Below are 57133 nucleotides of genomic sequence, written 5' to 3' on the forward strand. Positions count from 1 at the left end.
CGCAATGAAACGCGCGGCGTCGGCGGCCTGTTCTTCGATGACCTGCACGGCGATTTCGAGCGCGATTTCGCTTATCTGCGTGCGGTCGGTGATGGCTTCCTCGACGCCTACCTGCCGATCGTGCAGCAGCGCAAGGACGCCGCATATGGCGAGCGCGAACGCGAGTTCCAGCTGTACCGCCGCGGCCGCTACGTGGAGTTCAACCTGGTCTACGACCGCGGCACCCTGTTCGGGCTGCAGAGCGGTGGCCGCAGCGAAAGCATCCTGATGAGCCTGCCGCCGCGGGTGCGCTGGGAGTACGGCTTCACCCCGGAAGCGGGCAGCGCCGAGGCGCGCCTGGCCGACTACCTGGTGCCACGCGACTGGCTCTGATCGTCCGGCGCCACGCCTGATCCGTGGCGCCTTCTTACGCCTGTGGTGCGCCCCGCGCCGGACAGGCCCTGCACTGCCTCCTTCAAGGATGACCCCATGCCTGCTGCTGTTCCCTTCCGCCCCCGCGCCGCGGGCTGGCGCTCCCTGCTGTTGCTTGCATTGGCCTCGGCCAGCCTGCCGGCCGCCGCGCAATCGATGGCCTGCGGCACCTACAAGGACGTCGACGGCAACACCACGCTGACCATCGAAAGTGAAGGCCATGGTTTCCTGTCCGGCCCCTACCAGGCCACCGAGCAGCTGCGCATCGCCCGCCAGGAGGACGTGCTCGGCACCGGCAACCTGTCCACCGGCCGCCTGGAAAACTGGTACTTCTCGGACAACGATCGCACGATCAGCACCCCCTATCGCGAATTCACCCGCGAGCACACCGCCGTCTGCAAGACGATGCCGGAGCCCATCGAGGGCGGCTGCGTAATGAACACCTCCGAGTGCCTGGAGGCGTTGCCGGAAGCCGAACCGCTGAAGCTGCATGCCTGGTGCGCCGAAGGCGTGGGCGCGGCCTGCATGCAGCTGCTGGAGACCTACCAGCGGCAGGCCAAGGACGCAGCGCCGGCGCCTGCACGTTCCGAGCCGCCGATGCCGGAGATCTGCAAGGAGGATTCGGCGTCGTTCAATGCCGAGGGCTGCAGGGCGATCGCCGAGGTGGTCGGCGCCGAGATGATGGGCAAGGCCGTGCTCGGCCTGCAGCATTCGAACGACCCTGTCTTGCCGTCCGCGCAGCTCGATGAACTGGCCGCACTGTGCCGGCAGCAGCACGGCGAGGCGTTCTGCGCCGACGTTGCCGAGGCGCTGTGGAGTGGTGGGCGCCTGTTGCAGGCCCATGACGCGCTGCAGCTGTCGTGCGCCCAGCGCGCGGAGGGCGTGGCCTGCGGCCGCGCCGAGGCGCTTGCCCGACTGGCCTCGGTACCGGCCGCTGCACTGGCCCCGGTGCCGGCTTCCGCGCTGCCCTGTGGGAGCTATGAAGCGGAGTACGGCGTGCTCTCGCAGCTGCGCTTCCTCGATGGTGGCCTGATGGAAGCCGGGGGCCGCGACCAGCGCCTGCGCGCGAGCCTGCAGGACGGGCGCATCCTCATCCATCGCGACGTCGGCAGCGACTTCGTACTGCAGCCGCTGAAGAACGGAAACCTGGCCAGCGTCGACGGCGGCAACCGCTTCGCCTACTACGAGCGCAAGCCGGGCTCAGGCAATGCCAGCTGCGCACCGCCGGTGGCCTTCGCGGAGATCCCCCTGCCGCTGGACTGCCCGACCCTGGACCGCAAGGACGGCGCCAAGGCCTGCTGCACCGATGGCAAGCTGCTGGGCTGCAAGGTTGCCGGCGAGGCACTGTTCAAAAACGAACAATGGGCCGCATCGCGGTCCTACTTCCAGACGCTATGCAGCGCGGGTGTGCGCGAAGGTTGCCTGGCAATGGCCGCGGTGTATGCGCATACCGCGGATCCGAAGATTCCGCAGGCCATGGCGGCGATCTGCGCGAAGGACGGCAAGGGCACCCACGTCGCCTGCGATGTGGACGCGACGCGCAACTGGCCGGCGCTGAAGGCTGAAGCCGCTCCCTGAGGCCAGGCACCTGTTGAGCCGGGCATGGGCCCGGCGCTACGAGGTCAGGTGCTCTTCCGCGCGATGATCGTGATGTGCCCGGTCGTCTCCAGCAGGGCGATCTGCACGTCCTCGATCTGCAGGCCGCCCTGTTGGCGCAGCGCGGCATCGAAATCGGCCCGGCTGATCAGTTCGCGGCGGAGAACGCCCTCCAACAGCCGGCCATCACGCGCGATCACGGTGGGCTCTCCTTCGATCATCCGCTCCATGCGCCGATTCCGGGTGGTCAACCAGCCCACCCCGTAGTTCAGCACGATCAGGGTGGCCGCCAGCAGCAGGCCACCGCCCAGCGAGGTGTCGGTGCCCAGCAGCGCGTTCTGCACCGCGTTGCCCAGCAGCACGATCAGCAGCACGTCGAAAGGCGTGATCTGCCCCAGAGCCCGCTTGCCGCCCAGCCGGACCATGCCCAGCACCACGACATAGACCACCACCGCGCGCAGGATGAATTCCCACCACGGCATGGCCAGGGCGAACAGGTCGGGCATGGTCTTCCCCTGCGGAACGGTGGCCCAGCCTAGCACCTGGGGTCAGATCCCTTTGCCCGGCGGGCAAAGGGATCTGACCCCCAGTGTGTGTGTTCCGTAGGCGCAAATAAAAAGCCCCGCTGACCAGGGGGAGGTCAACGGGGCCGGGGAACGGGCACTTGGGGAGGAGTCCCCGTTCCGAGATCTGCTCCAGGGGATGGGAGAGATCCACAACAGGCGTTGCGCCTGTCGGGAGTTATAGAAGCACTTCGAACACTAACGGTTCGTGAAGGGACCCCATTTAATGAATTTCAATAGGGGCAACATTCATGGTCGAGTCAGAAACACCCGACTCATGAACAAATTCACGTCGTTTTCGGCCTGAAACACCGTCAGTGCGCTTCGTCCCAGTTGTTGCCGACGCCCGTGTCGACCACCAGTGGCACCCGCAGTTTGGCCGCTTGCGACATGCGCTCCACCACCTGCAAACGCAGGTCCTCGACGAAACTGCTTTCGGTTTCGAACACCAGTTCATCGTGCACCTGCAGGATCATCCGTGCCGGCGCCCCGCTGTCACGCAGCCACTGGTCCACATCCACCATCGCGCGCTTGATGATGTCGGCGGCAGTGCCCTGCATCGGCGCGTTGATCGCCGCGCGTTCAGCACCGGCACGCAGGCCCTGGTTGCGGGCGTGGATGTCGTTCAGGTACAGGCGACGGCCGAACAGGGTTTCCACGTAGCCCTGGTCACGGGCCTGCTGGCGCATCCGCTCCATGAAGTCGCGCACGCCCGGGTAGCGGCTGAAGTACAGCGCCACGTAGTCCTGCGCCTGGCCACGGTCGATGCCCAGGTTGCGGGCCAGGCCGAAGGCGCTCATGCCGTACATCAGGCCGAAGTTGATGGCCTTGGCGGCGCGGCGCTCGTTCGGGGTCACTTCCTCCAGCGTGCGCCCGAACACCTCGGCGGCGGTGGCACGGTGTACGTCGGCGCCCTGCTCGAAGGCACGCACCAGGCCCGGGTCCTCGGACAGGTGGGCCATGATCCGCAGTTCGATCTGCGAATAGTCGGCCGCCAGCAGCTGGAAACCTTCCGGGGCGATGAACGCGCGGCGGATGCGGCGGCCGTCCTCGGTGCGGATCGGGATGTTCTGCAGGTTCGGGTCCGACGAGGACAGGCGGCCGGTGGCGGCACCGGACTGGTGGTAGCTGGTATGCACCCGGCCGGTGTCCGGGTTGACCATCTCCGGCAGCTTGTCGGTGTAGGTGCTGCGCAGCTTGGCCAACCCGCGGTAGTCCAGGATCACCCGCGGCAACTCATGCTGGTCGGCAATCGCCTCCAGCGCCTCTTCATTGGTGCTGGGCTGGCCCTTCGGGGTCTTCACCACCGCCGGCAGCTTCAGCTCGTCGAACAGCACCGCCTGCAGCTGCTTGGGCGAATCCAGGTTGAAGCTGCGCCCGGCCAGCTCGGTGGCCTTCTGCTGCGCGGCCAGCATGCGCGAGGACAGGTCCTGGCTCTGCCGGCGCAGTTCGTCGGTGTCGATCCCCACGCCATTGGCTTCAATGCTGGCCAGCACCGGCACCAGCGGCATCTCGATGTTGCGGTACACGCTGTCCAGCGCCGGCTCGGCCAGCAGCTGCGGCTGCAATGCGTGGTGCAGGCGCAGGGTGATGTCGGCGTCCTCGGCGGCGTAGCGGCTGGCTTCGTCGATGCCCACCTGCGAGAACGGGATCTGCTTGGCGCCCTTGCCGGCCACGTCCTCGAACTTGATGGTGCTGTAGCCCAGGTAACGCAGCGCCAGCGAATCCATGTCGTGGCGGGTGGCGGTGGAATTGAGCGCGAAGCTCTCGAGCATGGTGTCGTCGTGGTAGCCCTGCATCGCCACGCCGTGGCGGCGCAGCACATGCAGGTCGTACTTGCCATGCTGGCCCAGCTTCTTCTTCGCCGGGTCCTGCAGCGCCGGGCGCAGTGCGTCCAGCACCTGCTGCATGGGCAGCTGGGCCGGCGCACCCGGGTAATCGTGGCCGACCGGAATGTACGCCGCCCTGCCCGGCTCGACGGCCAGGCTGATGCCCACCAGGCGCGCGCGCATCGCGTCCAGCGCATCGGTCTCGGTATCGAAGCTGATCAGTTCGGCCTGCTGCAGGCGTTCGACCCAGGCCTGCAGCTGCTCGGCGGTCAGCACGGTCTCGTACTCACCCGGCGCGGACAGTGCCGGATCCAGCGTGCCAGCGGCGGGCGCCTCGACGCTGCCACGGGCGAAGCCAGCGGCGGTGCCGCGCAGGCTCGGGGTCGCCTCGCTGGCGGCCACCGGTGCCGGCACCGGCGCGCCCAGCTCCTTCAGCGCCTGGGTGAAGCCATAGCGCGTATACAGCTCGGTCAGCTCCGGCACATCCTGCTCGCGCAGGGCCAGCGTGGTCGGGCTGGCGTCCAGCTGCACGTCGGTACGGATGGTCACCAGCTCGCGGTTCAGCGGCAGCCGCTCCAGTGCGGCACGCAGGTTCTCGCCGATCTTGCCCTTCATGGCCGGCGCGGCCGCCATCACCCCGTCCAGGTGCTGGTACTCGGCCAGCCACTTGGCGGCGGTCTTCGGCCCGCACTTCTCCACGCCCGGCACGTTGTCGACCGCGTCGCCCATCAGCGCCAGCAGGTCGATGATCTGGTCGGCGCGCACGCCGAACTTCTCCATCACCGCCGCATCCGAATCCATGCGGCTGCCGGTCATGGTGTTGACCAGCTCGATGCCCGGGCGCACCAGCTGGGCGAAGTCCTTGTCGCCGGTGGAAATGGTCACCTTCAGGTCCTGCGCCAGGCCCTGAAGGGCCAGCGTGCCGATCACATCGTCGGCCTCCACGCCGGGGATGCGCAGGATGCTGATGCCCAGCGCTTCGACGATGCGGCACATCGGCTCGACCTGGCTGCGCAGCTCATCGGGCATCGGCGGGCGGTTGGCCTTGTACTGGTCGTACAGGTCGTCACGGAAGGTCTTGCCCGGCGCGTCGACCACGAACGCGACGTAGGCCGGGCGCTCCTTCAGCGTCGAACGCAGCATGTTGACCACGCCGAACAGCGCGCCGGTGGGTTCACCCTGTGCATTGGACAGGGGCGGCAGCGCGTGGAACGCGCGGTACAGGTAACTGGACCCGTCGATCAGGACTAATCTGCTCATGTGCCGATTCTACGCGCCCGTGCCTGCACCGCGGCGACACGGCCCGTACACCGCGATGGGGCATAATCAGGGCTCTTTCCAGGCAAAGGCCCCGCCGATGAAGACCCTGATGCTGGCTTCCCTGCTCCTGCTCGCTGGCTGCGCCAGCATGGGTGGCGCGGGCGCTCCCCCGGTGGACGTCAAGGGCGCGGATGTATCCAAGCGCACCATGGACAACGGTGACACCATCGAGGAATACCGCGTGTCCGGCCAGCTGCGCATGGTCAAGGTGACCCCGTCGCGCGGTGCCCCGTTCTACATGTACGACAAGAACGGCGACGGCCGCATGGACAACGACAGGGACGGCGTGTCGCCGGTCTACTGGAAGCTGTACAGCTGGTGAGGTGACCGGGGTTGTGACCGGGGTCGGATCCCTTTCCACAGGAAAGGGCTCTGACCCCCTCGAAGCCACCGGCACGGCCCCGATCCCCCACAAAAAAACAACGCCGGCGCGCATCCTGCGGCCGGCGTCGGGTCCCCTCCCCGGGAACGCTTGAATCAGCGGGTATGGATCAGCGGATGACCAGCACCGGCAGCGTGCTGCGTGCCAGCACTTCGGCGGTCTGGCTGCCCAGCAGTACACGGGTCACGCCGCGGCGGCCGTGCGAGGTCATCACGATCAGGTCGCTGTTGCGCTCACCGGCGGTCTCGATGATGCCGTCGGCCGCATAGCGGTCCAGCACGTGTACCGGGTTGGCGGTGATGCCCTGCTCGGCGGCCTTGGCCAGCGCCGGCTGCAGCACCTTCTGCGCGCCTTCCTCGCGGTCGGCCTTGTATTCGGGGCTGTTCATGTAGCCCACGCTCCAGCCCATGGCGTCGTACATGCCGACGGCCCACGGCTCGGAAACAGTGACGATATCGACCTCGGCGTTGAGGTCCTTGGCCAGCTCCAAGCCCTTGGCCAGGCCCTTGTCGGCCAGTTCGGACCCGTCAGTGGCAATCAGGATGCGCTTGTACATGGTGGGGCTCCGTGGCGGTCTGCCAGATGGGAACGACACCATTGCACACCGTATGTGCAGGCGGCGCCTTGAGCAGGATCAATCCGGCGCCGCGCAGCGGCGTGTGCGCACCGTCACGTGGTCCGGGGGACAGGCTCGGCCCGCCCTCTTCTGTAGAGCCGAGCCCGTGCTCGGCTGCTTCTGGCGGGAAAAGTAGCCGAGCATGGGCTATGCCGGTCGTCCTGACCGGCACCCTTCGGGCCGTCGCAAGCGACGTTGGCAGCGGCTCCTGCCGCTACCTTCGGCTCTACAACAACGTCGCTCAGGCGATCTGCACCACGCGCGCGTTCTGGCACAGCGGGTAGCTGGCCACGAACTCGTCAATCGCATCGCGCATCGCCTCGAACGATTGGCCGTACATGTACAGCGCGGTCTCGGTCGGGCCCTGCCACCAGCTGCAGATCTCGCCCAGGCCGTCGATGTTCCCGGACAGCTGCTCGAACACGTGGTTGGAATCGCACTGTTCGTAGACCTCGTCCGGCAGGTTCAGGCCATCCAGGTAGATGCCCAGGCCTTCGGTCACGCCGAAGCTGCGATCGGCCTCGCCTGCGCCCTGTATCTGCGAACCCTTCGGTGCACCCAGCTGCTCCAGCAGGTCGATCAGCTTCGGCACGCCCGCGGCATCGACCAGTGCCACTTCGATATCGCCGTATTCGACCTCACCCAGGTCGGACATCGCGGTGCCGCCGCCGGTCAGCTCGCCCACCTGGGCCGCCTGCAGCAGCGCGTCGAGCGGATCCTCGAACAGTTCGTGGCGGTGCTCCGGCTGCAGCCGGGCGTTCAACTTCACGGTGACGTGCAGCGTGGGTTCGGTCATGGGGGCGTTCCTGGAAGAAGTGCCACCTATTGTAGAGCCGAGCCCATGCTCGGCTGCTTCTGGCCGGAAAAGCAGCCGAGCATGGGCTCGGCTCTACAACAGCCTGTCAACGCAGGAACGGCGTGACCTTGCGCTTCAGCAGTTCCACCAGCACCGGGTCCATGTACTCGTAGTCATCCGGAATATCCAGGCAGATCACCCGCTTGCCGTTCAACCAGGCCTTGTAGCGGCTGGACAGCCGGTTGCGGTGGGCGCGCTCCATCACGAACACGATATCGGCCCACTGCAGCAGCTCGGGGCTGAGCACTTCCTCGGCGTCGGCCAGCAGCCCGGCCGAGGCGGTCTCGATGCCCGGCCAATCGGCGAATACCTGCTCGGCCGTCGGGCTGCGCAGGCGGTTCTGGCTGCAGAGGAAGAGCACATTGCGGGTCATGAGCGCAGCCTAATGGGGGGCAGAGCCCTTTTCCAACGGAAAAGGCTCCGGCCCCAACCACGTGCATTCCGCGATGGGGTCAGAGCCCTCCCTGCGGGAGGAATCCGACCCCTCGACGGCGATCAGATCACCGTCAGGTTGGCGTAGGCCATCACCAGCCACTTGCTGCCGGCATCAGCAAACTCGACCTGCACGCGGGCGTGCGCGCCGCTGCCTTCGTAGTCGGTCACCATGCCTTCGCCGAACTTGGGATGGGTAACCAGCGCGCCGAGCTTGACCGGCGGCGCCTCGATCGAGGCATGGCCCATCACCCGGCTGGCGCCCATGGAGGCCGGCCGCGAGACCTGCACCTTCGGGCGCACTTCGTGCAGCAGTTCGCGCGGAATCTCGCGCAGGAAGCGTGACGGCAGGCTGTAGTTGTCCTGGCCGTGGATGCGGCGCGATTCGGCATAGCTCAGCACCAGCTTCTGGCGCGCGCGGGTGATGCCGACATAGGCCAGGCGGCGCTCTTCTTCCAGCCGCCCGCTTTCCTCCAGCGAGCGTGCGCTGGGGAATAGGCCTTCTTCCAGGCCGGCCAGGAACACCAGCGGGAATTCCAGGCCCTTGGCCGAGTGCAGGGTCATCAGCTGCACGCCCTCTTCGCCTGCCTGCGCCTGGCCCTCACCGGCCTCCAGCGCGGCATAGGCCAGGAACGCGACCAGCTCGTCCATGTCCTCGCCCACTTCCTCGATGTCGTCGGCCCGGCGCACGAAGCGCGAGGCGACCGAGACCAGTTCGTCGAGGTTGTCGGTGCGCGACTCCGAGTCCAGCGCGTTGCGGCTTTCCTTGCTCCAGTGCTCGCGCAGCTGCGAGCGGGCCAGCACGTGGTCCACGCGCTCGGCCAGGGTCATGTGCACGGTCTGCGCCTGCAGCTCGTTGACCAGCCCCAGGAAGCCGGCCAGCGCATTGCGCGCGCGTGCGGCCAGCGCGTTGCCCTGGGTGACCAGCATCGTTGCTTCCCACAGCGAGATACCCTGCGCGCGCGCCTCGCGGCGCACTTCGTCCAGCGTGCGGTCGCCGATGCCCCGGGTGGGGGTGTTGACCGCGCGCTCGAACGCGGCGTCATCGTTGCGGTTGGACAGCAGGCGCAGGTAGGCCAGTGCGTCCTTGATTTCGGCACGCTCGAAGAAACGCATGCCGCCATACACGCGGTATGGCACCTGCTCGCTCAGCAGCGCTTCTTCCAGCGCGCGCGACTGCGCGTTGCTGCGGTAGAGCACGGCCACTTCGGTGTAGCTGCCACCGTCGCGCACCCACTGGCGGGCACGCTCGACGATGTAGCGTGCCTCGTCCATCTCGTTGTACGCGGCGTACAGGTCGATCGGCTCGCCGTCACCGCTGTCGGTCCACAGCTGCTTGCCGATGCGATCCGGGTTGTGCGCGATCACCGCGTTGGCAGCGCCGAGGATGTTGGCGGTGGAGCGGTAGTTCTGCTCCAGGCGGATGGTCTGCGCGCCCGGGAAATCGCGCAGGAAGCCCTGCACGTTCTCGACCTTGGCGCCGCGCCAGCCGTAGATGGCCTGGTCGTCGTCGCCGACCACGAACACGTGGCCGGAATCACCGGCCAGCACGCGCACGAAGGCGTACTGGATGGCGTTGGTGTCCTGGAACTCGTCCACCAGGATCTCGCGGAAGCGGGCGCGGTAGTGCGACAGCAGCGCCGGGTTGTCGCGCAGCAGTTCGTGCGCGCGCAGCAGCAGCTCGGCGAAGTCGACCAGGCCGGCGCGGTCGCAGCGCGCCTGGTACTCGATGTAGGCCTGGCGCATGGTTTCCAGCCACGCGTCGTGGGGTTCGGGCTGGATGTGCTGCGGGCGGCGGCCCTCGTCCTTCTGCGCGTTGATCCACCACGCGATCTGCTTGGGCGGGTACTTGCCGTCGTCCAGCTCCAGCGCCTGCACCACGCGCTTGACCAGCCGCAGCTGGTCGTCCGAATCCATCACCTGGAAGCCTTCGGGCAGCTTCGCGTCCTGCCAGTGCAGGCGCAGCAGGCGGTTGGCCAGGCCGTGGAAGGTACCGATCCACATGCCACGGCTGCCATGGGGCAGCTGTGCGTCGATGCGGTGGCGCATTTCGCCAGCCGCCTTGTTGGTGAAGGTCACCGCGAAAATGCCATGGGTCGGCACGCCATCGACTTCATGCAGCCAGGCGATGCGGTGGGTGAGTACGCGGGTCTTGCCGGAACCGGCACCGGCCAGCACCAGGTGGTGACCGGGGGGAGCGGAGACGGCTTCGCGCTGGGCCGGGTTCAGGCCATCAAGCAGGTGGGAGACATCCATGCCCCCATTTTACGGCATCGCCGTCGCGGCTCCTGCGACCACCTGGGTGGCCAGTGCCTGTGCCTGCTGACGCAGTTCAGGCACCGCCAGGCTTTCCCACAGGCTGCCGATGCGCAGGCTGCCGAGTACGCCCAGCCGCGCCTGCGGCTGGCCACCGGCGGCACGCAGGCGGTCGCCCGGCACCGTGCTGTCCAGACCCAGCCCGTGCGGGCCGGGGCGGGCCAGGCCATCGCTCTGCAGCTGCTGCAGCAAGGGATTGCGCAGCGCGCTGGCGCGGGTTTCCACGCCGGTGGCGTTGATCACGCCGCCGATTGTCCAGTGCTGATCCTTGCCGGAGGCGTCGCGACCCGACAGCCGCAGGGCATCGCCTTCGCGGCCGATGCGTTGCAGGCGGGACCGGTGAATACGCAGTTGGCCGCTTTCGATCAGCGCCTGCAGCTGTGCGTCGACCTCTTCGGCGATGCGGTGGCGGTGCACGTCCCAGTAGCGCACCACATGGCGCAGGAAGCGGCGCTGGTCGGCCGCGTCAAGGCTGCACCACAGCGCCTGCCCGTGCGGACGGATGCGGTCCATCACTCCCTGCCACGGCAGGCCGTCGGCCTGCGCCTGGCGCGCGAACCCGCGCAACGCGCGCAGGCGCTGGCGCAGGCTCATCGGCAGCAGCGCAGCCGGGTCGAACGTGGGCAGGCCGCCATGCGCATGCGGCAGCGGCAGCAGGCCATGGCGCGAGATCACATGCAGCGGGCCGGTGTGGCCGGCTGCAACCAGCGCCAGCACGGTGTCGGCCATGCTCAGGCCGGAGCCGACGATGGCCACGGCCTGCTCACCGGCCAGGGTGCGTACGCCGTCGTAGTCCCAGGCCTCGATCACGTCATCGGCGGGCAGTGCCTCGGCACCGGCTATCGGCAGCGGCCGCATGCTGTTGCCGGTGGCGAGCACTGCCTGTGCGGCGTGCAGCGTCTGGCCATCGCCGAGTGCCAGCTGGTAGCCGTGGTCATCCGGCTGCAGGCCCAGTACCGGCTGCACGATCACCTGCAGCTGTGCCGGGCTGGCTGCGGCAGCCTCCTGCAGGCGCTGCTGCAGGTAGGCCGCAAAGTGGTGGCGGCACACGTAGCGCTCGCCCAGCACCTCGCGCGCCTCGCCCGGGTAGGCATTGGCGGCCATCAGGTAGTCGAGGAAATCGCCGGGCTGGTCGGCAAACGCACTCATCTTCGCCGCCGGCACGTTCAGCAGGTGCTCCGGCCACGGCGTGGCATAGGCGATGCCCTGCGCCAGCTGCGAAGCCGGTTCGAAGATGGCCAGCGCCAGCGGCGCCTGAGCCTGGCGCAACACCTGGATCGCCACCAGCACCCCGGCCGCACCACCACCGATGATTGCCAGGTCCAGTTCGCCATTACGCAGTGAATCAGTCATGCGCCGATTGTAGGCCATCGGCGATGACGGGCCGGATTGCCGAAGCGGGCGGTTGCCGCCGTTTCACATCAACGCATCGGCCAGCCGTGCGATGCCTTCGCGGCTGCGCCGCCACGTGGGACGGCTGCGCCACTGCTGCAGGTCCAGCTGCCGCGACTCGCGCACGTAGCCATCCTCGATCGCGCACAGCTGCTGCACCAGCGCGCGGTCGTAGCAGACCAGGCCGATTTCGGCATTCAGCGCGAACGAGCGGATATCCATGTTGATCGAGCCGAGCACGGCGATGTCCTCGTCCACGCTCATGTGCTTGGCATGCAGGAACTGCGGCTCGTACAGCGCGATGCGCACGCCACAGCGCAGCAGCTCGTCGTAGTAGGCCTCCTGCGCCCACGACGTCAGCCGCTGGTTGTTGCTGGCCGACAGGATCAGCTGCACCTGCACGCCGGACAAGGCCGCAATGCGCAAGGCGCTGAGCGTGGCTTCGTCGGGCACGAAATACGGGGTGACCATCACCAGCCGGCGCCGCGCCAGGTGGATCAGCGCCGCCACCGCATCGCGTGCGTTGCTGTACGGATAAGCCGGGCCGCTGGGCAGCAGCTGGGTGGCGATGTCGTCACTGCACTCGGGCACATCGGCGATCACGTCCAGGCGCTGGCCGGTTTCCATGTACCAGTCGCTGGCGAAGACCGCTTCCAGATGCGCCACCGCCGGGCCGCGCACGCGCGCCACCAGTTCGCGGTTCGGGTGGCCGGGCACGAACTGCGGGCCGGCCAGGTTCTGCGAACCGACATAGGCCACTTCGTTGTCGATCACCGCGATCTTGCGATGGTTGCGCAGGTCCATGCGCCCGCTGCGGCGCCAGCGCAGGCCACCGGGCAGCATCGCGCGCACTTCGATGTCGCGCGCCTGCAGGCGCTTGCGATAGGCACGCAGGCCGCGCTTGGCGCCCACCGCGTCGAGCAGCACGCGGCACTGCACGCCACGTGCAGCCGCACGCTGCAGGGCCTCGACGATCGCCTCGCCCACCGCGTCGTCGAACATCAGGTAGTACAGCAGGTGCACGCGGTCTTCGGCCTGGTCGATGTCGGCGATCAGCGTGTGCAGTGATTCGTCGTAGTCGGTCAGCAGATCGACGGCGTTGCCGTGCACCGGCATGAAGTCGCCCTGGCGCTGCACCAGCGGCACGATCTCAGCGCTGGCGGTGTCCGGCTGCGGTGTCCAGCGCAGGCGATGCTGCAGCGCCTGTTCCTCGCGGATGACCTGCGAGGCCTCGGCCTGGCGGCGGATGCGCTCGCGCGACAGCCATGGGTGGCCGAACAGCAGGTACAGCGGCAGGCCCAGCAGCGGCACGAAGCCGACCAGCAGCAGCCAGCTACGCGCCGCCCCCGGCGTGGTGCGGGTGGGGATCCAGCACAGTGCAACCAGCCGGATCAGCCAGTCGATCAGCAGCAGGTACGAACCCAGCAACCACTCGAACAGCATCGTGTCGCCCGTCGGGAGGTGATGGGCCATTCTGCCCACCGGCCCTTGTGGAGTCGAGCCGCGCTCGACGGCCTTCCGGTCCGACCGCACAGCAGCCGAGCGTGGGCTCGGCTCTACAGGATGGCTCAATGCCGCACCGGCACCTCGCACAGCCGCCGCACCGCGTCGGCATGGCGGCGGCCGTTGAGCGCCATGCAGGCGATCGCCTGTGCGGCCCGCTCCAGCTGCGCCTCCGGCAGCGGCGACGGCGCGCCGTTGGCCAGTGCCAGATGGTGGTCGCACAGCAGCAGCGCCATGCCCTCGATGCCTTGCAGCATGCGCTGCAGGCGCAGCCAGCCCAGTTCCAGGTCCTGCCGGTGTGATGGGGTGTTCATGCAACCTCCTTCAACTGATCTGGCCACCGTGAAGGTGGCGGACGATGCGTGGTTGCAATACCGGGAAGCAATCAATCAGCAAACGAACCGGCGGGCGCAAGGCCCCCTCGCACCGTCCGCCATAGAGGCGGATAGGTCACCAACCGTCGCCGGAGGGATCTCCGGCGACGGCGGGCGAGTCTACTGATTGATTGACTTCACGGGATTGCAAGCCCGACCGCTGCAACCGCAGCGGCTCACCATCATGGGCACGGCCACGCCCGTCGTTCCAATCGATTTGAACCGTGCGAGGCGCCCGAACCGGTAGGAACAATCACTTATCGCATTCGGCCCTTCGCTCCAGGCATGGCGCCATTGGCGACAGCGTGCGCAGGGACTGCCCAGTGCCGACCAACGGTCGGCACCCACCACCACCACAGCAGCATCGGAATGGTCGGTATCCACCAGGTAAACGCAGGGCATGAAAAAACCCGCCACAAGGGCGGGTTTCTTCGCGGGGACCAGCAATCCTTGCGGATTACTTGATCTTGCCTTCCTTGTACAGGACGTGCTTGCGCACGACCGGATCGTACTTCAGGAATTCCATCTTCCCCGGGGTGTTCTTCTTGTTCTTGTCGGTCGTGTAGAAGTGGCCGGTACCGGCCGAGGAAATCATACGGACCTTATCGCGCTTGCCTGCCATGATGCTTTACTCCTCAGACCTTTTCGCCGCGCGCACGCAGCTCAGCCAGAACGGAATCGATGCCGTTCTTGTCGATGGTGCGCAGTGCATGCGCGGAAACACGAAGCTTGACCCAGCGGTTCTCGCTGGCCACCCAGAAACGGCGCTCGTGCAGATTCGGCAGGAAACGACGACGGGTCTTGTTGTTGGCGTGCGAGACGTTGTTACCCGTCTGCACTCGCTTGCCGGAAACCTGGCATACGCGGGACATTGCGCACCTCGATAGTAGTAGTTGTCAGCCCGTAGCCCGGGCGACGGCGGCCTCGATGGTTGCCCACCACACGTCAAGAGAATCAAAGGGTACGCTGGCGTTGGGCGGCCGGGGACGTGCTCCCGGGGGCGCCGCCCGGTAGAAAACCGGACACAGCGAGCCGCGCATTATGCACGGGTTCAAGCACTTGCGCAAGTTACCCACAGGCGGGGACTGGACCGGCGGGGCGGGGGGACTTCGCCAACCGGCATACTGGCCCGGATCACTGCGGAGCTTTCCATGCGGCTGCTGGCCCTGACCTACGGAACCGAAGGCGATACGCGTCCGCTGGCCATGCTCTGCCATGGGCTGATCAGCGCAGGCCACGCGGTGACACTGCTGGCCGATGGCGGCACCCTGGGCAGCGCGCAGGCCCTGGATGTGCCCCACGCGGCCCTTGAGGGTGACATCCATGACGAAGTGGTCGCCCTTGTCTCGCGGGGCAACGGTGTTGCCGCCGCCAGTACCGGTCTGGCACGGATGGCGCTGCAGCATGTCAGCGGCTGGATGCGCCAGGCCGATGCCGCCGCCGAAGGCTGCGATGCGATTCTGACCGGCGGACTGGCGGCCCTTGTCGGCATGAGCGTGGGCGAACGTCGGGGTCTGCCGGTCATCGGCACCGGCATGATTCCGCTGACCCCGACGCGAGCCTTCCGCTCTCCGTTCCTGCCGCCCGGACGCTCGCCGGGCTGGTTGAACCGGGCCAGTTACGGGTGGGTCAACGGCCTGATCTGGCGCCAGTTCCGTCGGCCGATCAACGCGGCACGCCAGCAACTGGGGCAATCGCCGCGTCGCGCGCTGTGGTCCGGCCTGCCGATGCTCTATGGCATCTCGCCGCAGCTGCTGCCGCCACCGGCGGACTGGCCGGTCGACCACATCGCCTGTGGCCAATGGCGGCTTCCTGATGCGCCCTGGACGCCGCCAGCCGATCTGCAGGCCTTCCTCGATGCCGGGCCGCCGCCGGTCTATCTGGGCTTTGGCAGCATGACCGGATTCGATCGCGAGCGCGTGCTGCCGGCCCTGCTGCAGGCGCTGGCACCGCGCCGGGTGCTGCTGTTTCCAGGGTGGGCCGGATTGCCGACGGGTGCGCTGCCAGCAGATGTGTTCGTGCTCGGCCCGACGCCACACGAAGCACTGTTCCCGCATTGCGCACTCGCCATCCACCATGGTGGCAGCGGCACCACGCATTCGGCCTGCCGCGCCGGCATTCCCTCGCTGGTGATGCCGTTCGCCGCGGATCAGTTCTTCTGGGCCGATCGCCTGTATCGGTTGGGCGTGGCACCGGCACCGTTGTCACCGAAGCGACTGGATGCAGCAACGCTGGCGGCAGCCATCACCTTCGTTGAAACCGACGCAACACGCGCACGCGCGGCGGCCCTGGGCGTGGCGATGGGCCATGAGGACGGGGTGGCCTGTGGCGTGGCGATGATCGAGCGCTGGTTACGGCCGGTGTAACAGCGGCCAGGCCTCAGCGCAGGTGCGAAATCACCTGCGCCAGCAGATGGGCATCCTTGAGCGCGCCGTGCAGGCCGCGCTGGCTGGGAATGCGCAGGCGCTGCAGCACATCATCGAGCTTGTTGCCCTGGCCGGGCCAGCGCCCGCGCGCCAGCTTCAGGCTGCAGGTGATGCGGCAATGCTGGGCCAGCGTGCCAGGAATACCGGACAGACGCAGCTCGTTGTCCAGGAAGCCCACATCGAAGGTGGCGTTGTGCGCGACCATCTCGCTGCCGCGCAGGAAGTCCAGCAGTTCGGCGGCCTTGCTGGAAAACAGTGGCTTGCCCACCAGCATCGCATCACTGATGCCATGCACGCGCTGTGCACCCCAGTCGACCCTGCGCTGCGGCTGCAGGTAGGTGTGGAACTGGCGGCCGGTGAGCTGGCCATCGATCAGTTCGACGGCACCGATTTCGATCACCCGGTGCCCCAGGCGGTGGGAGATGCCGGTGGTTTCGGTATCCAGTGCGACGATGCGACTCATGCGTGGCGATGTTTCCTGTTACGTGCGGTGGTGATTTTCGCATGCCGGTAGAGCCGGGCCCACGCTCGGCTGGCGCGCGTAGCGCGGGCTTGGTGATGCCAGAAGCAGCCGAGCGTGGGCTCGGCTCTACAGATGCGCGCGCGCGATCAACCCAACGCCTCCACCACCCAATCGATGAACACCCGCAGCCGCTGGCTCATGTGCCGGTTCGGCGGGAACATCACATGCATCGGCATCGGCGGCAGCTGCCAGTCCGGCAACACCGGCAACAGCTCGCCGCGCGCCACGTGCGGCTCGGCCATGTAGCTGGGCAGCGCCACCACGCCCAACCCCGCCAACGCAGCGGCCAGATAGGCGTTTCCATCATCGAAGCCGACCGTATAGCGGCCCTGCACCTCAACGCGTTCATCGCCGCGCTGTGCAACGAACACGCGTGCGCGGCCGCTGCGCGGGCTGAGGAAGCCGACCATGTGGTGGTCGGGCCCTTCCAGCGCGCGCGGATCGGCCGGCAACCCGAAACGCTGCACATAGCCGGGGCTGGCGTGGAAGCCGATCGGCAGCGCCGCCAGCGGCCGCGCCACCAGTGCCGGGTCGGCCGGGGTGCCACCCCGGATCACGCAGTCGACGTTGTCGGCGATGACATCGACCTCGCGGTCACTCACGCCGATGTCCAGCTGGATCTCCGGGTAGCGCGCTTGGAAATCCGGCAACGCCGGCACCAGCCGCAGCCGCGCGTACGGCCCGGGCACATCCACGCGCAGGCGTCCGCGCGGCTGGCTGGCCGCGTCACCCAGCCCGCCTTCCACCTCTTCCAGCTCGGCCAGCAGGCGGGCGATGCGCGGGTAGTAGGCCGCGCCGTCGGCGGTGACGCTGACCCGGCGCGTGGTGCGGTTGAGCAGGCGCAGCCGCAGGTGTGCCTCCAGTTGCTGCACCAGCTGGGTGGCCGTGGTGCGGCTGATCTGCAGGGTCTGCGCGGCGCGGGTGAAGCTGCCGGTTTCCACCACCCGGGCAAAGGCCCGCATCGCCTCGAAACGGTCCATGGCGGGCCATGATTGTTTGGAATTGACAATCAATCTAGGCCGATCATCGCGGTTTATCCAGACAGCGCTGACGGGGAGGATGGCGTTCTCTCCCACGGGATCTTCCCCATGTCACAGCGTGATGTCGTTTTCCCCGCCGGCCGCCAGGCCCTGTACGAGCGCAACCGCTACTCGCCTGCGATCCGTTCCAACGGCTTCCTGTTCGTATCCGGCCAGGTCGGCAGCCGTGAGGACGGCTCGCCCGAGCCAGACTTCGAAACGCAGGTGCGCCGCGCTTTCGAGAATCTCAATGCGGTGTTGGCTGCTGCCGGCTGCACGTTCGATGACGTGATCGACGTGACCGTGTTCCTGGTCGATCCAGAGAAGAACTTTGAGAAGGCCTGGGCAATCGTGCCGGAGTATTGGGGCGAGGCGCCGCAACCGACCCTGACCGGTATCGGCGTGACCTGGCTGTACGGGTTCCAGTTCGAGATCAAGGTGATCGCGAAGCTGCCGTGATACGGGTAGTGCCGGCCGCTGGCCGGCAACGCGGTGGGGTCGAAAAGCGTGTCGACCAAGGTCGACACCTACCAGAGCACATGTGCGCGGCGCTCCCGAACGGTGTGGTGGGGTCAGAGCCCTTTCCGGAGGAAAGGGATCCGACCCCGCGCCCGGCCCAGCTGAACGGGAGATTCCGACGAATTCCCGAAGCGCCCATTGATATTGTATCCGGCGAAAACCGCTTGCTAGCCTGCCGTCCATGCGCTGGATCACCCGCCACCTCCGTTCGACCCTGCTGATGCTGCTGATGGCGGCATTCGTGGTCGTGCCGGTGGCCGACGCGCTGGCCTGCACGGTGGAACCGCATGCCAGCACGGTGCATGTGGAGTCCGCACCGGATGCCGATGGCGATGCCGACGGCAAGCACGTCGGTGCCTGTGGCCACAACCACTGCCACCACTCCAATCTGAGCCTGCCGGCCAGTACCTTCGCCGCCTTCGGTGCGCCGCTTCCGGCGCGCTGGATGAATGCCGGCGACGCGGCGACCTATGCGGTCGCCCAGGATGAACTGACGCGTCCTCCCCGGGCGTGAGTTGAGCGCGTCCCGCATTCGCGGGCTTCGGTTCCCCTCACCTCCGGAAATTCTTCATGTCGACCCTGACACGTCGGCCGCTGCGTGCGGCCGGGCGGGTCGTCGCCGTGTTGCTGGGCCTGGCCCCGGCGGCATCGGTGATGGCGCAAGCCGCCCCTTCCTACGACACCCTGCTTGAACGCCTGGACCAGCTGCCCGGCACCCGCGTCGGTGCGGCGCTGGCCGAGGCCGCCGACGCGCGCGCCGACCAGGCCCGTGCGTTGCCCAACCCTTCCCTCTCTTACTCCGCCGAAAACGCCTGGGGCACCGGCTCCTATGGCGGCATGGGCAAGGCCGATACCGTGCTCACCCTGTCCCAGCCGCTGGAGGTCTGGGGCCAGCGTGGCGCGCGTGTCCGTGCCGCCCGTGCCGAGGCACAGGCCGCCAACCTGCGTGGTGCCCAACGCCGCAGCGACGTGGCCAGCCAGCTGGCGGTGGTCTATGCACAGGCGGAAAGTGCACTGCGCCGCTACACCCTGGCCGAAGAAGCACTGAGCCTCACCCGCGCTGACGCCAACGCGGTCAACGCGATGGTCAAGCAGGGCCGCGAGCCGCAGCTGCGCGCCGTGCAGGCGCAGAGCGAAGTCGCCAACGCCAGCGCCGCGCTGGATGAGGCGCAGGCCTTCCGCGATGCCGCGCTGGCCCGCCTGGCCGGTGCCGCGCTGCTGGATGCGCCGGTGCAGTCGATCGGCGACAGCCTGCTCGACCGCGCGCCGCCGTTGCCACGCGGTGCCACCGATACCGCACTGGCGGTGCGCATCGCTGAAGCCGAAGCCGATGCGGCGGGCAAGCTGGTCGAGGTGGAGCGCAAGCGCGCCCTGCCCGACCTGAGCGTCACTGCCGCGCAGACCCGCTTCCGCGAGGGGGGCGAGCGCGCCTACAACCTCGGGGTCAGCCTCAGCATCCCGCTGTTCGACCGCAACCGCGGGGGAATCCGCGCCGCCAATGCCGACCAGCGCGCGGCCGAGGCACGCCTGGACCAGCAGCGCCGCGACAGCGAGGCGGCACGCCTCTCCGCGGTGGCCGGTTTGAAGGCCGCCGGCAGCCGTACCCGCGCCGCCGATGAAAGCGTGGTCGCCGCCGAAGAGGCGTATCGCCTGGCCCGCATCGGCTTCGACGCCGGGCGCATCTCGCAGCTGGAACTGCGCAGCACGCGCAGCGCCCTCATCGCCGCCCGCGGCACCGCCGTGGATGCGCGCCTGTCGCGCGTCGCCGCGGAAATCGATCTTGCCCGCCTTGAAGGGCGCGCACCTTTTGTGGAGGTCCCATGACGCTCTCCCGTACTTTCCCGCTGATCGGCGGCGTGCTGCTGGCCGCGCTGCTGGCCGGCTGCGCTGGCAACGCGCAGACACCTGCCAATGAAGACCCGGCTGCGGCCAAGGCCGGCACCGACGATGGCCACGGCCATGCCGCCGACAGCAAGGAGGCCAAGGCCGAATCCGCAAAGGCGCCCGCCGATGGCGATGAGGGTGTCGTGCAGCTGACTCCTGAGCAGATCAAGGCGTCCGGTATCGAAGTGGTCGCGGTCGGTCGTGGTGGCGGTAGCTCCACGCGCCTGTCCGGCCGGGTCGAACCGTCGGTCGGTGCACGCGCCTCGGTGGCGTCGACCGTGACCGGCCGCGTCGAACGCGTGCTGGTCGCACCGGGCACCGCGGTGAAGCAGAACCAGGCACTGGCGATCGTGGTCAGCGGCGAAGCGGCGGTGTTCCGCGCCAATGCGCTGGCCGCCTCGGCCGAAGCCGAGGCCGCGCGCCTGGCCTATGGCCGCGACAAGGCGCTGGTCGACCAGGGCGTGGTCGCCCGCCAGGAGATGGAAGCCTCGCGCGCACGGTCGCTGGCGGCACAGGCCCAGGCCGCTGCCGCGCAGGCCCAGGCCGCTGCCAACGGTGCGCCCGATGCCAGTGGCCGCGTGCGCATCACCAGCCCGGTGGCCGGCATCGTCGGCAACGTGCAGGTCACTCCGGGCGGTGTAGTCGCCGCCGGCAGTGCAGTCGCCGATGTCGCCGACCCGACAATGAACGAGCTGGTGTTCACCGCACCGCCGGCGCTGGCCGCACAGGTCACGCCCGGCATGACGCTGGAAGTGAGCGTGCCGGGTGGCAGCTTCACCGCCACCGTCACCGGTTCGGCCGCCGATGTGCGCCAGCAGGGCGGCGTCGCGGTGATCCGCGCCACCCCGGTGGATGCGTCGCTGCCGCCGGCCGGTTCGCCGGTCTCGGCCGTGGTGGTCACCGAAGGCCAGGACGGTTCGCTCAGCGTCCCGGCCGATGCAGTGCAGAACGTTGATGGCAGCAGCGCGGTGTTTGTCGCCGTCGAAGGTGGCTTCAAGGCGCAGCCGGTGCTGGCCGGGCGCCGTGCCGGTGACCGCATCGAGATCCTCGCTGGGCTGACCGGCAGCGAGCGCATCGTCGGTGCCAATGCCTTCCTGCTCAAGGCCGAGCTGGCCAAGGGCGAAGCCGAGCACGGCCACTGAGGAGGCGACCATGTTCAAGCTGATCATTGAAACAGCGGTGCGCCACCGCTGGCTGGTGGTGTTCATGGCCGCACTGATCGCCGCGGTGGGCCTGTTCCAGCTGGGCAAGCTGCCGATCGACGCGGTGCCGGACATCACCAACCGTCAGGTACAGATCAACACGGTGGCACCGGCGCTGACACCGGAGCAGATCGAGCGGCAGGTGACCTATCCGCTGGAAACCGCGCTGGCCGGCATCCCCGGCCTGACCACCACGCGTTCGCTGTCGCGCAATGGTTTCTCGCAGGTCACCGCGATCTTCACCGATGCCACCGACATCTACTTCGCCCGCCAGCAGGTGGCCGAACGCATGCGCGAGGCATCGGAAGACCTGCCCGATGGTGCATCACCGATGCTGTCGCCGGTCACCACCGGCCTTGGCGAGGTGCTGATGTGGACGGTGGACTTCACCGCGTTCGATCCGGCCAAACTGGCCAAACCCGATGAAGCGGGCTGGCAGGCCGACGAGGTCTACCGCACACCGGAAGGCAACCTGCTGCGTACGCCCGAAGAACGTGCGACCTACCTGCGCACCGTGCAGGACTGGATCATCGCGCCGCAGATGCGTTCCAGCCCGGGGCTGGCCGGCGTCGATACGGTCGGCGGCTACGTGAAGGAATACGGCGTGCATCCGGACAGCGCCAGACTGGCCGCGCATGGCCTCGGCCTGGCCGACCTGGTCACTGCGCTGCAGCGTTCCAACGTGCAGGCCGGTGCCGGCTTCGTACAGCGTGCCGGCGAGGGCCTGGTGGTACGTGCCGACGGCCTGGCGCTGACCACCGACGACCTGGCACAGGCCCCGGTGGCGACCCGCAATGGCGTGGTGGTACGCGTAGCCGATGTGGCCACGGTGGAACTGAGCCGCGCGCCGCGGCTGGGTGCGGCCAGCCGCAACGGCCATGAAGCCGTGCTGGGCACCGCGCTGATGATTGCCGGTGGCAACAGCCGCACCGTGGCCCAGGCAGCGGCCGCGCGCCTGGAACAGGTAAACAAGTCACTGCCGGCCGACATCGTGGCGGCACCGGTGCTGGACCGCAGCGTGCTGGTCAATTCCACCATCAAGACCGTCGCCAGGAACCTCACCGAGGGCGCGCTGCTGGTGGTGGTGGTGCTGTTCCTGCTGCTGGGCAACCTGCGTGCGGCAACGATCACCGCGCTGGTGATTCCGCTGTCGTTCCTGTTCGCAGTGATCGGCATGAACCGCTTCGGCATCAGTGGCAACCTGATGAGCCTGGGTGCGCTGGACTTCGGCATCCTGGTGGACGGTGCGGTGATCGTGGTCGAGTCGACACTGCTGATGCTGGGCCAGCGCCGCGCCGAACTGGGCCGTGCGCTGACCGCGATGGAACGCCTGCGCGTAGCCGCCGATTCTGCCATTAAGATGGCGCGCCCTGCGGCCTTCGGCCAGCTGATCATCCTGCTGGTGTTCGCGCCGATCCTCACGCTGGAGGGCGTGGAGGGCAAGACGTTCCACCCGATGGCGGCCACGTTCATGCTGGCCCTGGTCGGTGCCTTCCTGTTCTCCTTCACCTTCGTGCCGGCGATGGCCGCGCTGCTGGTGCGCGAGCCCAAGGTGAAGGACGGCGATGCGCACGCGGACGACGGCGAGCACGAAACCAGGCTGATCCGCGTGCTGCGTGCGCGCATCGAACCGGTGGTGCGCAAGGCCGTGGCGCACCCGCGCACGGTGCTGGCCGGTGCGGTGATGATGGTGGTGGTGGGCATCGGCGCGTTCTCGCTGCTGGGCCGCGAGTTCATGCCGACCCTGGATGAAGGCAACGTGGCGATGCAGGCCCTGCGCGTGCCATCGACCTCGCTGGAGCAGTCACTGGCAATGCAGCTGGCGCTGGAAAAGGCGATTGCCAAGCAGCCGGAAGTGGAAACCGTGTTCTCGCGCACCGGTACCGCCGAGGCGGCGATCGACCCGATGCCGACCAACATTTCCGACAGCGTGATCGTGTTGAAGCCACGCAAGGACTGGCCCGATCCGACGCTGGCCAAGGACGCACTGGTGGCGCGCTTCGAGAAACTGGCCGGGCAGCAGCTGGGCAACAGCTTCGAGTTCAGCCAGCCGATCGAGCTGCGCTTCAACGAACTGATTTCCGGCGTGCGTACCGACCTGGCCGTAATGATCTTCGGTGATGACTTCAGCCAGCTGCAGAAGGTGGCCGACCAGGTGGCGTTGAAGCTGCGTGCGGTGGATGGCGCGGCCGACGTGCGGGTAGAACAGATCTCCGGCCTGCCCACGCTCAACGTGGCGATCGACCACGTGGCGGCGGCACAGTACGGGTTGAGCGCCGCAGATGTGAGTGATGCGCTGTCCACCGGCATCGGCGGTACCACGGCCGGCAAGATCTTCGAAGGCGACCGCCGCTTCAACGTGGTGGTGCGCCTGGACGATGCCTCGCGCAACGATCCGGACCAGCTGGCCTCGCTGCCGATCGCCACGCCATCGGGGCTCGTGATTCCGTTGTCGTCGGTGGCGCGCATTACCGTGAGCGAAGGGCCGAACCAGATCAGCCGCAACAACGGCAGCCGCCGCGTGGTGGTGCAGGCCAACGTGCGCGGTCGCGATCTGGGCGGCTTCGTCGGCGAGGCGCAGGCCGCGGTGGCCGACGTGGCGCTGCCGCCGGGCGCCTACCTGACCTGGGGCGGTCAGTTCGAGAACCTGCAGCGCGCGGAGAAGCGGTTGGCAACCGTGGTGCCGGTGGTGTTCCTGCTGATCGGCAGCCTGCTGTTCATGGCCCTGCGCAGCGGCAAGGAAGCCATTCTGGTGTTCAGCTGCGTGCCGTTGGCGCTGGTCGGTGGCATCCTCGCGCTGCTGCTGCGAGGCATGCCGTTCTCGGTATCGGCGGCAGTTGGCTTCATCGCCGTCTCCGGCGTGGCCACGTTGAACGGCCTGGTGCTGATGCAGGCGATCCGCGAACGCCTGGACGCCGGCGACCTGCCGCTGCAGGCAGCAATCAACGGTGCCTCCAGCCGCATCCGCGCGGTGCTGACCACGGCGCTGGTGGCGATCGTCGGCTTCATCCCGATGGCGATTGCCAGCGGTTCCGGTGCGGAGGTGCAGAAGCCGCTGGCCACGGTGGTGATCGGTGGCCTGATCACCGCCACCGTGCTGACCCTGCTGGTGCTGCCGACCTTCGCAGCACGGGTGGCCAAGCCGCGGCCGGTGGGGTGAGGCGAGAGGGGGTCGGAGCCCTTTCCACAGGAAAGGGATCCGACCCCGTGACCGGGTCGGGTTGCCGGCCAGCGGCCGGCACTACCCTTGCACGGTCAGGCCTTCTTGCGCTCGGCGATGTAGGCCTGGATCTGCTGTTCCAGCACCGGCAGCGGCACCGAGCCCTGCTTGAGCAGGGTGTCGTGGAAGCCCTTGATGTCGAACTTGTCGCCCAGCTCCTTCTCGGCCTGCGCACGCAGGCGCACGATGGCGATCTCGCCCAGCTTGTAGCTCAGCGCCTGGCCAGGCCAGGAGATGTAGCGGTCCACCTCGGTGGTCACTTCATGCTCGCTCAGCGCGGTGTGGTCACGCAGGTAGGCCAACGCCTGCTCGCGGGTCCAGCCCTTGCTGTGCACGCCGGTGTCGATCACCAGGCGCGCGGCACGCCACATCTCGTAGGTCAGGCGGCCGAAATCCTCGTACGGGGTTTCGTAGATGCCCATCTCCACGCCCAGTTTCTCGCAGTACAGCGCCCAGCCTTCGCCATAGGCGGAGATGTAGGCGTTGCGGCGGAACTCCGGCAGGTTCTTCTGCTCGGCGGCGATCGCGCCCTGCAGCGAGTGGCCCGGATCGGATTCATGCAGGGTCAGCGCCGGCAGGTTGTACAGCGGGCGCGACGGCAGGTTGTAGGTGTTGAGCCAGTAGGTGCCCATGCCACCGCGGCCGGCCGTCCAGAACGGTGCGATGTCCGGCGGCACCGGCACGATGGTGAAGCGCGCGCGCGGCAACGTCATGTACTTGCCCAGCTGGCCGTCCGCCCGCTTGGAGATCCACGCGGCACGCGACAGCAGCTCTTCCGGCGTCTTTGCATAGAACTGCGGATCGGTACGCAGGAAGGTCAGGAACTCGGCAAAGCTGCCCTTGAACTTCACCTGCTTGATGATGTCGTTCATTTCCTTCTGGATGCGCGCGACCTCATCCAGGCCGATGCGGTGGATCTCGTCCGGCGACAGGTCCAGCGTGGTGTACTCGTGGATCTGCTGCCGGTAGTACGCCTTGCCATCGGGCATCGCTTCGGCGGCCAGGGTGGTACGCGCCTGCGGCACGTACTCGTTGACGAAGAAGGTGCGCAGCTGCTGGAACGCCGGCACCACCTTGCCGCTGATCGCCGCGCGCGCCTGCGCCTGCAGCCTGGCCTGCTCGGCGGCCGGGATGGTGGTGGGCAGCTTCTTGAACGGCGCGTACAGCGGCGACTCGGTCGGGTCCTTCAGCTCGGCGACGGTGGCGATGGACACTTCGCGGCCATCGAGCACCGCGCGCGGCACGCTGAAACCACGCTTCAGGCCGGCGCGCATGTTCTCGGTCTGCTGGCCGAAGTAGCGCGGTACATCATTCAGGCGTGCGATGTAGTTCTGGTAGTCCTGCACGGTCTTCATCTCGCGCCGGGCCATGAAGGACAGGTTGGACCAGAACGAGGAATCGGCGTTGAACGGCATCTCGTAGCCGCGCAGGCGCGTCTCTTCGGCCAGGTTGAACACCTGGTCGTGGTAGATCGCGTAGTTGACCTGGTTGTCGGCCGACAGGGTCTTCGGGTCGATCTTCTTCAGCGCGGCCAGGGTCTCATCCCACACCTTCAGGCGCGCCTGCTGCGCGGCCGGGCCGACGTCGGGCATGCGGGTGGCGTTCGCCGGGGCGTCCTCGTCCTCGCTGGCCTCGCCACCGCCCTGCTGGCGCCACTTCCATTCCTTCTCGTACAGCGCGCGGAAGGCGGCGTCGGCGGGCGATTCAGTGGCCACGCCGGACGGTGCGGCGGTGGCGGGCGGCGCGGCCAGGGCCACGGCGGGGGCGGACAGGGCGATCAGCAGGGCAACGGCAAGACGGGTTTTCACGAGCACAGGTTCCCGGGAAGGCAGACCCCGATCATGGCACCCCCCATCGCCCGTGGCATGGGACGAAGGTCCTGCCTGCGCAGCAGACCGGGGCCCCGGTAGCCGCCAACCTTGGTTGGCGCTGGGCTTCCCCGTGTGCCAACCAAGGTTGGCAGCTACCAGGCACGGTAGCCAGGTACGCAGTAGACCCACGTCATGCGTGGATGCGCCGCGGATCCGGACAGGGTGATCCGGACGGGGTCAGAGCCCTTTCCCATGAAAAGGGATCCGACCCCGGGGCCTCAGTGGCTGGCCTTGTCTCGCTTCCAGCCGCGGTGCTTGATGTCCAGGTGCAGGCTGTACAGCGCGGTGAACGCCGGGAACAGGTTCTGCAGCACGCCCACCGAGTCCTGCTTGGCCGAGAACAGGAAGTAGCTCAGCGTCATCAGGCTGCCGAGCACGCTCATGTACCAGAACAGGCGCGGGATCACCGGCTTGCCGGCGCGCTTGGACGCGACGAACTGGACCAGCCAGCGGCCGCCGAACATCAGCGCGCCGGTATAGCCGATCAGCTTCCAGCCGGTCACGTGCAGGCCGGTCCAGTACAGCCAGGTCAGCGGCTGGTCGAGCCAATGCAGCTCCAGATCCATCAGCGCTCCTCCACCGCGGTGCGCTTGCTGCGGGTGATCAGCCAGGCCACGCCACGCAGGTCGCGGATGCCGACCAGCGCGCGGCCGAGGTTGTTGTACTTGGACACGCCAGCGGTACGGTGGCGGTGGTTGACCGGCACGCTGGTGGTCTTCCAGCCGGCGCGCTGCATCAGCGCCGGCAGGTAGCGGTGCATGTGGTCGAAGTACGGCAGGTCGAGGAACGCGCTGCGTTCGAACAGCTTGATGCCGCAGCCGGTATCGGGCGTATCGTCGCGCAGCATGCGTGCACGGATGGCGTTGGCCCATTTGCTGGCCCAGCGCTTGCTGCCGCTGTCCTGGCGGTTGACGCGCCAGCCGGCGAACAGCTTCACCTGCGCCTCGGCGGCGTCGCGTGCGGCGAGCAGCTTGGGGATATCGGCCGGATCGTTCTGGCCATCGCCATCCAGGGTCGCGATCCACGGCGCGCGGGCGTGCTTGACGCCGGTGCGCACCGCGGTGCTCTGCCCGCTCTGGTTCACATGGTGCAGCACGCGCAGTTCCGGGGTGGTCGCCTTCAGTCCCTGCAGCACCGCCAGGGTGTCATCGCGCGAGTGATCGTCGATGTAGACGATTTCGAACGGCAGCCGGCCACGCAGCGCGGCGGTGATTTCGGCGACCAGCGGGGCGACATTGTCGCGCTCGTTGAATACCGGGACGACAACGGAAAGCTCGGGTTGGCTCATAAGGCACTCGGCCAAAGGGGGGACAAAGACCGCGCATTCTCCGCTGCCGAGGTTATCCGAAGATGAACCCCGCGGCGTGAGGATCCATCCTCAGGCGCGATCGCCAAAATACTCGCGGCACCACTGCACCACAGGCGGCAGGCCTTCTTTGATCGGGGTCACCGCATCGAAGCCGAAAGCGTCATGTGCGCGCCGGGTATCGGCCATCGTGCGCACCATGTCGCCGGGCTGCATGGGCTTGTACACCTTCTGCGCGGGGCGGCCGGCGGCCTGCTCGATCACGCTGATGAAGCGCTCCAGCTCGACCGGCGTATGGTTGCCGAGGTTGAACACCCGGTGCGGCACCGGGCCGTCGGCCGGATGCGCGAGGGCGCCGAGGATACCGGACACAATGTCGGAGACATGTGTGAAATCGCGCTGCATGCGGCCTTCGTTGAACACGTCGATCGGCCGCCCGGCCAGCACCGCGCGGGAGAACAGCAGCGGTGCCATGTCCGGCCGGCCCCACGGGCCATACACGGTGAAGAAGCGCAGGCCGGTGGCATGCAGGCCGTACAGCTGCGCGTAGGTGTAGGCCATCAGCTCATTGGCCGCCTTGGTCGCCGCGTACAGCGAACGCGGCTGGTCTACGCGCTGGTCCTCGGAGAACGGCGGCGTGGCCGAATCGCCGTAGACCGAGCTGCTGGAGGCATACACCAGGTGCTGCACGCCGCGGTGGCGGCACAGTTCGAGCATGTTGACGAAGCCGACCAGGTTGCTGTCGACGTAGGCGTGCGGGTTTTCCAGCGAATAGCGCACGCCGGCCTGGGCGGCCAGATGGATCACCGCCGTCGGCTGCACTTCATCGAACAGCGCAGCCAGGCCCTCGCGGTCGGTCAGGTCCAGCGCGCGCAGGTCCAGCGACGGGCACAGCGCGGCCACGCGGTCGCGCTTGATCTGCGGGTCGTAGTAATCGTTGAAGTTGTCCAGGCCGACCACGGCCTGGCCGGCCTCCAGCAGAGCGCGGGCGGTGTAGGCACCGATGAAGCCGGCAGCGCCGGTGAGCAGGATGGTCATGGCAGGGGCCTGGAAACGAAGTTCAGGCCCCTGATGTTACCGGTCTCAGAACAAACCGAAACGCTTCTTCGCCACGTTGGTGCGGCCGGGTTCGATTACATCCTGGATCTTCTTCGCGTCGAAGCGGTCGAGCAGCGCCTCGGCGCCCTTCCTCAGCTTCAGGTCCATCTCTTCGGGGTACAGCGGGACCAGGCTCATGAAGCTGATGGTCTTGCCGTCGTCCAGTTCCAGCGTGGCAAAGTCCTCCGGGGTGGTTACCGGCGGCAGCACGATGGCGCCGTCGAAGCCCACGCCCGGCGCATAGGGCTCGCTGGGATGGCCGTTGGGAATGGTGTGGCCGAAGCCCAGCCAGGTGTCGTACTCGTGCGGCAACCGCGCCATGCCCTTCAGCAGGCGCACCGGCCAGTAATTGCGCTCGTCCTCGAAGGCGTCCTGGGAGATGGGCCAGTCCGCCGGCAGGGTCACCATCAGTTCCATGTAGCGCGGCACGTCCGCGTCCACCTCGGCGGGCACGGTCATCGGCAGGTCGCTCATGCCGGAGGTGACCAGGCGCAGGTAAGGGCAGTGGTCATTGGCCGGCACCACGTGCACGTCGATGTGCACCAGGTCGGAGATGATCTCGTGGAAGACACCGGATACCGGGCCCAGATGGCGTTCGAGGTGGGCGCTGATCGCCTCGATGTGGCGTTCTTCGCCGGTGGCGAGCACGAAGTCCTTTTCGCGGCGATGTACCAGTATCTGGGTGCCGTCCGGGCTGACGTCCTCGTATTCGTTGCTCATGTCCTGCTCCCTGGATGAGGCCACGGACCGGAAGGCAGTGCATTCCCTCGGCGCGCGCGGCGGTACGTTCCCTGTCATTGGCGGGACACGGCAGGAACGGGCCGCGCCCCTGTCACTGCGCCGGGCTCAGCCCTGGCGCGTGCGCAGCTTTTCCAGCACGCCGTCCAGGGTATCCAGGTCGGTGTAGTGGATGATCAGCTTGCCCTTGCCACCGCGGCCATGATTGATCGCCACCTTGGCGCCCAATGCTTCGGACAGTTCGGTTTCCAGCGAGGCGATGTCGGCCTGCTGCACCTTCGGCGTGGCCGCCGGGCGGTTGCTCGGCACCTTGCCGGCGGCGAAGGCCTGCGCACGGCGCTCGACCTCGCGCACCGACCAGCCTTCATCGGCTGCTTCCTGGGCCAGCTTGCCGGCCAGCTCGGGAGCCAGGGTCAGCAGCGCGCGGGCGTGGCCCATTTCCAGGCGGCGGGTTTCCAGCAGCAGGCGGATCGCCACCGGCAGCTCCAGCAGGCGCAGCAGGTTGGACACCGCCGCGCGCGAGCGGCCGACGGCCTCGGCGGCCTCGGCATGGGTCAGGGTGAACTCGCTGATCAGGCGCTGCAGCGCCTCGGCTTCTTCCAGCGGGTTGAGGTCTTCGCGCTGGATGTTCTCGATCAGCGCCATCGCGATGACGGTGCGGTCTTCCAGCTCGCGCACCACCACCGGCACTTCGTCCAGGCCGGCCAGCTGCGATGCGCGCCAACGGCGTTCACCGGCGACGATTTCGTAGTTGCCTGCCGGCAGCTGGCGCACCAGGATCGGCTGGATCACGCCCTGCGACTTGATCGAGTCGGCCAGCTCGGACAGCTTGCCCTCGTCCATCTCGCGGCGCGGCTGGTACTTGCCCGGCTGCAGCTGGCCGACCGGCAACTTGCGCAGCACTTCACCCGGCAGCGGCTCGATCACCGCGGTGGTGGCCTGCACCTGGCTGACCGCGCCTTTCGGGCCCAACAGCGCATCCAGGCCACGGCCGAGGCCTCGCTTCTTGGCTGCCGGCTTGCTGCTGGTCATCAGACGATCTCCACGGCCTTGCCGGCCTTGTTGCGTTCGTTGTTGCGGCGGATGATCTCGCCGGCCAGGCCCAGGTAGGCCACGCCACCGCGCGAGGCGCGGTCGTAGCCGACGATGCTCTGGCCATGGCTGGGTGCCTCGGCCAGGCGCACGTTGCGCGGCACGATGGTGCGGAACACGCGGTCGCCGAAGTGCTCGGTGAGCTCGGCCGACACTGCGTTGGCCAGGTTGTTGCGCACGTCGAACATGGTGCGCAGCACGCCTTCGATCTCCAGCGCCGGGTTCAGGCTGGTGCGCAGCGCTTCGATGGTTTCCACCAGCGCGCTCAGGCCTTCCAGCGCGTAGTACTCGCACTGCATCGGCACGATCACCGAGTCGGCGGCGGCCAGCGCGTTGAGCGTCAGCAGCGACAGCGCCGGCGGGCAGTCGATCAGGATGTAGTCGTACTCGTCGCGGATCGGCGCCAGCGCGCGCTTCAGGCGCTGCTCGCGCTCGCTCTGGCCCATCAGCTGGATCTCGGCGGCGGTCAGGTCGATATTGCCGGGCAGCAGGTCGTAACCCTCGGCAGTCTGCACGCGTACATCGGCAGCGCTGTTCTCGCCGAGCAGCAGGTCACAGGTGGAGGCGGCCAGCTCGCGTTTGTCCACGCCACTGCCCATGGTCGCGTTGCCCTGCGAATCCAGGTCGACCAACAGCACGCGCTTGGGTGCGTTGGCCAGGGAAGCGGCCAGGTTGACGGCGGTCGTGGTCTTGCCGACGCCACCCTTCTGGTTGGCGATGGCGATGATGCGGGCCATGCGGGTGTGCCTCGTCGACGTGTGCTGGGACCGGTCATTATGCGTACAACCGGCCCCTTGCGGAAATCGTGGATCGCCAACCCGTTGTTCCACAAGGGGCTGGCGGCGGGAATCAGGGGCCTGTAACAGTGACCAGGTGGCGTTCGCCGGCCAGGCCGGGCACGCTCAACGGGGTCACCTCACGCACCTGCCAGCCCGCCGGCAGGTCCGCGATCTCCTCATGCGGGTAGACGCCCTTCATGGCCAGCAATACGCCGCCGGGGCGCAGCAGGTGGCCACCGACGCGGACGATGCCGGCCAGGGTGTCCATCGCGCGCGCGGTCAGCTGGTCGTAGCGGCCGGCCTCGTCCAGCGCCTCGGCGCGCGACTCGGCCACGCGGGCGTTGCCCAGGCCGAGCTGGCGCACGGCTTCGCGCATGAAGCGCGCCTTCTTGCCGTTGCTCTCGACCAGGGTGACCTGCAGGCCCGGGCAGGCGATCGCCAGCGGGATGCCGGGCAGCCCGGGGCCGGTGCCAAGGTCGGCCAGGCTGCCGTCGGCCACGAACGGCTGCATCGCCAGCGAGTCGAGCAGGTGGCGGGTGACCATCTCCTGCGGGTCGCGGATGGCGGTGAGGTTGTAGGTGCCGTTCCAGCGGTGCAGCAGGGCCAGGTAGCGCAGCAACGGCGGCGCCAGCGCGGCGTCCAGGCCCATGCTGGCCAGGCCCTGTTCCAGCGTGGCAGACACGCTGGCGGGAAGTGGGTGTTCGCTCATGCCGGCATTATCGCCGGTTTTGCGCGCCGATTCCCCGCTTCAGTGTGGATACCAGGCCAATGCGGCGCGGAACTGGCCGCTGGCCTGCCACTCGTGCAGGTGCCAGCGCGCGGCCTCGCCCAGTTCCGGGTCGCACCAGCGCAGGTGCAGGGCGCCATCGGGCCCGGGCGCCAGCTGCAGGCGGTGCAGGCCGAACGAGATGCCCTGCCCGTGCGCCTTCAGGATGGCCTCCTTGACGCACCACACGCGGAAGAACCAGTGCTCGCGCCCGGCCTCATCCAGGCGTTCCAGCCAGGCCACCTCCTGCGGGTGGAAGAAGCGCCGCACGATTTCCAGCAGGCGCGGTCGCGGCCGCAGCAGCTCCAAGTCCACGCCCAGCCGCACGCCTTCGCCCAGCGCCACCAGCAGCACCTCGCCGCTATGGCTCCAGCCGGTGCCGTAGTGGGCCAACGGGCCGCTCAGTTCCGGCCGGCCCTTGTCATCGCGGACCAGCGGCAGCGTCTGCGGGTCGGCGCCCAATGCCTGTGCCAGCACCTGCCGCGCCTGCGGTTCACCACGCTGGCCCGGCACATGCGGGCGCCGCCAGACCGTCACCGGACCGAAGCGCCAGGGGCCATCGAGGGTGGCTGGCAGGCTCATGCGCACACGCCCATCACGCAATTCCACGACGGGTTCACAGCCCTGCGCGTCAACTGGTCACAGTTCCCCACCGGAGGTTCGATCATGGGCATCATCATCTGGCTGATCGTCGGCGGCATCGTAGGCTGGCTGGCCAGCATCATCATGAAGCGCGATGCCCAGCAGGGCATCATCCTCAACATCGTGGTCGGCATCGTCGGCGCGCTGATTTCCGGCTGGCTGTTCGGCGGCGGCATCAACGAAGCGATCACCCTCCGCACCTTCCTGTTCTCGCTGATCGGTGCGGTGATCCTGCTGGCGATCGTCAACCTGTTCACCCGCAAGAGCATACGGTGATCTGAGGGTAGTGCCGGCCACTGGCCGGCAGATGTTCCAGAACGGGCCCGGCAATCGTCGGGCCCTGTTCGTTCAACCGATCTGCACCCAGGCCGGCGCATGGTCACTCGGGCGTTCCCAGGTGCGCGGCTCGCGGTCGATGCCCGAGGCCACCGCACTGTCCTTCAGCGCATCGGAGACCAGGGTCAGGTCGATGCGCAGGCCCAGGTTGCGGCGGAAGCCGGCGGCACGGTAGTCCCACCAGCTGAAGGTACCCGCCTCGTCATTGTGCAGGCGGAAGCCATCGTGCAGGCCCAGCTGCAGCAGCTTGTTCAATGCGCCGCGCTCGGCGGTGGAGGTCAGGATGTGGTTGTCGTTCCACACCGCCGGGTCGTGCACGTCGCGCGCGTCCGGGGCGATGTTGAAGTCGCCCATCACGATCAGCTTCGGGTGGCGCTGCAGCTCTTCGGCGATCCAGGCATGCACCGCTTCCAGCCAGCGCAGCTTGTAGTCGTACTTGTCGGTACCGATGTCCTGGCCGTTGACCACGTACAGGTTGATCACCCGCAGGTCGCCAAAGGTGCCGGCGATGACGCGCTTCTGCTCGTCCTCGAAACCGGGAATGCCGATCTGCACGTCCTGCGCCGGCTCACGCGACAGCAGCGCCACGCCGTTGTAGGTCTTCTGGCCGGCGAACACGCTGCGGTAGCCCGCGGCGATCAGCGCCGAATCGGGGAACTTGTGGTCCTCCAGCTTGGTTTCCTGGATGCCGACGATGTCCGGGCCGAAGTCCTTGAGCCACTGCTCCAGGTGCGGCAGGCGGACATTGAGCGAATTGACGTTCCACGAGGCGATCTTCATGGGGGCATTCTACCCGGGTGGGCCACCCATGCCCGGTAGTCGCCAACCTTGGTTGGCGCCGAGGCCCCCATGTGCCAACCAAGGCTTGCACCCACCGGTAGTGCCGGCCGCTGGCCGGCAACCCCATGAACCGTCGGCAAGACCCTGCAGTTGCCGGCCATCGGCCGGCACTACCGAAGCAGCAGCTTCAACAACCCCGCAATCTTCGAATACGGCGGCCGCAGCCGGTCGCTGGCCGCCCAGCGCGACTGCCACAGCACCGGCAGCCGCTTGCTCATCGCATCGAACCCGGCGCGGCCGTGGTACGCGCCCATGCCGCTGGCCCCTACCCCGCCAAACGGCAGGCCATCGGCGGCGAAGTGCAGCAGCGTGTCATTCACCGTCACCCCGCCGGCCACCACCTGGCCGAGGATGCGCTCCACCGCCGCGCGGTCGTGGCTGAAGGGATACAGCGCCAGCGGCCGGTCGCGGGACAGCACGTCCGCCAGCGCCGCCTCCAGGTCCGGGTAGGCCCGCACCGGAAGGATCGGGCCGAAGATCTCCTCGCGCATCAGGTCCAGGTCGTCCGGCGGGTCCAGCACCACGGTCGGCACCAGCAGGCGCTCGCGGTCGGCGCGCGCGTCATCCACCTGCGCCAGCGGAATCACCGGCACCCCGCGCTGCCGCGCCTGTGCCAGGTAGCCCTGCAGGCGCCGGTACTGGCCTTCATTGATGATGCGGGTGTAGTCGTCGGCATCGCTGAAGTCGCCATAGCGCTCGCGCACCTGCTGCTGCAGCGCCTGTACGAATTCGCGCTGGCGAACGGTATCGATCAGCACGTAATCCGGCGCGATGCAGGTCTGGCCCGCGTTGAACCACTTGCCGGTGGCCAGCCGCGCAGCGGCTTTGTCCAGCGGGAAATCGCGACAGACAATCGCCGGCGACTTGCCGCCCAGCTCCAGTGTGACCGGTACCAGATGCTCAGCGGCGGCGGCCATCACCTTGCGGCCAACCGCCGTCGAGCCGGTGAACAGCAGATGGTCCAGCGGCAGCGACGACACCGCTGCGGCCACATCCGCCCCGCCCTGCACCACCGCCACCCGATCGGGCGGGAACACGCTGGCCAGCAGATCGGCCAGGAACGCGCTGGTGCGGGGCGTGTGTTCCGAAGGTTTCAGCAGTACGTGGTTGCCCGCAGCGATGGCGGTGGCCAAAGGCACCAATGCCAGCGTGACCGGGTAGTTCCACGGTGAGATCACCCCGACCACGCCCAACGGCGTCGGCCGCAGCTGCGCGCGCGCCGGCCACAGCTTCCATCCCGCCGATGCCCGCTGCGGCTTCGACCAGCGCCGCAGGTGGCGGCGCAGGTGGTCGATGGCCGACAGCACGCTCATGCCATCGGCCAGCTTCGATTCAACGTGGGCGCGATGCCCGAAGTCCTCGGCGATGGCCTGGGCCATTTCGTCCAGGCGCGGCTTCAATGCCTCGCGCAGACGGCGCAGGTCGGCTTCGCGCTGGTCGAGCGTGGGGCGCTGGGCCTGCCAGGCGCTGCGCAGGGTGTGCAGGAGGGCGGGAAGGTCTGCCGGCGTGGTGGTGGTCATGGGCCGACTATACGGGGTGCTGCGCAACGCAATGGTAGTGCCGGCCGCTGGCCGGCAAGGGCTTCATGTCCGCGGCGATTCAGGAGGTTGCCGGCCAGCGGCCGGCACTACCGGATGCGGGCCGAGTGGGCACGGCCCACAAGCAGAAAGGCCGCGGTCTGCACCGCGGCCTTTCCTTCACTGCATGGAACCCACCGGTTACTTGGTGATATCCACGTTCTTGGTTTCGCGCAGGAACAGGCCGCCGATCACCACCGACATCAGTGCGATCGCGATCGGGTACCACAGGCCGTAGTACAGGTTGCCGGTACCGGCCACCAGCGCGAACGAGATCGCCGGCAGGAAGCCACCGAACCAGCCGTTGCCGATGTGGTACGGCAGCGACATCGAGGTGTAGCGGATGCGGGTCGGGAACAGTTCGACCAGGTAGGCGGCGATCGGGCCGTAGACCATGGTCACGTACAGCACCAGCAGCCACAGCATGAAGATGGTGCCGGCGATGTTGATGCGGGCGCCATCGGCCTTGGCCGGGTAGCCGGCGGTGGTCAGGGCGGTCTTCAGTTCCGCACCGAACGCATCGGCCTTGGCCTTGCCTTCTTCCTTGGTCAGGCCGGCGGCCTCATACGAGGTGACGCTGGCGCTGCCCACGTTCACCATCGCCAGCGAACCGGCGGCGGCGGGCTGCACGTCGTACGGCACACCGGCCTTGGTCAGCGCGGCGGTGGCCACGTCGCAGGAGCTGGTGAACTTGCGCAGGCCGACCGGATCGAACTGGAACGAGCAGGTAGCCGGATCGGCCACGACCAGGGCCGGCGAGCTGCTGCGGGCTTCTTCGATGGCCGGGTTGGCGAAGTGGGTCAGGCCCTTGAAGATCGGGATGTAGGTGATGGCCGCCAGCAGGCAGCCGGCCAGGATGATCTTCTTGCGACCGATGCGGTCGGACAGCCAGCCGAAGAAGATGAAGAACGGCGTACCCAGTGCCAGCGCAGCGGCGATCAGCAGGTAGGAGGTGGTGGCATCGACCTTCAGCATGCTGCTGAGGAAGAACAGCGCGTAGAACTGGCCGCCGTACCAGACCACCGCCTGGCCAGCCGCCGCACCGAGCAGGACCAGCAGCATCAGCTTCAGGTTGCCACCCTTCAGGCTGTCGCGGAACGGGGTCTTGGAGCCCTTGCCTTCAGCCTTCATCTGCTGGAACAGCGGCGATTCGCTCAGCTGCAGGCGGATCCATACCGAAATGCCCAGCAGCAGGATCGAGACCAGGAACGGGATGCGCCAGCCCCAGGCTTCGAAGGCCTCGTTGCCCAGCGTCATGCGGCAGGCCAGGATGATCAGCAGCGACAGGAACAGGCCGAGCGTGGCGGTGCACTGGATGAAGCTGGTGTACAGGCCGCGCTTGTCGTCCGGCGCGTGCTCGGCCACGTAGGTGGCGGCACCGCCGTACTCGCCGCCCATCGCCAGGCCCTGGGCCAGGCGCAGGATGATCAGGATCACCGGTGCGGCGAAACCGATCGAGGCGTAGTTGGGCAGCACGCCGACCAGGAAGGTCGAGATGCCCATGATCAGGATGGTGACCAGGAAGGTGTACTTGCGGCCGATGCGGTCGCCGAGGCTGCCGAAGAAGGCCGCGCCGAACGGACGCACGAAGAAGCCGGCAGCGAACGCCAGCAGGGCGAAGATCATGCCCGTGGTTTCATTGACGCCACTGAAGAACTGCTTGGCGATGATGGCCGCGAGCGAGCCGTACAGGAAGAAGTCATACCACTCGAAGACCGTGCCGAGGCTCGAGGCGAAGATGACTTTCTTGTGGCCCTTGGTCAGGGTGCCCGCCGCATGGTGCGGGCCTGGTGCAGTGCTGGACATAAGACGCTTCCCCTCCGAAGCAATCGTTGTGGGTGGGTGCCGACCGTTGGTCGGCACTCAATTCGGTAGGTGCCAACCTTGGTCGGCACCCCATCTCGGTAGATGCCGACCTTGGCCGGCACCCCATCTCGGTAGGTGCCGGCCGCTGGCCGGCACGCTCTTAGAAGCTGTACTTCGTGGTGAACTGCAACCGGGTGATGTCACCCTTGTTGCCGTTCTCCACTTCGCGGCGGCCGTACATCAGCTCGGCGCCGATATCGACCTTGGGCAGCGGCGAATAGAAGATGTTGCCGCGGATGCTCTGCACGCTCTTGGTCACCAGCGGGCCGAGGATGCTGTCGTTGTCGTAGTCGCTGCGCGCGTAGATCAGGTTGGTGCGCAGCTTCGGCGAGAACGCATGCCGCCAGCCCACGTAGCCGGCCAGCACGCCGGTGGGGTTGAGCTCGTCGCGGGCCACGTCGTAGGCGCTGTCGGCGGTGATGCCCAGGCCGATGTAGCGGGCGATGCCTTCGCCGCCGGTCAGCTGGTAGTGCAGCGAATCGCTGTCGCCCATCACCCATTTGCCGCCTAGGGTCAGGCCGCCAGCCACCTTGTCGGCCTTCGCGCCGGTGGCCTGGTTGTCCACCTTCAACTGGCGGACGATGCCACCGACACCAAAGGTGCCCCAGTCGCCCTTCCAGCCATAACGCATGGTCAGGTCGGGCAGGCTGCCACGGTCGGAGTTGGCGCTGGCGTTGGTCCAGGCCCCGGTGACCGGGTTGCGGGTACCGGTGAGGGTGGTGGTTTCCGGGTTTTCCAGTGCGACGCTGAAGCCGCCCTGGGTGTAGCGCACCTGGGCCTGGCGCACGAAGATCACGCCGTCGGTGGGCCCGACGAAGTCGACCGCCTCCGGCAGCGCGGCCGCGTCCATGAAGTTGGACCAGGTCTGGCCGGCCATCCAGTTGTTCCAGTACATGTAGGCGTGACGCAGGGTCACGCCGTAGGTATTGGTGGCGGTCTGGTTGCCCAGCGAATTGCCGAAGAAGTCCATCTCGAAGAACGCACCGGCCTTGTTGCCCGATTCGCTCACGTTGTCGATGCCCAGGTTGAAGCGCGAGAACTTGGCGTGGGCGTTGAAGTCGGTGCCCGAACGCTTGCCGCTGCCGCCGGCGCCTTCCACCGGGGTCTGGCCCGGCAGGTACAGCGAGCGGCCGGTGGCGTCGTCGGCCAGCTGGCCATCGCTGGTCTGGGTGGCCAGGAAGTCGGCCTTGATGAAGCCACCGATCTTGACCGTGGTGCCGGGCGCGGCGCCCGGAGTGATGGTGGTGACCTGGATCGGCTGCTTGCCCGCCGGCACCGAGGCGACCGGCTTCTGCCCGGCCTGCACCGTGCGCACTTCGGTCACCGCCTGCTGGGTCTGGCTGATCTGGGTCTGTTGTTGTTGCTGCGAAGACAGCAGCAGCTGGACCTGGCGTTCCAGTTCGGCAACGCGTGCTTCCAGTGCCTTCTCTTTGGCGGTCTCTGCGAACGCCATGCCCGGTGCGACCAGGGCGACTAACAGGCAGGCCGCCAAAGGTGTGCGCACGGCTTTCAACGTACGGTGGCTCATGTTGCCCTCTCTCCCAAGTGGCAAGGTGATGCCGCGCGTGGGGCACGGTCGAGCCGAGACTGCGGGGCGTTCGCGCACAGCGGCTATTGGCCATTGGTCGAACCCGGCCCTGCTGGGCGCTCACTTTCGACCATGGTCTAACCAGGGTGGTGACGCGGCCGGGGGTGGATGGGGCAAACTGAGGGGGATCGGTCGTTGCGATGCTGCGACCGCACATACAAAGTCAACGTGCAAGTGAGGGTGCCATGGCTGATATCTACCCCGTCGATCCGCAGTTCGCCGCCAAGGCACGCATCGACAAGACGTCGTACGAACAGCAGTACCAGGCGTCGGTGACCGACCCGGATGGTTTCTGGGGCAAGGCCGCCGAGCGCCTGCAATGGATGCGCAAGCCGACGAAGATCAAGAACGTCAGCTATGACCTGTCCAACTTCCACATCAAGTGGTTTGAAGATGGCGAGCTCAATGCCAGCGTGAACTGCCTGGATCGCCAGCTGGAAACGCGCGGCGACAAGACCGCCCTGCTGTTCGAGCCGGACGGCCCGGATGCACCGGCCCAGCACGTGACCTATCGCGAGCTGTACGAGCGCACCTGCCGCCTCGGCAACGCGCTGCGCAACCTCGGCGTCAAGAAGGGCGACCGCGTCACCATCTACCTGCCGATGATCGTCGACGCCGCGGTGGCCATGCTGGCCTGTGCGCGCATCGGTGCGATCCACTCGGTGGTGTTCGGTGGCTTCGCGCCGAATTCGATCGCCGACCGCGTCAGCGACTGCCAGAGCAAGCTGATCATCACCGCCGACGAGGGCCTGCGCGGTGGCCGCAGGATTCCGCTGAAGGCCAACGTTGATGCCGCGCTGAAGCTGCCGGGCACGAATACGGTTGAAACCGTGCTGGTGGTGCGCCACACCGGCGGCGCGGTGGACATGCAGGCCCCGCGCGACCGCTGGTTCCACGATGTGGTGGACAGCCAGCCGTCCACCTGCGAACCGGAACGCATGAACGCGGAAGATCCGCTGTTCATCCTCTACACCTCCGGTTCCACCGGCAAGCCCAAGGGCGTGCTGCACACCACCGGCGGTTACCTGCTGTACGCGGCCTACACCCATGAAGCGGTGTTCGACCTGCGCGAAGACGACGTCTACTGGTGCACCGCCGATGTCGGCTGGGTCACCGGCCACAGCTACATCGTGTACGGGCCGCTGGCCAACGGCGCGACCTCGCTGATGTTCGAAGGCGTGCCGAACTACCCGGATACCTCGCGTTTCTGGAACGTCATCGACAAGCACAAGGTGACCATCTTCTACACCGCCCCGACCGCCATCCGCGCGCTGATGCGCGAAGGCGAGGAGCCGGTGAAGAAGACGTCGCGCGCGTCGCTGCGCCTGCTCGGCAGCGTCGGCGAGCCGATCAATCCGGAAGCCTGGCGCTGGTACTACGAAGTGGTCGGCGACAGCCGCTGCCCGATCGTCGATACCTGGTGGCAGACCGAGACCGGCGGCATCCTGATCTCGCCGCTGGCCGGCGCGATGGACCTCAAGCCCGGTTCGGCCACCCTGCCCTTCTTCGGCGTGCAGCCGGCGCTGGTCAATGCCGATGGCGAGATCCAGGACGGCCCGACCGAGGGCAACCTGATCATCCGTGATTCCTGGCCGGGCCAGATGCGCACGGTGTACGGCGACCACCAGCGCTTCATCGATACCTATTTCCGCACCTACCCGGGCAGCTACTTCACCGGCGACGGTTGCCGCCGCGACGAGGACGGCTACTACTGGATCACCGGCCGCGTCGACGATGTGATCAACGTGTCCGGCCACCGCATCGGCACCGCCGAAGTGGAAAGCGCGCTGGTCTCGCACCCGAAGGTGGCCGAAGCGGCCGTGGTCGGCTTCCCGCATGACGTGAAGGGCCAGGGCATCTACGCCTACGTCACCCTGGTGGCCGAAGAGGCACCGAGCGACGAGTTGCACAAGGAACTGGTTGCCTGGGTGCGCAAGGAAATCGGCCCGATCGCCACGCCGGACCACCTGCAGTGGGCGCCGGGCCTGCCGAAGACCCGCTCGGGCAAGATCATGCGCCGCATCCTGCGCAAGATTGCCGAGAACGCGCCGGACCAGCTTGGCGACACCTCGACCCTGGCCGATCCGTCGGTGGTGGCGTCGCTGGTGGACGAGCGCAAGGTGCGCTGACGTACGACCCGGGGCCGGATCCCGGGGTCGGATCCCGTTCCGCCAGGAACGGGCTCTGACCCCGGAGGATCTGGCCCCATGCAGTTTCCCCCCACGGTTCCCCCCGACCATGACCACCCTCCTGATTGCCGATGACCACCCGCTGTTCCGCGAGGCCCTGCGCGGGGCCGTGCAGCGGGTCATCCCCGGCGTGCAGTTGTTCGAGGCCGACAGCGTGGAAGCGCTGTATGCACTGGCCGACCAGCACAATGACGCCGACCTGGTCCTGATGGATCTCAACATGCCCGGTGCGCAGGGTTTCAACGCGCTGGTGCACATGCGCTCGCTGCATCCGCACCTGCCGGTGGTGGTGGTGTCCGCGCGCGAAGAAGCCACGGTGATGCGCCGTGCCCTCGACCACGGCGCGCTCGGCTTCATTCCCAAGTCCGCCGACTCGGACACCATCGGCCACGCACTGGGCACCATCCTCGATGGCGAGACCTGGGCACCGCCGGAAGCGCACAACGTGCCACCCACCGGCAGCGAAGAACGCGAAGTCGGCCAGCGCCTGCGCGAGCTGACCCCGCAGCAGTTCCGCGTCTTGCAGATGCTCGGCGCTGGGCGCTTGAACAAGCAGATCGCCTACGACCTCAATGTCTCCGAAGCGACGATCAAGGCCCACGTCACCGCCATCCTGCGCAAGCTGGGCGTGACCAACCGCACCCAGGCCGTGCTGATGGCCGGCAAGCTGGCGATCGACGACGACGCCATCGTGCTGCCGCCGGAAGAAGATTGATCGTAACGGACTGCGGAGCCGAGCATGTGCTCGGCTCCGCAGCCTTCATGATGCCCCTGTAGAGCCGAGCCCATGCTCGGCTGCTCTTGGCCTCAATACCGATCACCCCCAAAGCCGCCATCGACTCCATACATAGGGGTATTCCCCGATGCGCGTGGCCAGCCCAGCACGCACTGGATTGGCTGCAATGTACATCGCCTGCGTGCGCAGGCACTCGTCACTGCGCAGCGCATGATCGTAGAACCCCGCCTGCCAGATCGGTGCGTTCGCATCAACGCGCCTGGCGATGGATCTTCCACTCCGGGACTTCAGGATCTGCATGCAGCCGGCCAGCGTTCCGGTACGCAACTCGACCAACCAATGCAGGTGATCCGGCATGATCACCCAGGCGAGGGAGGAGGTCCGCCCCGTCCGCTCTACGGTGCGCAGCGCTTCGATCAGCAGATCGACATTGGCCTTGTCGTCGAACCAGGGACGGCGTGCGCGTGTCACAGCCGTGATCGCGTAGACATTGCCGGTCTGCGACCAGCGACCAAAGCGGAGTGCGGGACTGGCCATGCGAAGAGGCTATGGCACGCATGACAGCCTCTCCATCAGCGAAATGCCGTGCTGCATGTCGGCGAATGCTCCAATGTAGAGCCGAGCCCACGCTCGGCTGCCATGTGAAGCAGCCGAGCATGGGCTCGGCTCTACAGGGGCGGGCGTTACCCCACGCCGTGCAGGTGTTCGTACAGGATCGTTGCGCCGATGATCACCAGGATCACGCCACCGATGATCTCCGCACGCTTGCCTACCATGCTGCCCAGTACGCGGCCGAGCATGATGCCGACGGTGACCATGGTCAGCGTGCACAGGCCGATCACCGCAGCCATCACGCCGATATGTACATCCATGAAGGCCAGGCCGATGCCCACCGCCATCGCGTCGATGCTGGTGGCGAAACCGGTCAGCGCCAGCTTCCAGAAGCCGTGGTGTTGCGACGGATCTTCGTCGTCCTCAGCACTGTCGGGGCGCAGGCCGTTGTAGATCATGTGGATGCCCAGTGCGCCGAGCAGGCCGAAGGCGATCCAGTGGTCGAAGGCTTCGACGTATTGCAGGGCAGCCCGACCGAGCAGCCAGCCGATGATGGGCGTGATCGCCTCGATGACGCCGAAGATGATGCCGGCACGCAATGCATCGCGGAACACCGGCTTGCGCATGGCCGCACCCTTGCCGATTGCAGCGGCGAAGGCATCGGTGGACATGGCAAAGCCGATCAGGAGGATCGAAATGGGGGACATGGGCGGTGGCTGAGGTCGGGCTGGGACGGACGCACGGCCTGCGCTCGCGCCCAACCTGACGTTGCGCGCGCGGGCCGCTGGTCTCGCCAACCATCATGGTTGTCCACGCCACGGCGCACTGGCCGAGTATGTTGACGTGGACGATTCCTGCGAAGGAATCCGGCTACTCCCCAAGGGGACGCGAAGCTTAGCATCGCGATCCGCACGTGGCGCATTTCCAGCGAAACGCGCAGGCAGGGCTGGTTTGTATAGCGATGGCTATATCGGCGCCGCCATGCGTTCGGGAGCCGAGCATGGGCTCGGCTCTACAATTGCCAATCAGGCATCGCTATTGCCGGCATCGCGCAGCGCGCCCAGGAAGGCGCGCAGCGAGGCTGGCTTGATCGGCTTGGTCAGCACGCGGTAGCCGCGTTCGCGTGCCATCCGCTTCAGTTCGTCGCGGCCATCGGCGGTCAACAACGCACCCGGCAGCGGGTAACCGGCGGCTTCACGCAGCGCCACCAGCGCATCCAGGCCGTCCATGCGGTCGTGCAGGTGGTAGTCCACCAGCATCACCTGCGGCCGCTCGGCCACTTTCTCCAGCGCCTGATCCACCGTCGATGCCGTAATCACCTGCACCTGCCAGCGACCGAGCAGCGCGCGCATGCCGTCGAGGATCTCTTCGTCGTTGTCGACGCACAGCACGCGCAGGCCGGCCAGCGAATCGCTGCGCAGCGGCGCGGCTGCGGCCTGTACCGGCGCGGCCAGTTCGGTATAGCCCGGCAGCGGCGCCACCCGCGGCAGGATGATCGAGAACATCGAGCCCTTGCCAACCCGGCTGCGCGCATTGAGGCGATGGTCAAGCAGGCGCGAGATGCGCTGGCAGATCGACAGGCCTAGGCCCAACCCCTGTTCGCCCCAATCGAACGGCTGCTGGTAGCGGTGGAACTCGTCGAAGATCTGCCGCATGTGGTGCTCGGGAATGCCCGGGCCGGTATCCCATACCTGCAGCTCCACTTCGTTGCCACGCTGGCGCACCGCCAGCACGATGCGGCCCTGACGGGTGTAGCGCAGCGCATTGGCCAGGAAGTTCTGCAGCACGCGGCGCAGCAGGCGGCGATCACTGCGCACCCAGGCCGGACGCGTGAACAGGTCCAGGCGCAGGCCACGGCCGGCGGCGACCGGCGTGTACTGCGCGGCCAGTTCGCGCATCAGCGCGCTCACGTCGAACTCGCCGATCACCGGGTGCAGGCCACCGGCATCCAGCCGCGACACGTCCAGCAGGCCATCAAGCAGTTCTTCGGCAGCACGCAGCGACGCATCCACGCGCTCGGCCAGGTGCTTCTGCTCGTCGCTCACATGGTCGCTGTCGCGCAGCGCCGAAGCAAACAGCCGTGCGGCGTTCAACGGCTGCAGCACGTCATGGCTGATCGCCGCCAGGAAGCGGGTCTTCGACTGCTGCGCGACCTCGGCCTCGTGCGAGCGCTCGGCCACGCGCTGTTCCAGCGTCTCGTTGGCCTCCAGCAGTGCTTTTTCCGCGTGCTTGTAGTCGGTGATGTCGTTGTAGCTGGTCACGTAACCGCCGCCGGGAAGCGCCTGGCCGCGCATCTCGATCACCTTGCCGTCGCTGCGGGTGCGCTCGAACACGTGCGGTGAGCCGGCGCGCATGTAGCCGATGCGGCGGTTGATTTGCACTTCGATATCGCCCTCGCCCAGCTCGCCGCGCTCGGCGTTGTAGCGGATCAGGTCGGCCACCGGGCGGCCCACGTAGAGCATGCCGTCGGGGTAGCCGAACATGTCCTGGTAGCGACGGTTCCATGCAGTCAGGCGCATGTCCGGATCAACCACGCTGACCCCGGCGCTGATGTTCTCCAGCGTGGTCGACAGGATCTCGCGGTTGAAGCGCAGCTCCTGCCCCGCTTCGTCCAGCACCGCCACCACTTCGCCCAGGTCCATGCCCGAGCCACGCAGCAGGCTGGTCAGCAGCAGGCGCGCCGATGCCGCGCCGATCGAGGCCGCCAACAGACGCTCGGTGAACTGTACCCACGGCCGGTCCGCAGGCGCCGAGGATTGCAGCTCGCGGCCCAGCGACTGCGCCTGCTCGAAGAACGAACGCCGCGCGTGGCGCTCGCCGACCACGCGCGAGGCCAGTGCCAGCAGGTCGCCCACGTGCACGTGGCCGGGCCAGCCGCCGGCCACCGACGGGCGTTCGGCATACGGGTCGAGGAAGGGGGCAGCGCGCAGGCGCTCGTCGACGCCGGGTCGCCAGCGTGCGGACACCAGCATCATCGTCGCCGCATTGACCAGCAGCGACCAGAACGTGCCATGGGTCAGCGGATCCCAGCCGGTCATGCCGAACAGCTGCTGCGGGCGCAGCCACTCAATGCCGAACGGGCCGTGCTGCACCCAGGCGGCATCGACCCAGCCGGCCATGGTCATCGCCGGCAACAGCAGGGTGTACAGCCAGGTGGAGAAGCCGAGCAGCATGCCCACCTCGACGCCACGCCGGCTGGCACCGCGCCAGTACAGGCCGCCGATCAGGCCGGGCGCGAACTGCGCCACCGCTGCGAACGCCATCAGGCCGTACGAGGCCAGCGTGCTGTCATTGCTGCTGGTGCGGTAGTAGCTGTAGGCCATCAGCGCCAGCAGCAGGATCGCCAGGCGGCGGATCCACAGCACGCGCGAAGCGACGTCGGCGGCCTCCTGGTGGTCACCGCTCCGACGCAGCAGCACCGGCATCACCAGGTCGTTGCTGACCATGGTGGCCAGTGCGATGGACGACACGATGACCATGCCGGTGGCCGCCGAAAAGCCGCCCACGTAGGCGATCAGCGCCAGCGCATTGCGGCCTTCGGCCAGCGGCAGAGCCAGCACCATCGAGTCGTCGGCGACGCTGCCGCCGGTGCCGAACAGGGTCACGCCGGCGGTGGCGATCGGCAGCACCATGCCCGAGATCAGCACCAGGTAGCCGCCGAACATCCAGCGCGCGCGGCGCACGTCGCGCACATCGCCGCACTCGACCACGGCCACGTGGAACTGGCGCGGCAGGCAGATGATGGCCAGGAAACTGAGCAGCGTCTGCGAGATGAAGCCCACCGGCGGCAGGCCGGTGAACAGCGTATGCACCGACTCGACCACCGCGGCGGTGCGGTTGCTCAGCCACAGGTAGGCGAACACGCCCACGGCCAGCATCGCCAGCAGCTTGATCACCGATTCGAAGGCGATGGCCAGCATCATGCCGTGGTGGTGTTCGGTGGCATCGACCTGGCGGGTACCGAACAGGGTGGCGAACAGCGCCATCAGCAGCGCCACGTACAGCGCGGGATCGGTGAAGAAGCCGGTCGGGCCGGTGTTGCCGGTCAGCACCTGCAGGCTCATCGCCACCGCTTTGTACTGCAGCGCCAGGTACGGAATGATGCCGATCAGCGCGATGATCGCCACCAGCGCCGCCAGCCGCCGCGAGCGACCGAAGCGCGAGGAGATGAAGTCGGCGATGGAGACCACGTTCTGGCTGCGCGCGATCAGCGCCAGGCGCTCGATGATGCGCCAGCCGAACAGCAGCAGCAGCAGCGGGCCGATGTAGATGGGCAGGTAGCCCACGCCGTTGCGCACGGCGGTGCCGACCGCGCCGTAGAAGGTCCACGACGAGCAGTACACGGCCAGTGCCAGGCTGTAGACCACCGGCCGCAGCCACGGCCGGTCGGGGTACATCGGCCGACGGTCGCCCCACCACGCCACGCCGAACAGCAGCGCGGCATAGGCAACCGAGACCAGCAGCAGGATCCAGCTGGAGACCACGCGTGCGTTTCCGTCAGGACAGGGGTCAGTAGATCACGACCGCTGGTCGTGCGGGTAGGTCACGAGGAAGGACCGCAAGGGTGGGGCATGGCCGTGGGTCACGATCGTTGATCCGTCTGGTGGGTCACGACCGTTGGTCGTGACGGGGACATCCGTGCCCACTAACAGTGGGCACCTACCGGGAATCAATGGGCACCCACCAGGAAGCGGTGGGCGCCTGCCAGGTACCGGCGTTATTGGGCCGGCACGCCCATTTCCTTCAGCAGCTCGGGCGCCGGGTAGACCTTGGCCAGCAGCCAGCGCAGGTAGCGCATGTCCACGTGCACGGCGCGCTTGTAGCGCGGGTCGAACCACCAGCTGGCGCTGACCGACTCCCAGTTGCTGTCGAAGTTCAGGCCGATCAGTTCGCCCCTGGCGTTGAGCACCGGCGAGCCGGAGTTGCCGCCCGTGGTGTCCAGGTTGGTCAGGAAGTTGACCGTCTGGGTCTTCAGTGCCGGATCGGCGGTGCTGCCGAAGTCACCCTTGGCGATCGCGGCCAGCAACGGCTTGGGTGCATCGAACGGGTAGGCGTTGGTGTTCTTCTCGACGATGCCGGCCACGGTGGTCACCGGCGAGTAGGTCACGCCATCGCGCGGGTGCAGCGCCTCGACCTTGCCGTAGCTGATGCGCAGGGTGCGGTTGGCATCCGGATACACCGCGCGGCCCTGCCTGGCACGCCAGGCGAACAGCGCCTGCATGTACGCCGGGCGCAGGCGCAGCTGCTCGCCTTCGCGGGTCTTGCTCTCGTTCTCGATGCGCAGCTGCGCGGCCACCAGCGGACCGGCCACGCTGATCAGCGGATCGGCGGCCAGTGCCTTGCCTTCGCGTGCGGCGGCAAAGCGCGACAGGCGCTGCGCTTCCTCACCCAGCTGGGTACCGGCATACAGGGTGTCCAGTGCCTTGGCCAGCTGCTGTGGGGTACGACCAAAGGCCGCGTCGAACTCGGCCACGCGCTGCGCGTCCGGTAGCTGCTGGTAGCGGGTCAGCAGGGTGGTCAGCAGGGCCTTCTCGACCTCCGGCGCGTAACGGCGCTGGACCTGCTTGAGCACCCCTTCGATCATCGCCTGGTCGCGCTGCTGGTAGCCGCTCTCGCGCTGCGCGTCCGGCTTGGCCGATTCGATGCGCAGGCGCTCCAGCAGCAGCGCCGAGCGCAGCAGCTGGCTCTGCGCGGCCATCTGCTCCAGCAGCAGGTCACGCTCGCCCACCGCCGCGCCCTGCGACAGGTTGGCCAGCAGCGCCTTGATGTCGCCCTGGTACCTGCGGTCGGTGGCAGCCAGCATGGCCGTCTCGTCGGCCGCACGCTGTGCCTTGGCGTCGCTGCGCAGCAGGCCTTCCAGTTCACCGGCGGCGCGCTTGCGGTTGTTCTTCAGCGACTGCAGCTGCGAGGCGTAGCGGGTACGCGCCTGCGCATCCTTGGCGCTGGCGGCCTCGATGGTGTCGATCATCTGCTGGAACACCGATACGCGGCGCGGCAGCACGGTATCGATCTGGCCGGCGAATTCGGCCGCGGTGCGGTGGCGGTAGGTGATGCCCGGGTAACCGGCCAGCATCGCGTAATCGCCTTCCTTCGGGCCTTCCACCGACATCTGCAGGTGTGCCGGCGCCTGGTAGGGCACGTTGTCCTTGCTGTAGGCGGCCGGCTTGCCGTCCTTGCCCACGTAGGCGCGCAGCAGGGTGAAGTCGCCGGTGTGGCGCGGCCACATGAAGTTGTCGATCTCATCGCCGTAGTTGCCGATCGCACGCGGCGGCGCATACACCAGGCGCACGTCGCTCAGTTCCAGCTGGGCAATGCGGTAGAAATCGGTGCCGTAGTACATGTTGGCCACCGAGCAGCGCACGCTGCCGTCCTTCTCGCACTCGGCCACGATCTGCTTGCTGGCTGCATCCACGGCATCGAAGTAGGCACGGCCGGTCTTGCCACGGGCCTGCGCCAGCACCTGGTCGGTCACCTTGTCGAAGCCGACGGTGACCAGCACGCGGAAGTCCGGGTTGGCCGGGCGCTCGTCGGCACGGTCCCTGGCGATGAAGCCACCAGCGATCAGGTCGTGCTCGGGCGAGCTGTTGTACTGGATCACGCCCATCGCCACGTGGTGGTTGGTCAGCAGCAGGCCGTCGGCGGACACGAACGAACCGGTGCCGCCACCGGCGCGCACCACGGCGCTCAGCGGCGGCGCGGTGACGTTGGCCAGGTCGGCCGGATTGCCCTTGAAGCCAGCGGCCTGCAGCGGTTGGGCCAGGTCCGGCAGCTGCGTCGGCATCCACATGCCTTCATCGGCGTGGGCGCCGGTGGCGAGGGTCAGGCCCAGGGCCAGGGCGGTGGGGAGGGCTTTGCGTGGTGACATGAGGCAATCCGGTACGACAGAACAGCCCGGGACCATAGCCCGTGGGGCGCTGTCGGGCAACGCCCGATAGTCAGGCCTGCGCCGCGCTCCTAGAATTGCCGTTTTCTGCACATCGGACGTTCGCAGATGATCGTCGGCATCGATCTTGGCACCACCCATTCCCTCATCGGCAGGCACACGGCAGCAGGGCCGCAGCTGTTCCCCAATGCCCATGGCGAGCTGTTGACCCCTTCGGTGGTCAGCCTCGTCGATGGTGCCGTACTGGTCGGCCAGCCGGCCCGTGACCGCCTGGTCAGCCATCCGCAGCAGACCGTGGCCCATTTCAAGCGCTGGATGGGCAGCGACCGTGAGACCCGGCTGGGTGAGCGCAGTTTCCGTCCCGAGGAGCTCTCGGCCATGGTGCTGCGCTCGCTGCTGGCCGACGCCGAAGCCGCCCTGGGCCACAAGGTGGAGGAAGCGGTGATCAGCGTGCCGGCCTACTTCTCCGACGCCCAGCGCAAGGCCACCCGGGCCGCCGGCGAACTGGCCGGCATCCGCGTCGAGCGCCTGATCAATGAACCCACGGCCGCTGCGCTGGCCTATGGTCTGCAGGAGCGTGACGGCGAAGGCCGCGTGCTGGTGCTGGACCTGGGCGGCGGCACCTTCGACGTCTCCATCCTGGAACTGTTCGATGGCGTGGTCGAAGTGCATGCCAGCGCCGGCGACAATTTCCTGGGCGGCGAGGATTTCCTGCAGGTACTCGTGCAGGCCTTCCACGCCGACCAGGGCACGTCCGCCAGCGACCTGTCCGCTGCCGAGCAGGCGCAGCTGCTGCGTCGGCTGGAACTGTTCAAGCGCGAACTCAGCCAGAGCGGCACTGCCAGCCTGCAGTTGCCCCTGGCCGGCAGCGAACGCCAGTGGCAGCTGGATGAAGCTCGCTACGCCCAGCTCTGCGAGCCACTGCTGCTGCGCATGCGCGCGCCCATCGAGCGCGCGATCCGCGACGCCCGGCTCAAGCCCGAGGCGCTGGACGACATCATCCTGGTCGGCGGTGCGGTACGCATGCCGATGGTCAGCAGGCTTGCGACCCGCATGTTCGGCCGGCTGCCGCTGCGCCATGTCCATCCGGACCAGGCGATTGCCTTGGGTGCCGCCGTTGCAGCGGGATTGAAGGCGCGCGACGAATCGCTGCGCGAAGTCGTGCTGACCGATGTCTGCCCCTACACGCTTGGCACGCAGGTGTCCCGCCAGGATGCTGCCGGTGGCGAGCGCAGCGGCTATTTCCACCCGATCATCCAGCGCAACAGCGTGGTGCCGGTCAGCCGCGAGGATCGCTTCTACCCGCTGCACGAGCGGCAAAGTGCCATCCGCATCGACGTGTTCCAGGGCGAGAGCCCGACGGTGGATCGCAACATCAAGCTCGGTGAGCTGACCGTGCCGCTGACCCATTCTGTCCCGATGCAGGAACGCAGCGTCACCGCCCGCTTCACCTACGACGTGAACGGGCTGCTGCAGGTGGAAGTCACCGAGGATGCCACCGGCAGGCGCCACGAGCTCATCCTGGAACAGAATCCCGGGCTGCTGTCACCCGAAGAGATCCAGCAGCGCCTGCGCGCGCTGGAAGCGCTGAAGATCCACCCGCGTGACGCCCAGCCCAACCTCGCGGTGATCGCCCGCACCGAGCGCCTGTACGAGGAACGCATCCATCACCGTGAACAGTTGCAGTCGTGGCTGAGCAGCTTCCGCCATGTGCTGGAGAGCCAGGATGCCGTTGCCGTCGAGCGTCATCGCCGTCAGCTGGACGAGGCACTCGACGCCCTCGAGCGCGATGCATGAGCTGGGCACTGCACGTCCTGGAGCTGGACCAAACGGCTGACGAGCGCGCGGTCAAGCGCGCCTATGCAAAGCGCCTGCGGGTGACGCGCCCCGACGAGGATCCCATCGCCTTCCAGCACCTGCATGAGGCCTATCAGGCGGCATTGGACTGGGTCCGCCAGGAAGCGCTGGCCGATATCGCGGACGAAGACGAACCGGCGGAGCATGCAACCGACATCGCACCCTGGCCGCCCGACGCAGACGTGGCATGGGCGCCGCCCGAAACGCGTTCGTACTCGCCTCCATGGCCACCTCGCGGCACGCCTGTGCTGCTGCGCACGGCACCAGTGGCGGAACTGGAGGGAGCGGTCCACGTATCGGGCCATGCGCACACGATCCTGCGCATGGCCCATCTGTCTTCCCCTGAAGACTTCGGCCCCTGGCTGGAGGCCACGCCGGTGCTGTGGTCGCTGCGCTACAAGCCATTGGTGGGCGACGCGCTGCTGGATGAACTGGCACGCAGTCACAACAGCGTCAGCGCAGCCAACATGGGTCTGCTGGCACGCTGCTTTGGCTGGGATGATGTACACGATGGCGTGGATCCGGACAGGCTGGCATCGATCCAGTCGCGCGGTCATCGACGCTGGGCCGCCGAGACCGGCAATGCGGCAGAGCTGTCGGCACTGCTTGAACAAGAGGGCAGCCTGCGGCTGGGGAGGGTCACCCTTGCGCGTTGCCTGCGCTACCTGTCGCAGCCATGGCACGCGCGACGATCCCTCTGGCAGGCGCAGCTGCCCGAGCACATCATTGAGGTCAACGCGCTGCTGGATGCGCTGGAACGCGGCGGCCAGGAGCCATTGCCCGCCGCCTGGGATCGGCAGCAGGTGCAGTTCTGGCGCAGCCTTGCCGACGTTTCCCGTCCCAACCGCTGGCGTTGCCAGGTCAATGCGCTGCGGGGCGGCCTGTTGGCTGCCCTGACGCTCGCGATTGCCGGTGGCTCGACTCTCATGAGTCTTGCCCAGCGTGACCTGCGCACCGCCGCCGCGCTCGGCATAGGCGGCGTGCTGCTCGGGGTCCTGCTCGCCCTGGCCGGCGCTCTGTGGGTCCATGTCCGTTGGGCGCTGCGCCAGCTGACGCTGGATCTGCCCCCTTCGCGCTGGGGATGGCTACTGGCGTTGCCAGCGCCGCTGATCGCCCTCGCCAGCCTGATCCTGGTCCATGGCCTGGATCTGCGGCTGGAAGGTACGTTGCTGCTGTTCCCTGGCCTTGCTCTGGCGACGGCACGCTGGATCCGGCGCGAGGATGGCCGGGGATTCCGGCCGCGCAACCTGATTGGACCGGGCATCGGCATGTTCGTCCCCGAAGTGGGCTGCGCCCTGGTCCTGCTGCTATGGACCACCTGGTTCCTGCGTGACAGGTGCCGTCGCCTGTCGATCGACCTGCCTCCACCTGCTTCTGGAAACACCGTGTGAACCGGGCACTGGACGCTCTCGGGCTCGACGCCAGCGCCGACGAAAAGGCGATCAAGCGCGCCTACGCGCAGAGACTGCGCGCGGCACGCCCGGACGAAGACCCGGTGGCATTCCAGGCGCTGCACGAGGCTTACCAGCAGGCCCTGCTGTGGGCACGCAGCCGCACGCAATGGCAGGAGGAAAGCAGTGCAGAAGCGCTGTCGACGCCACCTGCAGACAACAGCCCACCCGGCCCACCGGCGCCGTACGACAGCCATTCGCCGATGGACCACATGCCGGTGCTGCATCATCCATGCACGCCCGACACCGACATGCCGGACGATGTGGTGGAGCCATCATTGAACCTGCCCCGGTTTGCGCGCCTGCTGATCAACACCGCCGGCGACGCCGACCCGGCCAGCTTCGAGCACTGGCTGGCCCATCGCCCGGAGCTGTGGTCATTGGCCGACAGGCCGCGTATCGGTGACGTGGTACTGCAGCAGCTGCTGCACCAGGGCCAGCCGCTGTGCGAGTCCAACTTCGATCTGCTCGGTCGATACTTCTGCTGGGATGAGATCCGGGCTGATATCGATCCCTACCGGGTCCGCGCACGGCGCAACCTGCTGCATCGCCGCTGGCAGCTGCAGCCGCGCAACCACACGGCCCTCACCGCAGCCCTGGACCGACCGCATGACCGGGTGTCCGCTACCGAGGCCCATGCCCGCATGGAACGCTTGACCCGACCGTGGCACTGGTTGCAATCGCTGCTGTCGGCCAGCGTGCCCGGGCGTGCTGGCATCATGCGGCAAACGATGCAGCGTCTGGGAGTGCATGGTGTCCGTGACACGCTGGCGCCACTGGACACGGATCAGGTCGCCTTCTGGATGGCGGTATCCCAACCCGGGCACTTCAATCTCATGAAGATGCAGGTGGCCATTGTCCGCTGCCTGCTGGGCGCTCTCGTCGTGCTGGCCGTTCTGGCGGCGCTGGCATTGCTCGGTGATGCCGCTCGCCCTATCGCGATCAGCACGTCCAGCATGAAACACGTGGCAATCCATGCCTCGGTGGTCATCGTGTCTGGCGTCCTCATGCTGACGCCTTTCGTTGGAGGCACCCCATCGCGGACGGCGTCCGCGCCAGCGCCCGTCGAGCCACCGTCGGCGCTTGATGGGCACGGCATGCTCACGCACGGGCCTCGTCCGCGCAGGCCAGCCCCCTCCTTCGCCGTTGTCAGCCAGACCGATCCCGACACAGAGGGTGGTTGAGGGGCAGCGGGTTATTTCTCCCGCCGCCAGTTGATCGACCCGCGGTTTTCCACGGTGCTCGACTCCACTTCCACGTCGAACCCGCGGCGCAGCAGGTACTTCAGCGTGATCACCGAACCGGCACCGACCAGCGACAAGCCGTAGCCGACGTACAGCTTGGGCGAGATGTACTTGCCGACACCGATCACCGAGCCGCCCAGCGCGCGCGACTGGCTCACGCCGGCGTCGTCCAGGCCCAGCTTGGCGCCCAGCTGCGAAGCCAGCAGGCCGCTGCCCGCCGAGAGCGCCGCCGAGGCCGCGTTGACCTGCTGCGCCTGGTCGCTGCTGGCACCGGTCAGGCTGCGTCCCAGCACCAGATAGGCCAGTGCCTCGGACTGCGACATTGCCGGATCGGACCACACGTCCGCGCGCGGCTGCTGCGCACGCCCGGTCACGTCGATGCCGGCGGTGACATCACCGATCCGGCGCTCGGCGCGGATGTTGATGCGCGGGTCGGACACCGCGTTGTAGTTCCAGGTGAGGTTGCCGCGGGTGATGGTCAGGTCCTGCCCATACGCCTTGTAGCGGCCGCTCACTTCCAGGCCGCCATTGGCGGTCATTTCACGGCCGGGCTTGGCCCAGACCTGCATCTTGCCGGTCAGCGCGCCCTTCAGGCCGAACCCGGTCATCTTCACCTTGTCGCCGAGGCTGACCGTCAGGTCCATGTCCAGCGGCGAGGTGCGCGACTCTTCCGGATCGGCCGGGTCCAGCACCACCACGTCTTCGGACACCGAGGTGCCACGGTCCAGGCGCTCCAGGTCGATGTCGGCCTCGGGCACGTGCACGGTGCCACGCAGCTCCATCGCCGCCTTGGCCAACGTGAAGTCGAGGTTGGGGTTGGCGACGATGCGCAGCTCGCTGGTGTTGGACAGCAGCACGTTCTCGCCGTGGATCTTCAGCTGCAGCGGCTGTGCATCACCGAACCACGACAGGCCGCCGTCGACATACAGCGTGCCCTGGCCCGAGTTGGCCTGCGCGGTGATCTTGGCCGAGCCGTCGGGCTGGGCCACGAAGCTGCCCTTGCCCTGGTCGAAGGTCAGGCCAAGCGCGGGGAATTCGCCCTTGAAGTTGCTCAGCTGCGCGTCGCCGCCCAGCGACGGCTGCCCGCGCGTACCGCGCAGGCTGACGTGGCCTTCGATCAGGCCGGTCGGGCGCACGATGTCCGGCGAGAACAGCTCCAGCCAGTACAGCCGCGACATGTTGAGGTAGAGCTCACCGTTCAGCGGTGCGCTGGCTTCCCAGCCGGTCTGCATCTTCGCGTCGACGAAGCCATTGCCCTGGAAGCCCATGCCCAGGTAGCCCTTGATGCTGGCCGGGGTCATGTCGAGCTTCAGCGAGAACTGGTCATAGCGCACCAGCTCGCCGCGGGTGGTATCGCCCACGGTGTTGCGGTTCTCGCCCAGGCGCACGCCGCCTTCCTTCGAGCGCACTTCCACATGGCCTTCCCAGGCCGCGCCGCGCGGGCGGATCTGCGCGTCCAGGCTGACGTCGCCGCGCAGGTAGATGCGGCGGCCGGACTGCGGCGGCAGCCACGGCTGCACCAGCGCCAGCGGCAGCGCGTCACTGCGCACCACCAGGCCTTCTCGCGGCCAGTTGGCCTGTGCGCACAGCGCGCCGCTGCTGGCGGCGGCCAGGCAGGCTTCGGACAGGGTGTAGGTGCTGCCGTTGATCGCGAACGCCGCCGGTGCACGCAGCGACCACGCATCACCCTTCACCGGTGCGATGCGCAGCGAGGCCAGCTCGCCACGCCACTGCGCCCCCTGCTGGCGCACGCTGCCCTGCAGCTCGATCGCGCCCATCTCATTGCGGGTCTGCGCAGCCAGGCGCAGGTTGGACACACTGCCCTGCGCATCCACGTTCAAGCGCTCCAGCAGCATGCCGGCGTTGACCTGCTGGCCCTGCACCGCCAGCGTGCCGCTGTCGCCGCGCCACGGCAGGTGGCCCTTGATGCTCACGCTCTCGGCGCCGTAGCCCTCCCAGTTGAGATTGTTGCCGACCAGGTCGGCGGTGATGTCCGGCGCATCGCGCGGCCCCTTCACCTGCACCTGGCCGCGCAGGCCACCGTCGGCGCCCGGCAGCAGGTCACTCAGCTGCAGCGGTTCGAAACGTGCATCGATGTCGAGGCGGTCGCCGACCTTGCCCGACGCGGTCACCCGGCTACTGCCCAGCGACAGCTTCAGGTCACCCTGGCCCTGCGCGCCCTGCAGCGCGAACTTGCCCTGTGCATCAAGGTTGCGCTGGCGCAGGATGCCCTTCAGCGACGGCAGGTCGACGGTGGCTTCCAGCGTGCCGGCCGTGCCCGGTGCGGCATTGGCCGGCGGCGGCAGCTGACGGCCCTTGGAGGCCAGGTTGCCGGACAGGCGGCCGTTCCAGCCCGGCACGAAATAGCCGGGGTCGAAGTCCTTCAGCGTGGCCTTGGCGTCCCAGTCCAGCTGCGGCGCCCAGGCCACCTGGCCTTCCACCTGCAGCTGCCCACCCGGCGTCTGCGCCTGCAGCTGGTGGATCGACGCGGCCTGGTCATTGCCGCGTACGTCGAACTGCAGCTGCGCCTTCTGCGCCTCGCGTTCGATCTCGGCACGGCCGATCGCCGCCCAGGCCTTCAGGGTACCGGCCAGGCCGAAGCGTGCTTCCTTCAGGGTGACCGGCACCGGTGCGCTGCCAGCCGTGTTCGGGTCGGGTGCCGGCACGTAGGTCAGATCGCGTGCGACCACCGAGAAATTGAGTTTCTGCTGATCGTCCTGGCTGAAGTCGGCGGTGCCTTCCAGCCGCGCTTCGCCACCGAGGCCCTTCACCAGCAGCGGTGAGACCTTCAGCACCTGGTCCTGCAGCGACACCACCGACGGTGCCAGTTCCAGCTCCTGGTCGCCCTGCTTCACCCTGCCGCGCAGGTTGGCATTGCCGCCCTTGCCGGCGGCGGTGAAGTCCAGCGACAACGGCGCAATCGCCGAGCTCGCCAATGCTGGCGACAACAGCGCCAGATCCAGCTCGTCGCTGCGGATGCGGGCGCTCCAGCTCGGGTCGGTGCGGCCATCGAACACCAGCATCGCGTGCAGCGGCTTCGGCGCGCGCCCGGCTACGGCCACTTCCATGTGCGACAGGTCGCCGCGTGCGACCAAGCCCACCGTAGCGGCGGTGCGCCCACGCGGTGCTGGCAGCACCGCCGTCACCGTCACATCGGTGTCGTAGTCCTTGGCCGGAATGTAACGGCCCTGGGCGGTGAAGTTGCCCATGTCGCTGTCCACCACCAGCTTGTGCGCCTGGAACTCGCCATTGGCGATCTCGATGCCACCACGCACACGGCTGATGTCGATCACCGGCTCGTTGGCCTGGCTGATGCGGAAGCCGTCGATGGCAATGGCA

At 67.7% G+C, this 57133-nt stretch carries 46 protein-coding genes and 1 riboswitch (2 of these 47 only partly in view); of the genes, 15 read left to right on the plus strand and 31 right to left on the minus strand.

Annotation, left to right across the window (positions count from 1 at the left end; all coding sequences use genetic code 11):
- Together hemF and AC5P6H_RS04335 are read left to right on the plus strand one after the other, a co-directional pair.
- Positions 1–372, plus strand: the end of a protein-coding gene (hemF, locus tag AC5P6H_RS04330; RefSeq protein ID WP_032960638.1) for an oxygen-dependent coproporphyrinogen oxidase. 525 nt of this gene lie to the left of the window's left edge; only the last 372 of its 897 coding nucleotides appear in the window; its start codon lies off the left edge, out of view; the stop codon is at positions 370–372.
- A gap of 96 nt (positions 373–468) precedes the next feature.
- Positions 469–1989 carry a hypothetical protein gene (locus AC5P6H_RS04335; protein WP_495202335.1) on the plus strand — a complete coding sequence of 507 codons (1521 nt, stop codon included), beginning with the start codon at positions 469–471 and terminating at the stop codon, positions 1987–1989.
- Between the two features lie 44 nt (positions 1990–2033).
- Here the strand turns inward: AC5P6H_RS04335 and AC5P6H_RS04340 are convergent, their stop codons facing one another.
- Both AC5P6H_RS04340 and polA read right to left on the minus strand, forming a co-directional pair.
- Positions 2034–2513, minus strand: coding sequence for a DUF421 domain-containing protein (locus tag AC5P6H_RS04340; protein WP_046433229.1), 480 nt, complete (start codon positions 2511–2513; stop codon positions 2034–2036).
- Between the two features lie 371 nt (positions 2514–2884).
- Positions 2885–5659 carry a DNA polymerase I gene (polA, locus tag AC5P6H_RS04345; RefSeq protein WP_495202336.1) on the minus strand — a complete coding sequence of 925 codons (2775 nt, stop codon included), beginning with the start codon at positions 5657–5659 and terminating at the stop codon, positions 2885–2887.
- A 97-nt stretch (positions 5660–5756) separates the two neighbouring features.
- Between polA and AC5P6H_RS04350 the strand changes: the two genes are divergently transcribed.
- Positions 5757–6041 (plus strand): DUF2782 domain-containing protein, encoded by a 285-nt coding sequence (locus tag AC5P6H_RS04350; protein ID WP_111205376.1) that lies wholly within the window; start codon positions 5757–5759, stop codon positions 6039–6041.
- 169 nt (positions 6042–6210) lie between these two features.
- On the opposite strand, the gene AC5P6H_RS04355 is transcribed toward AC5P6H_RS04350, so the two are convergent.
- The 9 genes from AC5P6H_RS04355 to rpmB all read right to left on the minus strand — a co-directional run bounded on the left by AC5P6H_RS04355 (position 6211) and on the right by rpmB (position 14462).
- Positions 6211–6657, minus strand: a complete 447-nt coding sequence (locus AC5P6H_RS04355; protein ID WP_005411629.1) for a universal stress protein — start codon at positions 6655–6657, stop codon at positions 6211–6213.
- A 301-nt stretch (positions 6658–6958) separates the two neighbouring features.
- Positions 6959–7513: a hypothetical protein gene (locus AC5P6H_RS04360; RefSeq protein WP_014648865.1), complete on the minus strand. Its 555-nt coding sequence runs from the start codon at positions 7511–7513 to the stop codon at positions 6959–6961.
- A gap of 106 nt (positions 7514–7619) precedes the next feature.
- Positions 7620–7946, minus strand: a complete 327-nt coding sequence (locus AC5P6H_RS04365) for a low molecular weight protein tyrosine phosphatase family protein (RefSeq protein ID WP_032960648.1) — start codon at positions 7944–7946, stop codon at positions 7620–7622.
- A gap of 122 nt (positions 7947–8068) precedes the next feature.
- Positions 8069–10261, minus strand: coding sequence for a DNA helicase II (uvrD, locus tag AC5P6H_RS04370; RefSeq protein WP_014648867.1), 2193 nt, complete (start codon positions 10259–10261; stop codon positions 8069–8071).
- 9 nt (positions 10262–10270) lie between these two features.
- Entirely contained in the window at positions 10271–11692 is a 1422-nt protein-coding gene (locus tag AC5P6H_RS04375; protein WP_495202337.1) for an FAD/NAD(P)-binding protein, read from the minus strand.
- 45 nt (positions 11693–11737) lie between these two features.
- Entirely contained in the window at positions 11738–13156 is a 1419-nt protein-coding gene (cls, locus tag AC5P6H_RS04380; protein ID WP_495202352.1) for a cardiolipin synthase, read from the minus strand.
- Positions 13157–13281: 125 nt separating this feature from the next.
- Positions 13282–13530, minus strand: coding sequence for a hypothetical protein (locus tag AC5P6H_RS04385; RefSeq protein WP_126411524.1), 249 nt, complete (start codon positions 13528–13530; stop codon positions 13282–13284).
- Between the two features lie 517 nt (positions 13531–14047).
- Entirely contained in the window at positions 14048–14215 is a 168-nt protein-coding gene (gene rpmG / locus AC5P6H_RS04390; RefSeq protein ID WP_169411268.1) for a 50S ribosomal protein L33, read from the minus strand.
- A gap of 10 nt (positions 14216–14225) precedes the next feature.
- The gene (gene rpmB, locus AC5P6H_RS04395) at positions 14226–14462 is read right to left on the minus strand and encodes a 50S ribosomal protein L28 (protein WP_005411638.1); all 237 of its coding nucleotides are present in this window, start codon (positions 14460–14462) and stop codon (positions 14226–14228) included.
- Positions 14463–14741: 279 nt separating this feature from the next.
- On the opposite strand from rpmB, the gene AC5P6H_RS04400 reads away from it, so the two are divergent.
- Positions 14742–15956 carry a glycosyltransferase gene (locus AC5P6H_RS04400; protein WP_049442086.1) on the plus strand — a complete coding sequence of 405 codons (1215 nt, stop codon included), beginning with the start codon at positions 14742–14744 and terminating at the stop codon, positions 15954–15956.
- A gap of 13 nt (positions 15957–15969) precedes the next feature.
- Here AC5P6H_RS04400 and dnaQ read toward each other — a convergent pair whose 3' ends face one another.
- Positions 15970–16479 (minus strand): DNA polymerase III subunit epsilon, encoded by a 510-nt coding sequence (dnaQ, locus tag AC5P6H_RS04405; protein ID WP_049407177.1) that lies wholly within the window; start codon positions 16477–16479, stop codon positions 15970–15972.
- A 146-nt stretch (positions 16480–16625) separates the two neighbouring features.
- On the minus strand, positions 16626–17519 hold the full coding sequence (locus AC5P6H_RS04410) for a LysR family transcriptional regulator (RefSeq protein ID WP_414612159.1): 894 nt from the start codon (positions 17517–17519) through the stop codon (positions 16626–16628).
- A gap of 108 nt (positions 17520–17627) precedes the next feature.
- Between AC5P6H_RS04410 and AC5P6H_RS04415 the strand changes: the two genes are divergently transcribed.
- The 5 genes from AC5P6H_RS04415 (at position 17628) to AC5P6H_RS04435 (ending at position 24323) form a co-directional block, all read left to right on the plus strand.
- The gene (locus AC5P6H_RS04415) at positions 17628–18017 is read left to right on the plus strand and encodes a RidA family protein (protein WP_495202338.1); all 390 of its coding nucleotides are present in this window, start codon (positions 17628–17630) and stop codon (positions 18015–18017) included.
- A gap of 241 nt (positions 18018–18258) precedes the next feature.
- Positions 18259–18591 carry a hypothetical protein gene (locus AC5P6H_RS04420; protein WP_014648874.1) on the plus strand — a complete coding sequence of 111 codons (333 nt, stop codon included), beginning with the start codon at positions 18259–18261 and terminating at the stop codon, positions 18589–18591.
- Between the two features lie 56 nt (positions 18592–18647).
- Entirely contained in the window at positions 18648–19901 is a 1254-nt protein-coding gene (locus AC5P6H_RS04425; RefSeq protein ID WP_329768079.1) for a TolC family protein, read from the plus strand.
- Positions 19898–21103, plus strand: a complete 1206-nt coding sequence (locus tag AC5P6H_RS04430; RefSeq protein WP_032960667.1) for an efflux RND transporter periplasmic adaptor subunit — start codon at positions 19898–19900, stop codon at positions 21101–21103. Before AC5P6H_RS04425 ends, AC5P6H_RS04430 begins: the two co-directional genes overlap by 4 nt.
- Positions 21104–21113: 10 nt before the next feature.
- Positions 21114–24323 carry an efflux RND transporter permease subunit gene (locus AC5P6H_RS04435; protein ID WP_329768078.1) on the plus strand — a complete coding sequence of 1070 codons (3210 nt, stop codon included), beginning with the start codon at positions 21114–21116 and terminating at the stop codon, positions 24321–24323.
- A gap of 95 nt (positions 24324–24418) precedes the next feature.
- Here the strand turns inward: AC5P6H_RS04435 and AC5P6H_RS04440 are convergent, their stop codons facing one another.
- The 9 genes from AC5P6H_RS04440 to AC5P6H_RS04480 form a co-directional block, all read right to left on the minus strand.
- On the minus strand, positions 24419–26191 hold the full coding sequence (locus AC5P6H_RS04440; protein WP_262225196.1) for a DUF885 family protein: 1773 nt from the start codon (positions 26189–26191) through the stop codon (positions 24419–24421).
- A gap of 281 nt (positions 26192–26472) precedes the next feature.
- Positions 26473–26820 (minus strand): lipid-A-disaccharide synthase N-terminal domain-containing protein, encoded by a 348-nt coding sequence (locus AC5P6H_RS04445; RefSeq protein ID WP_014648879.1) that lies wholly within the window; start codon positions 26818–26820, stop codon positions 26473–26475.
- Positions 26820–27542 (minus strand): glycosyltransferase family 2 protein, encoded by a 723-nt coding sequence (locus tag AC5P6H_RS04450; RefSeq protein ID WP_005420380.1) that lies wholly within the window; start codon positions 27540–27542, stop codon positions 26820–26822. The genes AC5P6H_RS04445 and AC5P6H_RS04450 overlap by 1 nt, the downstream gene beginning before the upstream one ends.
- A 90-nt stretch (positions 27543–27632) precedes the next feature.
- Positions 27633–28598 carry an NAD-dependent epimerase/dehydratase family protein gene (locus AC5P6H_RS04455; RefSeq protein ID WP_495202339.1) on the minus strand — a complete coding sequence of 322 codons (966 nt, stop codon included), beginning with the start codon at positions 28596–28598 and terminating at the stop codon, positions 27633–27635.
- A gap of 45 nt (positions 28599–28643) precedes the next feature.
- On the minus strand, positions 28644–29378 hold the full coding sequence (locus AC5P6H_RS04460) for a suppressor of fused domain protein (protein ID WP_049407664.1): 735 nt from the start codon (positions 29376–29378) through the stop codon (positions 28644–28646).
- 126 nt (positions 29379–29504) lie between these two features.
- The gene (locus AC5P6H_RS04465; RefSeq protein WP_014648883.1) at positions 29505–30428 is read right to left on the minus strand and encodes a ParB/RepB/Spo0J family partition protein; all 924 of its coding nucleotides are present in this window, start codon (positions 30426–30428) and stop codon (positions 29505–29507) included.
- The gene (locus tag AC5P6H_RS04470; RefSeq protein ID WP_014648884.1) at positions 30428–31225 is read right to left on the minus strand and encodes a ParA family protein; all 798 of its coding nucleotides are present in this window, start codon (positions 31223–31225) and stop codon (positions 30428–30430) included. The genes AC5P6H_RS04465 and AC5P6H_RS04470 overlap by 1 nt, the downstream gene beginning before the upstream one ends.
- A 112-nt stretch (positions 31226–31337) precedes the next feature.
- The gene (gene rsmG, locus AC5P6H_RS04475) at positions 31338–31976 is read right to left on the minus strand and encodes a 16S rRNA (guanine(527)-N(7))-methyltransferase RsmG (RefSeq protein ID WP_014648885.1); all 639 of its coding nucleotides are present in this window, start codon (positions 31974–31976) and stop codon (positions 31338–31340) included.
- Positions 31977–32015: 39 nt separating this feature from the next.
- Positions 32016–32615, minus strand: coding sequence for a 4'-phosphopantetheinyl transferase family protein (locus tag AC5P6H_RS04480; RefSeq protein ID WP_046433275.1), 600 nt, complete (start codon positions 32613–32615; stop codon positions 32016–32018).
- Positions 32616–32699: 84 nt separating this feature from the next.
- Between AC5P6H_RS04480 and AC5P6H_RS04485 the strand changes: the two genes are divergently transcribed.
- Positions 32700–32951 carry a GlsB/YeaQ/YmgE family stress response membrane protein gene (locus AC5P6H_RS04485; RefSeq protein WP_014648887.1) on the plus strand — a complete coding sequence of 84 codons (252 nt, stop codon included), beginning with the start codon at positions 32700–32702 and terminating at the stop codon, positions 32949–32951.
- A 72-nt stretch (positions 32952–33023) separates the two neighbouring features.
- Here the strand turns inward: AC5P6H_RS04485 and xth are convergent, their stop codons facing one another.
- The 4 genes from xth to AC5P6H_RS04505 all read right to left on the minus strand — a co-directional run bounded on the left by xth (position 33024) and on the right by AC5P6H_RS04505 (position 38822).
- Positions 33024–33791, minus strand: a complete 768-nt coding sequence (gene xth, locus AC5P6H_RS04490; protein WP_495202340.1) for an exodeoxyribonuclease III — start codon at positions 33789–33791, stop codon at positions 33024–33026.
- Positions 33792–33961: 170 nt separating this feature from the next.
- The gene (locus tag AC5P6H_RS04495; RefSeq protein ID WP_495202341.1) at positions 33962–35371 is read right to left on the minus strand and encodes a coniferyl aldehyde dehydrogenase; all 1410 of its coding nucleotides are present in this window, start codon (positions 35369–35371) and stop codon (positions 33962–33964) included.
- Between the two features lie 198 nt (positions 35372–35569).
- Positions 35570–37234 (minus strand): MFS transporter, encoded by a 1665-nt coding sequence (locus AC5P6H_RS04500; protein WP_014648890.1) that lies wholly within the window; start codon positions 37232–37234, stop codon positions 35570–35572.
- 160 nt (positions 37235–37394) lie between these two features.
- Positions 37395–38822 (minus strand): DcaP family trimeric outer membrane transporter, encoded by a 1428-nt coding sequence (locus AC5P6H_RS04505; protein WP_032957835.1) that lies wholly within the window; start codon positions 38820–38822, stop codon positions 37395–37397.
- A gap of 245 nt (positions 38823–39067) precedes the next feature.
- Here AC5P6H_RS04505 and acs point away from each other — a divergent pair, with 245 nt between their 5' ends.
- Together acs and AC5P6H_RS04515 are read left to right on the plus strand one after the other, a co-directional pair.
- Positions 39068–41011 (plus strand): acetate--CoA ligase, encoded by a 1944-nt coding sequence (gene acs / locus AC5P6H_RS04510; RefSeq protein ID WP_495202342.1) that lies wholly within the window; start codon positions 39068–39070, stop codon positions 41009–41011.
- Between the two features lie 109 nt (positions 41012–41120).
- Positions 41121–41786 (plus strand): response regulator transcription factor, encoded by a 666-nt coding sequence (locus AC5P6H_RS04515; protein WP_006477308.1) that lies wholly within the window; start codon positions 41121–41123, stop codon positions 41784–41786.
- 102 nt (positions 41787–41888) lie between these two features.
- On the opposite strand, the gene AC5P6H_RS04520 is transcribed toward AC5P6H_RS04515, so the two are convergent.
- The 4 genes from AC5P6H_RS04520 to AC5P6H_RS04535 all read right to left on the minus strand — a co-directional run bounded on the left by AC5P6H_RS04520 (position 41889) and on the right by AC5P6H_RS04535 (position 49224).
- A complete protein-coding gene (locus AC5P6H_RS04520; protein ID WP_142235025.1) occupies positions 41889–42344 on the minus strand; it encodes an REP-associated tyrosine transposase in 456 nt (151 codons plus the stop codon).
- Positions 42345–42490: 146 nt separating this feature from the next.
- Positions 42491–43066, minus strand: coding sequence for a manganese efflux pump MntP (locus AC5P6H_RS04525; RefSeq protein ID WP_032957840.1), 576 nt, complete (start codon positions 43064–43066; stop codon positions 42491–42493).
- A gap of 88 nt (positions 43067–43154) precedes the next feature.
- Positions 43155–43244: riboswitch (yybP-ykoY riboswitch) on the minus strand.
- 140 nt (positions 43245–43384) lie between these two features.
- Positions 43385–46843 carry a hybrid sensor histidine kinase/response regulator gene (locus AC5P6H_RS04530; protein WP_495202343.1) on the minus strand — a complete coding sequence of 1153 codons (3459 nt, stop codon included), beginning with the start codon at positions 46841–46843 and terminating at the stop codon, positions 43385–43387.
- Positions 46844–47076: 233 nt separating this feature from the next.
- The gene (locus tag AC5P6H_RS04535) at positions 47077–49224 is read right to left on the minus strand and encodes a S46 family peptidase (RefSeq protein WP_049442105.1); all 2148 of its coding nucleotides are present in this window, start codon (positions 49222–49224) and stop codon (positions 47077–47079) included.
- A gap of 126 nt (positions 49225–49350) precedes the next feature.
- Here AC5P6H_RS04535 and AC5P6H_RS04540 point away from each other — a divergent pair, with 126 nt between their 5' ends.
- From AC5P6H_RS04540 to AC5P6H_RS04550, 3 genes are read left to right on the plus strand one after another with little or no spacing between them, the layout of a single operon-like run.
- Positions 49351–51039 carry a molecular chaperone HscC gene (locus tag AC5P6H_RS04540; RefSeq protein ID WP_046433293.1) on the plus strand — a complete coding sequence of 563 codons (1689 nt, stop codon included), beginning with the start codon at positions 49351–49353 and terminating at the stop codon, positions 51037–51039.
- A complete protein-coding gene (locus AC5P6H_RS04545) occupies positions 51036–52490 on the plus strand; it encodes a J domain-containing protein (RefSeq protein ID WP_080053030.1) in 1455 nt (484 codons plus the stop codon). Before AC5P6H_RS04540 ends, AC5P6H_RS04545 begins: the two co-directional genes overlap by 4 nt.
- Complete coding sequence (locus tag AC5P6H_RS04550; RefSeq protein WP_197621549.1) at positions 52487–53734, plus strand: J domain-containing protein; 1248 nt, start codon at positions 52487–52489, stop codon at positions 53732–53734. Before AC5P6H_RS04545 ends, AC5P6H_RS04550 begins: the two co-directional genes overlap by 4 nt.
- 11 nt (positions 53735–53745) lie before the next feature.
- On the opposite strand, the gene AC5P6H_RS04555 is transcribed toward AC5P6H_RS04550, so the two are convergent.
- Positions 53746–57133 carry the 3' portion of a translocation/assembly module TamB domain-containing protein gene (locus AC5P6H_RS04555; RefSeq protein ID WP_495202344.1) on the minus strand. Its footprint extends 470 nt past the window's final position, so only the last 3388 of its 3858 coding nucleotides appear in the window; its start codon lies off the right edge, out of view; the stop codon is at positions 53746–53748.

Source organism: Stenotrophomonas sp. YJH_SMC_110 (assembly GCF_059369255.1).

Bases quoted from the DNA above. Each gene is read 5' to 3' on its own strand.
- AC5P6H_RS04375 (WP_495202337.1), bottom strand. From the start codon at position 11,692: ATGGCCTACAATCGGCGCATGACTGATTCACTGCGTAATGGCGAACTG.
- AC5P6H_RS04350 (WP_111205376.1), top strand. From the start codon at position 5,757: ATGAAGACCCTGATGCTGGCTTCCCTGCTCCTGCTCGCTGGCTGCGCC.
- AC5P6H_RS04470 (WP_014648884.1), bottom strand. From the start codon at position 31,225: ATGGCCCGCATCATCGCCATCGCCAACCAGAAGGGTGGCGTCGGCAAG.
- AC5P6H_RS04520 (WP_142235025.1), bottom strand. From the start codon at position 42,344: ATGGCCAGTCCCGCACTCCGCTTTGGTCGCTGGTCGCAGACCGGCAAT.
- AC5P6H_RS04485 (WP_014648887.1), top strand. From the start codon at position 32,700: ATGGGCATCATCATCTGGCTGATCGTCGGCGGCATCGTAGGCTGGCTG.
- AC5P6H_RS04425 (WP_329768079.1), top strand. From the start codon at position 18,648: ATGTCGACCCTGACACGTCGGCCGCTGCGTGCGGCCGGGCGGGTCGTC.
- AC5P6H_RS04450 (WP_005420380.1), bottom strand. From the start codon at position 27,542: ATGAGCCAACCCGAGCTTTCCGTTGTCGTCCCGGTATTCAACGAGCGC.
- rsmG (WP_014648885.1), bottom strand. From the start codon at position 31,976: ATGAGCGAACACCCACTTCCCGCCAGCGTGTCTGCCACGCTGGAACAG.
- AC5P6H_RS04505 (WP_032957835.1), bottom strand. From the start codon at position 38,822: ATGAGCCACCGTACGTTGAAAGCCGTGCGCACACCTTTGGCGGCCTGC.
- AC5P6H_RS04400 (WP_049442086.1), top strand. From the start codon at position 14,742: ATGCGGCTGCTGGCCCTGACCTACGGAACCGAAGGCGATACGCGTCCG.
- AC5P6H_RS04445 (WP_014648879.1), bottom strand. From the start codon at position 26,820: ATGGATCTGGAGCTGCATTGGCTCGACCAGCCGCTGACCTGGCTGTAC.
- AC5P6H_RS04500 (WP_014648890.1), bottom strand. From the start codon at position 37,234: ATGTCCAGCACTGCACCAGGCCCGCACCATGCGGCGGGCACCCTGACC.
- AC5P6H_RS04355 (WP_005411629.1), bottom strand. From the start codon at position 6,657: ATGTACAAGCGCATCCTGATTGCCACTGACGGGTCCGAACTGGCCGAC.
- rpmB (WP_005411638.1), bottom strand. From the start codon at position 14,462: ATGTCCCGCGTATGCCAGGTTTCCGGCAAGCGAGTGCAGACGGGTAAC.
- cls (WP_495202352.1), bottom strand. From the start codon at position 13,156: ATGCTGTTCGAGTGGTTGCTGGGTTCGTACCTGCTGCTGATCGACTGG.
- uvrD (WP_014648867.1), bottom strand. From the start codon at position 10,261: ATGGATGTCTCCCACCTGCTTGATGGCCTGAACCCGGCCCAGCGCGAA.
- dnaQ (WP_049407177.1), bottom strand. From the start codon at position 16,479: ATGAGTCGCATCGTCGCACTGGATACCGAAACCACCGGCATCTCCCAC.
- AC5P6H_RS04360 (WP_014648865.1), bottom strand. From the start codon at position 7,513: ATGACCGAACCCACGCTGCACGTCACCGTGAAGTTGAACGCCCGGCTG.
- AC5P6H_RS04540 (WP_046433293.1), top strand. From the start codon at position 49,351: ATGATCGTCGGCATCGATCTTGGCACCACCCATTCCCTCATCGGCAGG.
- AC5P6H_RS04365 (WP_032960648.1), bottom strand. From the start codon at position 7,946: ATGACCCGCAATGTGCTCTTCCTCTGCAGCCAGAACCGCCTGCGCAGC.
- AC5P6H_RS04480 (WP_046433275.1), bottom strand. From the start codon at position 32,615: ATGAGCCTGCCAGCCACCCTCGATGGCCCCTGGCGCTTCGGTCCGGTG.
- AC5P6H_RS04515 (WP_006477308.1), top strand. From the start codon at position 41,121: ATGACCACCCTCCTGATTGCCGATGACCACCCGCTGTTCCGCGAGGCC.
- AC5P6H_RS04420 (WP_014648874.1), top strand. From the start codon at position 18,259: ATGCGCTGGATCACCCGCCACCTCCGTTCGACCCTGCTGATGCTGCTG.
- AC5P6H_RS04525 (WP_032957840.1), bottom strand. From the start codon at position 43,066: ATGTCCCCCATTTCGATCCTCCTGATCGGCTTTGCCATGTCCACCGAT.
- AC5P6H_RS04495 (WP_495202341.1), bottom strand. From the start codon at position 35,371: ATGACCACCACCACGCCGGCAGACCTTCCCGCCCTCCTGCACACCCTG.
- AC5P6H_RS04335 (WP_495202335.1), top strand. From the start codon at position 469: ATGCCTGCTGCTGTTCCCTTCCGCCCCCGCGCCGCGGGCTGGCGCTCC.
- acs (WP_495202342.1), top strand. From the start codon at position 39,068: ATGGCTGATATCTACCCCGTCGATCCGCAGTTCGCCGCCAAGGCACGC.
- AC5P6H_RS04465 (WP_014648883.1), bottom strand. From the start codon at position 30,428: ATGACCAGCAGCAAGCCGGCAGCCAAGAAGCGAGGCCTCGGCCGTGGC.
- AC5P6H_RS04340 (WP_046433229.1), bottom strand. From the start codon at position 2,513: ATGCCCGACCTGTTCGCCCTGGCCATGCCGTGGTGGGAATTCATCCTG.
- AC5P6H_RS04545 (WP_080053030.1), top strand. From the start codon at position 51,036: ATGAGCTGGGCACTGCACGTCCTGGAGCTGGACCAAACGGCTGACGAG.
- AC5P6H_RS04455 (WP_495202339.1), bottom strand. From the start codon at position 28,598: ATGACCATCCTGCTCACCGGCGCTGCCGGCTTCATCGGTGCCTACACC.
- AC5P6H_RS04460 (WP_049407664.1), bottom strand. From the start codon at position 29,378: ATGAGCAACGAATACGAGGACGTCAGCCCGGACGGCACCCAGATACTG.
- AC5P6H_RS04535 (WP_049442105.1), bottom strand. From the start codon at position 49,224: ATGTCACCACGCAAAGCCCTCCCCACCGCCCTGGCCCTGGGCCTGACC.
- AC5P6H_RS04435 (WP_329768078.1), top strand. From the start codon at position 21,114: ATGTTCAAGCTGATCATTGAAACAGCGGTGCGCCACCGCTGGCTGGTG.
- AC5P6H_RS04410 (WP_414612159.1), bottom strand. From the start codon at position 17,519: ATGGACCGTTTCGAGGCGATGCGGGCCTTTGCCCGGGTGGTGGAAACC.
- polA (WP_495202336.1), bottom strand. From the start codon at position 5,659: ATGAGCAGATTAGTCCTGATCGACGGGTCCAGTTACCTGTACCGCGCG.
- xth (WP_495202340.1), bottom strand. From the start codon at position 33,791: ATGAAGATCGCCTCGTGGAACGTCAATTCGCTCAATGTCCGCCTGCCG.
- AC5P6H_RS04415 (WP_495202338.1), top strand. From the start codon at position 17,628: ATGTCACAGCGTGATGTCGTTTTCCCCGCCGGCCGCCAGGCCCTGTAC.
- AC5P6H_RS04430 (WP_032960667.1), top strand. From the start codon at position 19,898: ATGACGCTCTCCCGTACTTTCCCGCTGATCGGCGGCGTGCTGCTGGCC.
- AC5P6H_RS04385 (WP_126411524.1), bottom strand. From the start codon at position 13,530: ATGAACACCCCATCACACCGGCAGGACCTGGAACTGGGCTGGCTGCGC.